General features: G+C 66.9%; 46 protein-coding genes and 1 tRNA gene (1 of these 47 running past the window's edge). 31 read left to right on the top strand and 16 right to left on the bottom strand.

Annotated features, from left to right (window positions below; genetic code table 11):
• Positions 1–82: 82 nt before the first annotated feature.
• Positions 83–649: an NnrU family protein gene (locus ACGTNG_RS11525; RefSeq protein WP_394577154.1), complete on the bottom strand. Its 567-nt coding sequence runs from the start codon at positions 647–649 to the stop codon at positions 83–85.
• A 121-nt stretch (positions 650–770) separates the two neighbouring features.
• On the opposite strand from ACGTNG_RS11525, the gene ACGTNG_RS11520 reads away from it, so the two are divergent.
• Both ACGTNG_RS11520 and ACGTNG_RS11515 read left to right on the top strand, forming a co-directional pair.
• Positions 771–2708 (top strand): metallophosphoesterase family protein, encoded by a 1938-nt coding sequence (locus ACGTNG_RS11520; protein WP_394577153.1) that lies wholly within the window; start codon positions 771–773, stop codon positions 2706–2708.
• Between the two features lie 102 nt (positions 2709–2810).
• Positions 2811–5384, top strand: a complete 2574-nt coding sequence (locus tag ACGTNG_RS11515; RefSeq protein ID WP_394577152.1) for a sensor domain-containing phosphodiesterase — start codon at positions 2811–2813, stop codon at positions 5382–5384.
• A 169-nt stretch (positions 5385–5553) separates the two neighbouring features.
• On the opposite strand, the gene ACGTNG_RS11510 is transcribed toward ACGTNG_RS11515, so the two are convergent.
• Together ACGTNG_RS11510 and ACGTNG_RS11505 are read right to left on the bottom strand one after the other, a co-directional pair.
• On the bottom strand, positions 5554–6117 hold the full coding sequence (locus tag ACGTNG_RS11510; RefSeq protein WP_394577151.1) for a type 1 glutamine amidotransferase domain-containing protein: 564 nt from the start codon (positions 6115–6117) through the stop codon (positions 5554–5556).
• A 125-nt stretch (positions 6118–6242) separates the two neighbouring features.
• Positions 6243–6713: a phosphatidylglycerophosphatase A family protein gene (locus ACGTNG_RS11505; protein ID WP_394577150.1), complete on the bottom strand. Its 471-nt coding sequence runs from the start codon at positions 6711–6713 to the stop codon at positions 6243–6245.
• Between the two features lie 200 nt (positions 6714–6913).
• Here ACGTNG_RS11505 and ACGTNG_RS11500 point away from each other — a divergent pair, with 200 nt between their 5' ends.
• The 4 genes from ACGTNG_RS11500 to ACGTNG_RS11485 all read left to right on the top strand — a co-directional run bounded on the left by ACGTNG_RS11500 (position 6914) and on the right by ACGTNG_RS11485 (position 10977).
• Positions 6914–7513 (top strand): gamma-glutamylcyclotransferase, encoded by a 600-nt coding sequence (locus ACGTNG_RS11500; RefSeq protein WP_394577149.1) that lies wholly within the window; start codon positions 6914–6916, stop codon positions 7511–7513.
• Positions 7514–7531: 18 nt separating this feature from the next.
• Complete coding sequence (locus ACGTNG_RS11495; RefSeq protein WP_394577148.1) at positions 7532–8788, top strand: threonine ammonia-lyase; 1257 nt, start codon at positions 7532–7534, stop codon at positions 8786–8788.
• A 1-nt stretch (position 8789) separates the two neighbouring features.
• A complete protein-coding gene (locus ACGTNG_RS11490; RefSeq protein WP_394577147.1) occupies positions 8790–9119 on the top strand; it encodes a YnfA family protein in 330 nt (109 codons plus the stop codon).
• A gap of 118 nt (positions 9120–9237) precedes the next feature.
• Positions 9238–10977, top strand: coding sequence for an isocitrate/isopropylmalate family dehydrogenase (locus ACGTNG_RS11485; RefSeq protein WP_394577146.1), 1740 nt, complete (start codon positions 9238–9240; stop codon positions 10975–10977).
• A 76-nt stretch (positions 10978–11053) separates the two neighbouring features.
• Here the strand turns inward: ACGTNG_RS11485 and ACGTNG_RS11480 are convergent, their stop codons facing one another.
• Genes ACGTNG_RS11480 through ACGTNG_RS11470 form a run of 3 tightly spaced genes read right to left on the bottom strand, consistent with a single transcriptional unit; the run spans position 11054 to position 16525 of the window.
• Positions 11054–12367, bottom strand: coding sequence for an acyltransferase family protein (locus ACGTNG_RS11480; RefSeq protein WP_394577145.1), 1314 nt, complete (start codon positions 12365–12367; stop codon positions 11054–11056).
• Positions 12364–14943, bottom strand: a complete 2580-nt coding sequence (gene mdoH, locus ACGTNG_RS11475; RefSeq protein ID WP_394577144.1) for a glucans biosynthesis glucosyltransferase MdoH — start codon at positions 14941–14943, stop codon at positions 12364–12366. The genes ACGTNG_RS11480 and mdoH overlap by 4 nt, the downstream gene beginning before the upstream one ends.
• Positions 14936–16525: a glucan biosynthesis protein G gene (locus ACGTNG_RS11470; protein ID WP_394577143.1), complete on the bottom strand. Its 1590-nt coding sequence runs from the start codon at positions 16523–16525 to the stop codon at positions 14936–14938. The genes mdoH and ACGTNG_RS11470 overlap by 8 nt, the downstream gene beginning before the upstream one ends.
• A gap of 523 nt (positions 16526–17048) precedes the next feature.
• Here ACGTNG_RS11470 and sstT point away from each other — a divergent pair.
• The 7 genes from sstT to ACGTNG_RS11435 all read left to right on the top strand — a co-directional run bounded on the left by sstT (position 17049) and on the right by ACGTNG_RS11435 (position 25690).
• On the top strand, positions 17049–18272 hold the full coding sequence (gene sstT / locus ACGTNG_RS11465) for a serine/threonine transporter SstT (protein WP_394577142.1): 1224 nt from the start codon (positions 17049–17051) through the stop codon (positions 18270–18272).
• A gap of 294 nt (positions 18273–18566) precedes the next feature.
• Positions 18567–19064, top strand: a complete 498-nt coding sequence (locus tag ACGTNG_RS11460; RefSeq protein ID WP_394577140.1) for a molybdopterin-dependent oxidoreductase — start codon at positions 18567–18569, stop codon at positions 19062–19064.
• On the top strand, positions 19061–20278 hold the full coding sequence (locus ACGTNG_RS11455; RefSeq protein ID WP_394577138.1) for a GGDEF domain-containing protein: 1218 nt from the start codon (positions 19061–19063) through the stop codon (positions 20276–20278). The genes ACGTNG_RS11460 and ACGTNG_RS11455 overlap by 4 nt, the downstream gene beginning before the upstream one ends.
• Before the next feature lie 264 nt (positions 20279–20542).
• On the top strand, positions 20543–21853 hold the full coding sequence (locus ACGTNG_RS11450) for a DUF3100 domain-containing protein (RefSeq protein WP_394577137.1): 1311 nt from the start codon (positions 20543–20545) through the stop codon (positions 21851–21853).
• An 8-nt stretch (positions 21854–21861) separates the two neighbouring features.
• Positions 21862–23040 (top strand): M20 aminoacylase family protein, encoded by a 1179-nt coding sequence (locus ACGTNG_RS11445; RefSeq protein ID WP_394577135.1) that lies wholly within the window; start codon positions 21862–21864, stop codon positions 23038–23040.
• A gap of 170 nt (positions 23041–23210) precedes the next feature.
• On the top strand, positions 23211–24140 hold the full coding sequence (locus tag ACGTNG_RS11440) for an NAD(P)-dependent oxidoreductase (RefSeq protein WP_394577134.1): 930 nt from the start codon (positions 23211–23213) through the stop codon (positions 24138–24140).
• Positions 24137–25690 carry an aldehyde dehydrogenase family protein gene (locus ACGTNG_RS11435; protein WP_394577132.1) on the top strand — a complete coding sequence of 518 codons (1554 nt, stop codon included), beginning with the start codon at positions 24137–24139 and terminating at the stop codon, positions 25688–25690. The genes ACGTNG_RS11440 and ACGTNG_RS11435 overlap by 4 nt, the downstream gene beginning before the upstream one ends.
• A gap of 126 nt (positions 25691–25816) precedes the next feature.
• On the opposite strand, the gene ACGTNG_RS11430 is transcribed toward ACGTNG_RS11435, so the two are convergent.
• Positions 25817–26758: a LysR family transcriptional regulator gene (locus ACGTNG_RS11430; protein ID WP_394577130.1), complete on the bottom strand. Its 942-nt coding sequence runs from the start codon at positions 26756–26758 to the stop codon at positions 25817–25819.
• Between the two features lie 178 nt (positions 26759–26936).
• On the opposite strand from ACGTNG_RS11430, the gene ACGTNG_RS11425 reads away from it, so the two are divergent.
• The 6 genes from ACGTNG_RS11425 (at position 26937) to ACGTNG_RS11400 (ending at position 30605) form a co-directional block, all read left to right on the top strand.
• A complete protein-coding gene (locus ACGTNG_RS11425; protein WP_394577129.1) occupies positions 26937–27542 on the top strand; it encodes a sigma-70 family RNA polymerase sigma factor in 606 nt (201 codons plus the stop codon).
• Positions 27539–28315, top strand: coding sequence for an anti-sigma factor (locus tag ACGTNG_RS11420; RefSeq protein WP_394577127.1), 777 nt, complete (start codon positions 27539–27541; stop codon positions 28313–28315). Before ACGTNG_RS11425 ends, ACGTNG_RS11420 begins: the two co-directional genes overlap by 4 nt.
• A 98-nt stretch (positions 28316–28413) precedes the next feature.
• Positions 28414–28845 carry a DUF7282 domain-containing protein gene (locus ACGTNG_RS11415; RefSeq protein WP_394577125.1) on the top strand — a complete coding sequence of 144 codons (432 nt, stop codon included), beginning with the start codon at positions 28414–28416 and terminating at the stop codon, positions 28843–28845.
• 149 nt (positions 28846–28994) lie between these two features.
• Positions 28995–29522 carry a helix-turn-helix domain-containing protein gene (locus tag ACGTNG_RS11410; protein ID WP_394577124.1) on the top strand — a complete coding sequence of 176 codons (528 nt, stop codon included), beginning with the start codon at positions 28995–28997 and terminating at the stop codon, positions 29520–29522.
• Positions 29519–30265 carry an AzlC family ABC transporter permease gene (locus ACGTNG_RS11405; RefSeq protein ID WP_394577123.1) on the top strand — a complete coding sequence of 249 codons (747 nt, stop codon included), beginning with the start codon at positions 29519–29521 and terminating at the stop codon, positions 30263–30265. Before ACGTNG_RS11410 ends, ACGTNG_RS11405 begins: the two co-directional genes overlap by 4 nt.
• The gene (locus ACGTNG_RS11400) at positions 30258–30605 is read left to right on the top strand and encodes an AzlD domain-containing protein (RefSeq protein WP_394577122.1); all 348 of its coding nucleotides are present in this window, start codon (positions 30258–30260) and stop codon (positions 30603–30605) included. The genes ACGTNG_RS11405 and ACGTNG_RS11400 overlap by 8 nt, the downstream gene beginning before the upstream one ends.
• Before the next feature lie 464 nt (positions 30606–31069).
• Here the strand turns inward: ACGTNG_RS11400 and ACGTNG_RS11395 are convergent, their stop codons facing one another.
• The 3 genes from ACGTNG_RS11395 to ACGTNG_RS11385 form a co-directional block, all read right to left on the bottom strand.
• The gene (locus ACGTNG_RS11395; RefSeq protein WP_394577121.1) at positions 31070–32887 is read right to left on the bottom strand and encodes an NACHT domain-containing protein; all 1818 of its coding nucleotides are present in this window, start codon (positions 32885–32887) and stop codon (positions 31070–31072) included.
• 273 nt (positions 32888–33160) lie between these two features.
• Positions 33161–33237, bottom strand: a tRNA-Ile gene (locus ACGTNG_RS11390).
• A 104-nt stretch (positions 33238–33341) separates the two neighbouring features.
• The gene (locus tag ACGTNG_RS11385) at positions 33342–34385 is read right to left on the bottom strand and encodes a hypothetical protein (protein ID WP_394577120.1); all 1044 of its coding nucleotides are present in this window, start codon (positions 34383–34385) and stop codon (positions 33342–33344) included.
• Positions 34386–34650: 265 nt separating this feature from the next.
• Between ACGTNG_RS11385 and ACGTNG_RS11380 the strand changes: the two genes are divergently transcribed.
• The 10 genes from ACGTNG_RS11380 to ACGTNG_RS11335 all read left to right on the top strand — a co-directional run bounded on the left by ACGTNG_RS11380 (position 34651) and on the right by ACGTNG_RS11335 (position 47079).
• The gene (locus ACGTNG_RS11380; protein ID WP_394577119.1) at positions 34651–35214 is read left to right on the top strand and encodes a PRC-barrel domain-containing protein; all 564 of its coding nucleotides are present in this window, start codon (positions 34651–34653) and stop codon (positions 35212–35214) included.
• 246 nt (positions 35215–35460) lie between these two features.
• Positions 35461–37599 carry a TonB-dependent receptor domain-containing protein gene (locus ACGTNG_RS11375; protein WP_394577118.1) on the top strand — a complete coding sequence of 713 codons (2139 nt, stop codon included), beginning with the start codon at positions 35461–35463 and terminating at the stop codon, positions 37597–37599.
• 162 nt (positions 37600–37761) lie between these two features.
• Positions 37762–38676: a LysR family transcriptional regulator gene (locus ACGTNG_RS11370; RefSeq protein WP_394577117.1), complete on the top strand. Its 915-nt coding sequence runs from the start codon at positions 37762–37764 to the stop codon at positions 38674–38676.
• Positions 38677–38997: 321 nt separating this feature from the next.
• The gene (locus ACGTNG_RS11365) at positions 38998–40161 is read left to right on the top strand and encodes a PQQ-dependent sugar dehydrogenase (protein WP_394577116.1); all 1164 of its coding nucleotides are present in this window, start codon (positions 38998–39000) and stop codon (positions 40159–40161) included.
• A 380-nt stretch (positions 40162–40541) separates the two neighbouring features.
• Positions 40542–41744, top strand: coding sequence for a quaternary amine ABC transporter ATP-binding protein (locus tag ACGTNG_RS11360; RefSeq protein WP_394577115.1), 1203 nt, complete (start codon positions 40542–40544; stop codon positions 41742–41744).
• Positions 41745–41749: 5 nt separating this feature from the next.
• Complete coding sequence (locus tag ACGTNG_RS11355) at positions 41750–42583, top strand: ABC transporter permease (RefSeq protein WP_394577264.1); 834 nt, start codon at positions 41750–41752, stop codon at positions 42581–42583.
• A 92-nt stretch (positions 42584–42675) separates the two neighbouring features.
• Positions 42676–43554 carry a glycine betaine ABC transporter substrate-binding protein gene (locus ACGTNG_RS11350; protein ID WP_394577114.1) on the top strand — a complete coding sequence of 293 codons (879 nt, stop codon included), beginning with the start codon at positions 42676–42678 and terminating at the stop codon, positions 43552–43554.
• A 179-nt stretch (positions 43555–43733) separates the two neighbouring features.
• Entirely contained in the window at positions 43734–44600 is an 867-nt protein-coding gene (locus ACGTNG_RS11345; RefSeq protein WP_394577113.1) for a glycine betaine ABC transporter substrate-binding protein, read from the top strand.
• 324 nt (positions 44601–44924) lie between these two features.
• A complete protein-coding gene (locus tag ACGTNG_RS11340) occupies positions 44925–45353 on the top strand; it encodes a universal stress protein (protein ID WP_394577112.1) in 429 nt (142 codons plus the stop codon).
• A gap of 52 nt (positions 45354–45405) precedes the next feature.
• Positions 45406–47079, top strand: coding sequence for a BCCT family transporter (locus tag ACGTNG_RS11335; RefSeq protein WP_394577111.1), 1674 nt, complete (start codon positions 45406–45408; stop codon positions 47077–47079).
• A 121-nt stretch (positions 47080–47200) separates the two neighbouring features.
• On the opposite strand, the gene ACGTNG_RS11330 is transcribed toward ACGTNG_RS11335, so the two are convergent.
• From ACGTNG_RS11330 to dctP, 5 genes are all read right to left on the bottom strand, one after another.
• Positions 47201–47923, bottom strand: a complete 723-nt coding sequence (locus tag ACGTNG_RS11330) for a 3'-5' exonuclease (protein ID WP_394577110.1) — start codon at positions 47921–47923, stop codon at positions 47201–47203.
• A 1-nt stretch (position 47924) separates the two neighbouring features.
• The gene (locus ACGTNG_RS11325) at positions 47925–49832 is read right to left on the bottom strand and encodes a DUF294 nucleotidyltransferase-like domain-containing protein (RefSeq protein ID WP_394577109.1); all 1908 of its coding nucleotides are present in this window, start codon (positions 49830–49832) and stop codon (positions 47925–47927) included.
• Between the two features lie 183 nt (positions 49833–50015).
• Positions 50016–50429: a DUF4168 domain-containing protein gene (locus ACGTNG_RS11320; protein WP_394577108.1), complete on the bottom strand. Its 414-nt coding sequence runs from the start codon at positions 50427–50429 to the stop codon at positions 50016–50018.
• Positions 50430–50577: 148 nt separating this feature from the next.
• On the bottom strand, positions 50578–52776 hold the full coding sequence (locus ACGTNG_RS11315; protein ID WP_394577107.1) for a TRAP transporter large permease subunit: 2199 nt from the start codon (positions 52774–52776) through the stop codon (positions 50578–50580).
• A gap of 146 nt (positions 52777–52922) precedes the next feature.
• Entirely contained in the window at positions 52923–54086 is a 1164-nt protein-coding gene (gene dctP / locus ACGTNG_RS11310) for a TRAP transporter substrate-binding protein DctP (protein WP_394577106.1), read from the bottom strand.
• A gap of 466 nt (positions 54087–54552) precedes the next feature.
• Between dctP and ACGTNG_RS11305 the strand changes: the two genes are divergently transcribed.
• On the top strand, positions 54553–55452 hold the full coding sequence (locus ACGTNG_RS11305) for a DMT family transporter (RefSeq protein WP_394577105.1): 900 nt from the start codon (positions 54553–54555) through the stop codon (positions 55450–55452).
• 30 nt (positions 55453–55482) lie between these two features.
• Here the strand turns inward: ACGTNG_RS11305 and gbcB are convergent, their stop codons facing one another.
• On the bottom strand, positions 55483–56589 hold the full coding sequence (gene gbcB, locus ACGTNG_RS11300; protein ID WP_394577104.1) for a glycine betaine monooxygenase reductase subunit: 1107 nt from the start codon (positions 56587–56589) through the stop codon (positions 55483–55485).
• 321 nt (positions 56590–56910) lie between these two features.
• Here gbcB and gbca point away from each other — a divergent pair, with 321 nt between their 5' ends.
• On the top strand, positions 56911–57671 hold the 5' portion of the coding sequence (gbca, locus tag ACGTNG_RS11295; protein ID WP_394577103.1) for a glycine betaine monooxygenase oxygenase subunit. 526 nt of this gene lie beyond the right edge of the window; only the first 761 of its 1287 coding nucleotides appear in the window; its start codon is at positions 56911–56913; its stop codon lies off the right edge, out of view.

Here is a 57671-nt window from a genome sequence, read left to right as displayed (position 1 = left end):
CTAAACCCTTGGGTGGCCCAAGGGTCAAGTCGGCGGCGCCCCGGAAGCGGCAATAGAGACGCTGGGTGCCCGCGCCGGTGGGTCACATCACCGGCACGCCGATCAGCCAGGCATGCAGGTAGAGGGCGAACACGAGGTAGGCCGCCAGGCCGATCACCACGGTGGCGACGGTGCCGACCGCGCTCGGGGCGGCGATCTCTGGCCGGGGACGACGGCGCGCCGCACGGAAGTCGGCCACCGCCCACAGCAGGAAGGCGCCGAAGAGCACGATATCGGAAAGCCGGCCGTTGGCCAGCAGGTGGGCGAAGGCCCACAGCTTGACCGCCAGGATCATCGGATGACCGAGCTTCGCCTTGAGGTGGTTGCGCGGCACATACGCCGCCACCAGCAGCACGAAGGCAGGTATCATGAACAGCGAGACGGCATGGCGAAGGCCCAGCGGCGGCTGCCAGACCCACACCGGGTCCAGGCGCGTCTGGCCGTAGCCCCAGATCGCGAGGGCCAGGCCGAGGATCGAGACCACCGAGTAGGCCGCCTTCCAGGGCAGCTCGCCCATTCGCTGGATCTGGGCGCTTCGCCAGTCGTCAGCCAGGATGCGCACCGAGTGCGCACCGAGAAAGATCAACAGGCCGAGCAGCATCACGGTCATGGTCAGGGTCTCCATCAGGGGGAAAGGGACAAGGGGAACCTTGCCGCCGCCAGCCTAGTCGGTTGACCCGGCCGCGACCAGTGAACTCGGCCGCCACGGCTCATTGATGCAAAGGACTGCCATGTCTTCCGACACCGCCCCCCTGCCCGAGGTCCTCGCCGGCCCCATCCTGCGTCGCCTGAGCGCGGAGCGCCTGGTGATCTGGCTGGTGGGCTCACGCCCCCTCGCGCCGAGCCTGATGCTGCACCCGGCCGGGCACACGCCGCGCCGGCTGGTACTCAACGATTCCCGCCTCACGCGGCTGCCGCTCGGTCGCCATGCCTGGCTGCACCTGATCGACGTGCCCCTCGAGACGCCCCTGCCCCGCGGCGTGCGCATCGACTACGACCTGAAGCTGCCCGGGGAGTCCGGCGCGACCGGCATCGCCGACTGGGCGCCCCACCTGCTGCACGAGGGCGCGACGCACCCCTGCTTCGTGCTCGCCGAGCGCCACGGCCGGCTGCTCCACGGATCCTGCCGTCGCCCCCACCACGACGGCCCGGACGGCCTGGTGCGCGCCGATGCCTGGCTCGCCGAGCGGCGCGCCTCGCCCGAGGCCTGGCCGGCTTGGCTGCTGATGACCGGGGATCAGGTCTACACCGACGACGTGGCCGGCCCGATGCTGGTGGCCATCCACGGCCTGATCCGTCGCCTGGGGCTCTTCGACGAGACCCTGGAGGGCGCTACCGTGGCCGACAGCCAGGCGCTCTACGCCGATCCCGCCGGCTACTATCGCCGCGAGGCGCTGCTGCCCGAGGCCGAGAGCAGCGAGAAGGTGCGCAAGGGCTTCTTCGGCGGGGCGCGCAAGCCGGTGTTCACCTCGGCCAACGCCCACAATCACCTGATGAGCTTCGCCGAGGTGATCGCCATGTACCTGCTCGCCTGGTCGCCGACCCCGTGGCGCCTGGTGGACATGGAGGCGCCGACGCTGAACGAGGAGCACGCCGCGCGCTTTCGCACCGAGAAGGCAGTGATCGAACGCTTCGCCGCGGGCCTGCCCGCCGCCGCCCGGGTGATGGCCCACCTGCCCTCGCTGATGATCTTCGACGACCACGACATCACCGACGACTGGAACCTCACCGCGGACTGGGAAAGTACCGCCTACGGCCACCCCTTCTCGAAGCGGATCATCGGCAACGCCCTGCTGGCCTACCTGCTCTGCCAGGGCTGGGGCAACGACCCGGACCGCCTGGCCGAGCCGCTGGATGACGCCGCCTCGCTGCTGTCGCGCGCCGCCGACCACGAGGGCTGGCTGCCCGCCGGGGAGCAGGACGCCGTCATCGAGCGGCTGCTGCGCCTCCAGGGCTGGGAGGTCGAGGTCGAGGGCGACCCCAAGCTCGTGATCCTCGACACCCGCACCCGGCGCTGGCGCAGCGAGCGCAGCCCCACGCGCCCCTCCGGCCTGATGGACTGGGAGGCGCTCTCGGAGCTGCAGCAGAACATGCTGGGGGCGGCGTCGGTGGTGATCGTCTCGCCGGCGCCGATGTTCGGCGTCAAGCTGATCGAGACCATCCAGCGGCTCTTCACCCTGGCCGGCCGGCCGCTGCTGGTGGATGCCGAGAACTGGATGGCCCACCGCGGCGCGGCGAGCGTGATGATGAACATCTTCCGCCACTCCCGCACCCCGGGCCACTACGTGATCCTCTCCGGCGACGTGCACTACTCCTTCGCCTACGACATCCGCATCCGCCACCGCCGCGAGGGGCCGAGGCTCTGGCAGATCACCTCCAGCGGCGTGAAGAACGCCTTCCCCGACACCCTGCTCGACTGGTTCGACCGCCTGAACCGCTGGCTCTATGCGCCGCGCTCGCCGCTCAACTGGCTCACCAAACGGCGGCGCATGGTGATCTCGCCGCGCGACCCCGACCGCGCCAAGGCCGGCGAGCGGCTCTGGAACGGCTGCGGCATCGGCCTGGTGGAGCTCGACGGCGAGGGCCGCCCCAGCGACATCCGCCAGCTCGACGCCCGCGGCTTCGACGTCCGCTTTCCCGAGCCGGACAAGCGATCGCCCGGCGGTTGACCCCGTCCGCCGGCGCGGCCGGCCAAGTGGAAATTCAGGGAGTGCATGAACCGGCGTGTCCTGCGATGCTGTTGCTCACACGCCGTCAACAAGGAGCGAACGGTGCAGGACGAGAGCGCACGACTGGACGATCAGCTGGCCGTGCAGGCGTTGATCGCGCGAGATACGTCCTTGCAAACCACCCTCGAGGACCTCGCACGTGTGATCGGGTACCCGCTCGGCGACACCCGAGTCTCGATCCGAGTGTGGGACCCCGACCGGCGCACCCTCGAGCTGATCGCGGGCGAGCACCTCTCGGCGGCCTTTCGAGAGGCCATGCGCTGCGTGTCGCTCGATGCACCGGCCGGCACCTGCGGGGCGGCCGCCGCGACCCGCCGGCTCGCGATCACCGAGCGAATCGATACCGACCCCCGCTGGCAGGGCCTGCACGGGCTGGCGTGCGACGAGGGGCTGGCCGCCTGCTGGGCGATACCGGTCACCTCGGCCGAAGACGAGCTGCTGGGCACCCTGGCGACCTACCACACCAAGCCCCGTGCCCCCAGCGAGCACGAGCAGGCGCAGCTCCAGCGCGCCGCCGGCCTGGTCGCCCTGACCATCGAGCGCCATCGCGATCGCCGGGCACGCCTCGAGATGGAGCAGCGCTTTCGCTCGCTGTTCACCCAGCACCCCGACGCGGTGTTCGAGTTCGACCTGGAGGGCCGGTTTCTCAGCTGCAACGCCTCGGCAACGCGCATCACCGGGTTCAGCGAGGCGTGGCTCAAGGGGCAGCGCTACCATGGCTTCGTCGCCGCGGAGGATCTGCCCACCATCGAGACCGCCTTCAATCGTGTCTGCCAAGGCGAGACGCAGCAGCATATCTACCAGAGTACTGACGCCGACGGGCGGGACTACACCCTGGAGGTCACCAACCTGCCCATCGTCGTCGATGACCGGGTCGTCGGCGTCTACGGCGTGGGGCGCGACATCACCCGGCGCCGAGCGCAGGAGCAGCAACTGCGCCTGCTGGCCCGCGGCATCGACGCCAGCCGCAATGGCGTCATCATGGCCGATGCCAGCCTGCCGGACATGCCGCTGATCTTCGTCAACGAGACCTTCCAGAACCTCACCGGCTACGCGCGAGACGAAGTCGTGGGCCGCAACTGCCGCTTCCTGCAGGGGCCGGATACCGACCCGGTGACGGTCGCCCGCCTACGCCGGGCCGTGGCCGAACGCAGCGAGATCCAGGTGACGCTGCGTAACTATCGCAAGGACGGCTCGGCGTTCTGGAACCACCTCTATCTGGGTCCCGTCCTCGACGACGAGGGCCACTGCACGCACATGATCGGCATCCAGCAGGATGTCTCGCGAGTTCGCGAGTACGAGGATCGTCTCGCCCACCAGGCCAGCCACGATTCACTCACCGGGCTGCCCAACCGTCAGCAGTTCGTCTCGCGCCTGGCCCAGCACTACCGCCGCGCCTGCCGCGAGAACGACTTTCTCGCCCTGCTCTACATCGACCTGGACGACTTCAAGCCGATCAACGACGGCCTCGGGCACCACGTCGGCGATCGTCTGCTGGAGCAGGTGGCCCAACGTCTCGTCGCCCTGCTCGACCAAGGCGACATCGCCTCGCGGCTGGGCAGCGACGAGTTCGCCCTGCTGTTGACGAGCGTCGAATGCGAGCGGGACGTGCTGGCGAGGGCCGAGGCGATCCTCGACACCATGTCGCGGCCCTTCGAGCTCGAGGAGTACCGCCTGCACATCAGCGCCAGCATCGGCATCGCCTCGAACCAGGACGCCTTGGGCCAGGCCGCGGAGCTGCTCCAGTCCGCCGACCTCGCCATGCAGGAGGCCAAGCAGCAGGGGCGCAACACCTGGCAGTGGTACGGCGACGAGGTCGCGAGCCTGATGGGCGAGCACGTCGAGATGCGCCTCGAACTGCAGGAGGCGATCCGCGAGGGGCAGTTCCTGCTGCACTACCAGCCCATCGTCGACACGCGCACCGGCGAGGTGCGCAGCGTCGAGGCACTGGTGCGCTGGCAGCATCCCGAGAAGGGCATGATCTCGCCGGGGCTCTTCATCCCGCTGGCCGAACAGACCGGGCAGATCGTCGCCATCGGGCGCTGGGTGCTGCAGCGGGCCTGCCAGGACATGGCCCGCCTGCACGCCGAGGGCGGGCCGGCGCTGCCGGTGGCCGTCAACATCTCGCCGCTGCAGTTCCGTCGGGCCGGCTTCCTCGCCCAGGTCGAGCAGGTCCTCGAGACCAGCGGCTGGCCGGCCCAGCGACTTGAGCTCGAGGTGACCGAGGGGGTGCTGATGTCCGGCACCGACCGGGCCATCGAGGTGCTGCATGCACTGCGCCGGCGCGGCGTGCAGGTGGCGATCGACGACTTCGGCAGCGGCTTCTCCAGCCTGCGCTACCTGCGCCAGCTGCCGATCAGCAAGGTCAAGCTCGACCGCAGCTTCATCCACGACATCACCCACAACGGCGACAACGCCGCCATCGTCCAGGGCGTGATCACCATGGCCCATCACCTGGGGCTCAAGGTGGTCGCCGAGGGCATCGAGACCCCGGAGCAGCGGCGCGACCTCATGGATCGCCAATGCGACCTGCTGCAGGGCTTCCTGTTCTCGCATGCCGTGCCCCTCGATCGCCTGGCGCGACTGCCGGCGCATCTGCCACCCCCGACGGCGTGATCGTCCGGTCACGCCTGGTCGACCTTGCCATCATGCTCACTCCACGCTTCAGCAAGCGGCCAGGCGATCGATGTGAAAGACACCGTGCAGGGCGGGTGCGCCAGAATGCAAAACGCCTGCCGAGACAGGCAGGCGTAACAGGGACTCCGACGAGGAGGCCTGACCCGGTTCAGGTCACCTGGTTTTTGTGGCGACCCTCATGGATCTCCTCTACCAGCTTGTGGCAGAAAATATCCAGATCCCGGGGCTTGCGGCTGGTGACCAGTCCGTTATCGACAACGACCTGGTCATCGACCCACTTCGCCCCGGCGTTCTCGAGATCCTTCATCACCGAGGGATAGGAGGTCAGGGTGCGTCCGGCGACGACCTCGGCATTGATCAGGATCCAGGGCGCATGGCAGATGGCGCCCACCGGCTTGCCGGCCTCGAAGAAGTGCCGCACGAAGCTCAACGCACGGGAGTCCTGCCGGAGGGCGTCGGGATTGAAGAGACCTCCGGGCAAGACCAGGGCATGGTAGTCGGTAGAGTTGGCCTCATCGAGGGACCTGTCGACCTCGTAGGTTTCGCCCCACTCGCTCTCGGCCCATGCGCGAATTTCCCCGGCCTCGGGAGATACGATCTCCACCGTGATGCCCTGAGCATCCAGCTTGGCCTGGGGTACCGCCAGCTCGGATTCCTCGAAACCGTGCGTGGCGAGGATGGCGACACGCTTGCCGTCGACCTGTTGGCTCATGGTGAACTCCTTGTTGGAGAAGAATCGCTGACCCGCAACCTCGGGCCAGCTGCCTCACCCCATGACCTCGGGGTGGCGATCCGCGAGCACAAGCCTCCGTGACGTAACGAAATGCATCCCCGGTCTCATGGCGTATGGCGACGCCGCCACAGGATCAGCCCACCGGCCATCACCAGCCAGGTCATGGCCGCGGCCACGCTGTCGTCGAGCACGATGCCGATGCCGCCGGGCAGCGCCTCGGCCATGCTCACCGGCAGCGGCTTGGTGATGTCGAAGAACCGATAGATCACGTAGGCCCCGGCCAGGGCCACGGGATGGCGCGCCGCGGCCAGACCGAGCACCGCCACCGGAAAGGCGACGATCTCGTCGAGCACGATGCGCCCGTCGTCCTTGAAGCCCAGCACGGTCGCGGCCTGATGGCAGACCGGCATGGCCGCCACCAGCAGCGCCGCGGTGAGGCCGAGCTGCACCCGCCGCGTGCGCCCCAGCAGCCACCAGGCGAGCGGCAGCCCCAGCAGCGACCCGATCGTGCCCGGGGCCCAGGGCGAGAGCCCCAGGCCAAGCCCCGTCGAGAGGGCCATCAATAGCGTCTCCATCCCTGCTCCCTGTCTCTGAACGCCGGCATCGAACGACATGCACCAAACGGCATGCGCCGAACGCTCGACACCTTACCCCCGGCTCGCCGCGCCGTCGACGCCGGCGTCATGCCGCGGCCGTGTCGGCCATCGGGCTTCGACAAGCGGCGCCCGGCGACGCATCATGGAGCGTTCATCCACCGGACCCTGCCGCACCGACCATGAGCCACGACACCACGGCACGCAATCGACGCATGACCCACTTCGACGACCAAGACGCGCTCTGGCTGTTCGGCTACGGCTCGCTGATCTGGAAGGCCGACTTCCCCTTCCTCGAGCGTCGCCGCGCCCATGTCCACGGCTGGGTGCGACGCTTCTGGCAGGGCTCCCACGATCATCGCGGCACCCCCGAGGCCCCCGGCCGCGTGGCCACCCTGGTGCGCGAGCCGGGGGCCATCTGCCACGGCATGGCCTATCGCATCGCCCCCGAGGTGCTCGGCCCGCTGGATGTCCGCGAGAAGAACGGCTACCTGCGCGAGCTGACCCGGCTGCACTTCGACGACGGTGGCCAGCCGGCGGGCGCCGATGGGCTCCTCTACCTGGCCACCGAAGAGAACGCCGCCTTCCTCGGCGATGCCCCGCTCGACGCCATCGCCGCACAGATCGCCGTCGCCCACGGCCCCAGCGGCCCCAATCGCGACTACCTGGTCCACCTGGCCCGGGCCCTGCGCGAACTCGGCGTGGACGACCCCCACGTGTTCGCGCTGGCAGCGCGCCTGCCCCACCCGGCAGCCGCCGACTGCCCCCACGACCCTGAATAACAAGGAGAAGATCCTCCCATGAGCGTGACCCTCGACGACATCCGCCAGGCCGCCGCCCGCCTCGAGGGCAGCGTGGAGCATACCCCCTGCCTGCGCTCCGCGACCCTCTCCCGGCTCACCGGCTGCGACGTCTACATCAAGTTCGAGAACCACCAGTTCACCGCCTCCTTCAAGGAGCGCGGCGCGCTGAACCACCTGCTCGCGCTGACGCCCGAGGAGCGGGCGCGGGGCGTGATCGCCATGTCCGCCGGCAACCACGCCCAGGCAGTGGCCTACCACGCCGCCCGGCTGGGCATCCACGCCACCATCGTCATGCCCCGCCACACCCCCAACCTCAAGGTGCGCAACACCCGCGACTTCGGCGCCGAGGTGCACCTGGAGGGCAATGGCGTCGACGAGGCCGGCGCCTACGCCCAGCGCCTCGCCGAGGAGCGCCAGCTGGTCTTCGTGCACCCCTACGACGACCCGCGGGTCATCGCCGGTCAGGGCACCATCGCCCTGGAGATGCTCGAGGCACAGCCCGACCTGGACTGCCTGGTGATCCCCATCGGCGGCGGCGGGCTGATCAGCGGCAACGCCGTGGCGGCCAAGGCGCTGAAGCCCGACATCGAGGTGATCGGCGTGCAGACCCAGCGCTTCCCGGCCATGCAGCAGGCGCTGGCCGGCGAGGAGGTGCACTGCGGCCTGGCCACCCTGGCCGAGGGCATCGCCGTGAAGCAGCCCGGCAAGCTGACGCTGGAGATCGTGCGCGAGCTGGTCAGCGATATCGTGCTGGTCGACGAGCCCGAGATCGAGCGCGCCATCCTGATGCTGCTGGAGATCGAGAAGAGCGTGGCCGAGGGCGCCGGCGCCGCGGGGCTCGCCGCCCTGCTCAGCGACCCCGAGCGCTATCGCGGTCGCAAGGTGGGGCTGGTGCTGTGCGGCGGCAACATCGACATGCTGGCGCTCTCCTCGGTGATCCAGCGCGGCCTGGTGCGCTCCAACCGGATCGTGCGGGTGCGGGTGGGCATCCCCGACGTGCCCGGCTCGCTGGCCGAGCTGACCCAGCTGCTCGCCGAGCAGCGCGCCAACGTCATCCAGATCGCTCACCAGCGTACCTTCACCGACCTCTCGCTGCGCGCCACCGAGGTGGAGGCCACCCTGGAGACACTGGGCAGCGACCACACCCGCGAGGTGATCGCCGCGCTGCGCACCGAGGGCTACGACCCGGTGCTGCCCGCCAACGAGGTGCACCCGGACGAGCGCTGGGCCACCGACCCCGAGGGCCATCACTGAGATGACCACGCTGGCGATCTATGTCGCCGCCGCCGTGGCCGAGATCGCCGGCTGCTTCAGCGTCTGGGCCTGGTGGCGGCTGGACAGGTCGGCCCTGTGGCTGATGCCGGGGCTCGCCAGCCTGGCGCTCTTCGCCTGGCTGCTGAGTCTCTCCGGGGCCGACTACGCCGGGCGCGCGTACGCTGCCTATGGCGGGGTCTACATCGCCACCTCGGTGGCCTGGCTATGGCTGGTCGAGCAGCGCCTGCCCGATCGCTGGGACCTCGCCGGGGCGGGCCTGTGCCTGCTGGGCGCCGGCGTCATCCTGCTCGGGCCCCGGCCCGCGGGCTGATCTCCGTCATGGAGCGACCTCCGCCACGGGGCGATCTCTGGCAGAGGATCGACGGCAGGCGTACCCTATATGCATTCGTGACCCCTATCCTCCCATCACCTCAACCAAAGGAAGCGTGATGAGCAGCAAGATCAACGTGTCAGCCCCCCTGGTCATCCTGCATGGCGACGAGATGGCGCAAGTGGCCTTCGAGCGCATCCTCGAAACCTTCGTGACCTCCCGGCTGGACGTCGACCTCGTGGAGATCGACCTGACCGCAGAGAACCGCCTGGTCACCAACGGCCAGGCGGTGATCGATGCCATCGAGGCCCTCAAGCAGTACGGCGTGGGCGTGAAGAACGCGGGCATGACCGTGAACCGCGCCCAGCTGGGCGAACTGCTGGCCAAGCACCCGGAGCTCGACGGCACCACGCTGCACCCGCTGGCCACCAAGTCGCCCAACGGCGCCATCCGCAAGGGCATCGGCGGCAACATCACCCGCGAGGACATCCAGTTCCGCAACCTGGAGTTCAACACCCCGGAGTGGATCGGCCGCGATATCGAGGTCGACACCATGACGACCGGCGGCAGCAAGGACAGCTTCAACGAGCTCTCCAGCGCCACCGGCATCGTCAAGCTGCTGTTCGTGGGCCAAAGCGGCGACCCGGTGGAGCTGCACCGCCGCGAGGTGAAGAAGGGCGACCCCTGGCTGCTCGCCACCAACGACATCGACCAGGTCAAGGCCTGGGCGCACCGCTTCTTCCAGCGCGCCATCGACGAGAAGCGCGATATCTACCTGGGCCTCAAGGACACCGTGATCGCCGGCTACGACGGCGTGATGCGGGCCGCCATCGAGGGCATCTACGAGAGCGACTACCGCGCCCAGGTCGAGGCGCTGGGGCTCTCCTACCACTACGAGCTGATCGACGCCCAGGCCGCGCGCATCGTCGCCAACCCGCCGGAGCGGGCGCTGTGGGGCGTGCCGGACAACACCACCGGCCGCAAGCTCTACAAGCTGGTCGAGCAGCTCAAGGTCCACGGCATTCCCAAGCGCAAGGCCCACGTCTCGCTGTCGCGGATGAGCGCCGGCGGCGGCGACCAGTACGGCAGCTACAACGCCCCCGCCCTGGAAGACGGCATCCTCAAGGTGGTGGTCGACGGCGAGGAGAAGCACGCGCGCCACGTCAAGCAGGGCGATCCGATCCTGCTGATGTCCAACGACCACGAGGCGATCAAGGACTGGGTCACCCAGGTGTTCCGCGACGCCTCGCGCAAGGACAAGGAGGTCTACTTCGGCCTCAAGCGCGAGTACATGGAGTACGACGACGTCTTCAGTACCGCCATCACCGACGTGCGCCGCGAGCTGGCGAAGGCCGACACGCCGCCCCCGTCGTTCATGATCATGCGGCCCTCACGGCAGCTCATCAAGATGATCACCGACCCGCCGCGTAACGCCCTCTACCCGGCGCAGAACCTCGACGGCGATATCTTCTCGGACATCTCCGCGGCGCTCGGCGGCAGCCTCGCCACCGCCAGCTCGATCATCGAGAGCAAGAACGGCACCATGCTCTTCGAGGCGCCCCACGGCACCGCCCACGACCTCTACCTGAAGTACCTGGAGAGCGACGGCCGCGAGGCGCACTTCAACTCCTCCGCGCTGATCTTCGCCGTGGCCAACGCCCTGGAGACCCTGGGCGAGCGCGAGGCCAACGCGGCCCTGGTCGACTACGCCACCGGCCTCAAGGCGGCGCTGATCGACACCGTCGCCGACGGCGTCATCACCGGCGACCTCAAGGGCAAGACCACCGATCCGGCCGCCGAGACGCTGGTCGATATGCAGGGCTTCCTGGACGCCGTGGCCGAGCGGCTTCCCGAATGAGGACGCGGCGTCACGCCGCTTCCCTCTCCCTCACGACGCCTCCTGCCGGAGGCGTCTTGCATGGCGTCGCCTTCCCCTAGCCGAGCCGAGTCGCGGGCATCAGGCGCGCCTCGAGCCGCCGTCCCAGCCGCGTGCGCAGCGGCAGCACGAAGCGCTCCTGGAACATCATGCAGAACACCACGGTGGCCAGCAGGAAGACCGGGTATAGCCACAGTGAGCTGTCCCCGGCGGCGTCCAGGCAGCCACGCAGGTCAGTGACGCAGCGGGAAGGCTCGCCGGCGTGGACCCGCTCGACCCGGGTGAAGATCACGTAGAGCGGCACGTGCAGCGCGAACATCGGTAACGAGGCGCCCCCCAGGCGCCTGGCCAGCCGTCGCAGCCGGGGATCCGCGGGCGACGGTACCCGAGTCATCAGCAGGATCAGCATCAGCTGCGCCGGCAGCAGCAGGCCGTTGTGCAGCAGGTAATACCAGGCGTGCCCCTGGCCCAGCAGCCATAACGCCCCGACCACCGAGACGACCACCCACAGCGCCATCGCCAGGCACAGGCCCCGCCCCGGCCGGTAGCCGGTCCGCCGCCAGCGCGAGTAGAGCACGCAGAGCAGGATCCCGGCGATGAACTCGGGCAGGCGGATCAGGGGATTGCGATGCAGGATCCCCGTCTCGGGCAGGCCGAAGTCGGTCAGGGCGATGACCAGCAGGGGCGGCAGCAGGTAGAGCAGGTTGGTCAGCGCCAGGGCACGGCCCACGTGCCGTACTCGGAACAGCCGCGGCGCCGCCCAGGGGAAGACCAGGTAGAAGAACATCAGCGCCGAGATCGACCAGGACGGCGGGTTGAAGGTCAGGTACAGGGGGTTCCAGGCATGCAGCAGGGTCGCATTGAGCGCCAGGTTGACCCCCAGCTCGGTGTCGCTCATGTAATGGCGCAGGGCCTCGGGATCGGTCTGCCCCAGGTCGTTGTTGACGTCGTAGATCACGAAGCGGATCGAGGCGGCGGCGTCCTCCGGGGTGATGGCCAGCTTGCCCACGACGGTCGACACCAGCATGGCCAGCAGCAGCGCGCCGATATGGATCGGGTAGAGGTTCGCGAAGCGCTTTATCCAGAAGCTGCGGGCCGGCTCGCGCAGCGACTGGTGGTGATCCAGGTAGACGTGCGCCAGCAGAAAGCCCGAGAGCACGAAGAAGGAGCTGGTCGAGAAGAACCCGATATCCGTGATGTAGTGCGACCAGCCCGAGATCGACGGGTAGTTGTGCAGCGTGTGGAAGATGACGATGTACAGCCCCAGCACGAAGCGCAGCCACTCCAGGCCGATGAAGCGCTCCTTGGTCGGCGCCTTGCCCCGGTCGCGTGACGCCTGATCACGCGACCGGTCGGCGGCCAGGCCACTCATCCGGTGGCCTCCGGGCTCGGCTCCGGCACCCTCGGCCTCGCCCCCTTGACGAGGCCCGACTCACCGCCGACCTCTCGGCTCCGGCCCGGCACCTTCAGGCTCGGTGCCCGCGGCAGGCCTAGCTCACGCCAGGCGGGATGGGCGTCCGGCTCGTCCCACACCCGAAAATGCAGCATCGACAGCAGCACCGGGTCGTCGAGCAGGCGCAGCCGCTCGGCCGAGGGCAGCTGGCGGGGGTCGCTGGCCGCCGCCGCGGCCACCCGCTCCTCGCGGCGCCGCTGCAGCAGCGCCGAGTGGCCATGGCGGCTGGTGGCCAACGCACAGCCCAGGGCATTGGCCACCGGATCGACCACCGTCTGGATGAAGGTCGGCGAGGCGGGCCAGCGCGTCATCCACTTCAGGTGGCGCACCATGCGCCGCAGCACCCGCGGCGGACGGGTCTCCTCGGGGATCCGGAACAGCCGCGCCCGCTGGCTGCGCAGGCCCAGCGACACCCGACTCGAGAAGACCGACACCGGGATGGAGACCATCAGCGCGCCGACGATCGGCGCCAGCCACCACAGGAAGGTCGGCTCGAGGTAATAGACCCCGGCCGCCCAGACGGCACCGATCAGGGTCTGGACGCCATGGTTGCGCACGGCGTCCCCCCAGGTCGTGTCGCTGTTGTCGCGGGACGGCGAGCGCCACTGGATGCCCCGTCCCAGCAGGGCCGCGAGCACGAAGCGGGTATGGAAGAGCATGCGCACCGGGGCCATCAGCATGGAGAAGAGCGACTCCACCACCATGCTCAGCCAGACCCTGCCGGCGCCGCCGAACTCCCGGGCACCCTGCCGGCTGATGAGGATCACGCTGAGCACCTTGGGCAGGAACAGCAGGGTCGCCGTGGCGGTGAAGAGTCCCACCGCCAGCCCCGGTTTCCACTGCGGCCAGACCGGAAACATCATTCCCGGCTCGGGGAAGTACTGGGGCGTGCCCAGGGTATGCACCGCCAGCAGGGACGTGGAGAGGATCAGGAACAGGCACCACAGCGGCGCGGAGAGGTAGGACATCAGCCCGGTGAGGAAGACCGCCCGGTGCACGGGGTGGATACCGCGGGCCAGGAACAGTCGGAAGTTCATCAGGTTGCCGTGGCACCAGCGGCGGTCCCGGTTGAGCTCGTCGAGCAGGTTGGGCGGCATCTCCTCGTAGCTGCCCGGGAGGTTGTAGGCGATCCACACCCCCCAGCCGGCACGGCGCATCAGGGCGGCCTCGACGAAGTCGTGGGAGAGGATCTCGCCGGACAGCGCCCCCTTGCCGGGCAGCGGCGAGAGCAGGCAGTGGCGCATGAAGGGCGCCATGCGGATGATGGCGTTGTGCCCCCAGTAGTGCGCCTCGCCCAGCTGCCAGAAATGCAGCCCGGCGGTGAACAGCGGCCCGTAGACCCGGGTCGCGAACTGCTGCATCCGCGCGTAGAGGTTGTGCCGCCCGGACGCCTTCGGCGCGGTCTGGATGATGCCGGCCTCGGGGTTGGCCTCCATCAGGCGCACCAGCCGGGTCAGGCAGCTGCCGCTCATCACGCTGTCGGCATCCAGCACCAGCATGTAGCGATAGTTGCGCCCCCAGCGACGGCAGAAGTCATCGAGGTTGCCGCTCTTGCGCTTGACCCGGCGCTGGCGGCGGCGATAGAAGACCCGGTCGAAGGCACCGAGCTCCCGGCATAGCGCCAGCCAGGCATGGGTCTCGGCGATGGCCACGTCGGGGTCGCTGGTGTCGCTGAGGATGTAGAGGTCGAAGGCCGCCTCCTGCCCGGTATCGCGCAACGACTCCAGGGTGGCGCGCACGCCGGCGAACACCCGGGGCACGTCCTCGTTGCAGATGGGCACGACCAGGGCGGTGCGGGCGCCGGGATCGGGCGGCGTGCTGTCATCCACCTCGCCGCTATCGATCACATGGCGGTCGCGCCCGCGCAGCAGCTGGAAGAAACCCATCAGGGCCGTCCAGAACCCCGCCGACACCCAGCTGAACAGCAGCACGAACAGCGCCAGGATGGCGATCTCCAGCGGCCGGGTGCCCTGGTAGGGCAGTACCGAGCGCATGTAATCCATGGCCACCAGGCTCTGGCCGACCGTCAGCACCAGCAGCACCCACCGCCGCAGCCGGCCAACCCGCTGCCAGTGGGGCATGCGGCCATGGCGGGCGGGGCCAGCGCTGGAGCCAGTGCCGGTCATGCCGCGCCACAAGCGACGCGACCAGCGGGTCAGCGGCCCCTTCGCCCAGGGCTCCGGCGCCAGGGGGGTCCGGGCCAGCGGCGGCATGGTGCACAGCCGGGTGATGCCCCGGGCGTCGGTCACCAGCGGTGGCGACGGGGCCAGCGGCGGCGAGGGGTAACCCAGCGCCAGCCGCGGCCCCACCGACACCGCGGCGGGGTCCTCCTCCAGCGCCGGCTGTCGGCTGAGGCCCTCGTGGAGGGCCGCCAGCCCCTCGGCATCGAGCTCACTGGCCATCAGCTCGCGGCGCGACTCAGGCGAGGCGGCCTCGAAGGCCAGGCTCTCCAGGTACTCGGCGGCACGATCGGCGGGACATTGACGATCAGCCATGGGCGGGCAGCCGGTAGGTCCAGGTCTCCGACAGGGGCGCCTCACCATCCTTCAGCGTCGCGCGGATCTCCATGGGCCGGTCGTCGTCCGCGCGCTTGACGCGAAGGAAGACCCGCCAACCGCCCTCGGCCGGGTTGGGCACGGCTCGGCTTTCGACCAGCTCGCCGTTGTCGCCGACGCTGGCCTCCACCGCGAGACCATCGTCGGCCTGATAGCCCTCGAGCACCGGCCCCTTGAAGTCGAGCACGAAGGCGAGACTGCCGTCCGGCTCGCGCACCAGGTCATTGCGGCGCACCTCCCCCTGGGAGCGGCGCGTCTCATCGACCCACGCCAGCTCGGGATCGAGGAACTTGGCCTCGGTGGTGGTCCAGTGCATCCGGTAGCTGAGGTCCAGGGGCTCGCCGGTCGACGGCAGTGACTCGGGCTTCCAGAAGGCCACGATGTTGTCGTTGGTCTCGTTGGGAGTAGGGATCTGGATCAGTTCGACCACACCGGCTCCCCAGTCGCCCTGGGGCTCGATCCAGGTGCTCGGACGGCGGTCGTAGCGATCCACCAGGTCCTCGTAGTCGTCGAAGTCGTGGCTGCGCTGCAAGAGGCCGAAGCCCGCCAGGGACTCGACGGGCGCCTCCTCGATCATCAGGCGCGCCGGGTTGGCCAGTGGCCGCCAGCTCCAGCCGTCGACGGCATCCTGGACCAGCAGGCCGTTGGAGTCGTGGATGGCCGGCCGATAGTTGAGGCTCTCCGAGGGCTGGCCAGGGCCGTACAGATACATGCTGGTCAGTGGGGCGATGCCCAGCTTCTCGACCTCGCGACGCAGGAACAGGCGCGACTTGACGTCCACCACGGTGTCGTCCCCCGGACGCAGCACGAAGCGGTAGGCGCCGGAGAGGCTGGGCGAGTCAAGCAGCGCGAATACCGTCAGGTACTGGCTCTCCGAGGTCGGTTTGACCACCCAGAACTCGCGGAAGGCGGGGAACTCCTCGCCGCTCTGCAGCGCGGTGTCGACGGCCAGGCCGCGCCCCGAGAGCCCGTACTGCTGGTCGCGTCCCAGAGCGCGGAAGTAGCTGGCCCCCTGGAACACCATGGCCTCATCCATGATGTCCTCTTGGTTGAGGGCGTTGAGGATCTTGAGACCAGAGAAGCCCAATCCCTCGAGCTGCTCCTCGGGAATCGAAAGCTCTCCATAGTCGAAGGCCGCGGGGTCGAATGCCACCTCGCGCACCTCGTCATCGGACACGGTATGTACCTTGACGGCACTGTCGAAGTGCATGCCCTCATGGAAGAAGGTCAGTTGGAACGGCAGTTCCTCGTCGGCCCAGAGGGCCTGCTCCCCTCGATACTGGATCTGCGCGTAGTCCTCGTACTCGAGTTCGCGCAGGGCATCGGGCAGATTCGTCTCGGGGGCCTCATAGGCCGACTCGGAGAGCGACCTGGCCCTCTTCGCCACGTCATCGAAGTCGAAGGCCATGAGCGCGGGCGAGGCGAGGCCGCCAAAGACGCCGATCAGGCTCATCATCAGCCATGGGCGGGCACGCCGGCCGGTCGGGCGCGAAGACAGTGACACTCGAATGGATGCTGGCAATTTCACACTCCTTTGCATTGGCCAAGGTCGCAAGGCCGAGACGACGATCCGACGGAGCGCGACGTTCAGGGAACGTCCGTGCTCCCGAGCAGATACCTTCGGACCCCCCGCCTCGCCCCGTCACGCCTTCAACGGCTGCATGCCGCGGACGGCCGCCTCGGCAAGGTGGTTCCCGTCGTTTGCGACTGGCGGAGGCCCCCCAAGGTTCAGCGCCTCACGCGTGCGCGGACGTAGCATCGAGTCTTCCTAATAAATAACTGTCTCTAAATAAAGACAGCAGGGAGATCTGGGCGCTATTGCAGAGTTCTTCGCCACTGAGCGCCCTTCCGACAGAAAAGCCACCCAATAAGAGCGCGAACATTGATAGAATCTCGCGCGCCACGCAGACGTCCCCTGTCCCGGCTACCCGCCTGGGGCGGTTCGCGCGGCGCGTCACTGTGCTTATCGGCACCGCCGACGCGACCGTTCGAGTCGTCCCGCAGGGAGGCGTCTGTCCGCCCATTACAATTCCGAGAGATCCTCCATGATCGCCACCCTGCAAACCCTCGGCCGCCCGCTGATCCGACTGGGGCTGATCCCCCAGATCGCCATCGGCATCGTCTGCGGCATCCTGCTCGCCACGCTCGCGCCGGACACGGCCCAATCGGTCTCGCTGCTGGGCCAGCTGTTCATCTCCGCCCTCAAGGCGGTCGCCCCGATCCTGGTGTTTATCCTGGTGACCGCGGCCATCGCCAGCCACCAGAAGGGGCAACCGACCCACATCCGCTCGGTGATGGTGCTCTACGTGATCGGCACCCTGGTCGCCGCCCTGGTGGCCGTGGCGGCGAGCTTCGCGTTTCCCACCACCCTGGCGCTGGATCGCCCCGAGGTCAGCGGCAACCCGCCCGGTGACATCATCGAGATCCTCCAGAACCTGCTGCTCAACGCCGTCGCCAACCCGGTCACGGCGATCATGGAAGGCAACTTCATCGCCATCCTGGTGTGGGCCATCGGCCTTGGCATCATGCTGCGCCAGGCCAGCGACGCCACCCGTACCCTGCTCGGCGACCTGTCCGATGCGGTCTCGAACATCGTGCGCCTGGTGATCCGCTTCGCCCCGCTGGGCATCTTCGGCCTGGTCGCCAACACCCTGGCTGAGTCCGGCATGAATGCCCTGCTCGACTATGGCCACCTGCTGATGGTGATCGTCGGCTGCATGCTGTTCGTCGCCCTGGTCACCAACCCGCTGATCGTCTACTGGCAGACCCGCGAGAACCCCTATCCGCTGGTCTTTACCTGCCTGCGCGGCAGCGCCATCACCGCCTTCTTCACGCGCAGCTCGGCGGCCAACATCCCGGTCAACCTGGAGCTGTGCAAGCGCCTGAAGCTGCATGCCGACACCTACGCCATCTCGATCCCGCTGGGCGCGACGGTCAACATGTGCGGCGCGGCCATCACCATCACCGTGATCACGCTCTCCGCCGCCCATACCCTGGGTATCGGCGTCGACTTCCCCACCGCCCTGCTGCTGTGCATCGTCTCGGCACTGGCCGCCTGCGGCGTCTCCGGCGTGGCCGGCGGCTCACTGCTGCTGATTCCCATGGCCAGTAACCTGTTCGGTATCTCCACCGACGTGGCCATGCAGGTGGTGGCGATCGGTTTCGTGATCAGCGTGGTGCAGGACTCCACCGAGACGGCGCTGAACTCGTCCACCGACGTGCTGTTCACCGCGGCCGCCTGCCGCCGCGAGGAGAACGCTCAGGCCTGATCCTCCCGCCGCGGCCCCGTGATCGTCACGGGGCCGCGCGCCATCGGCGCCCACTTTGTCCCCGCCTCGCCAGCGCCTTCCGCGTCCCCCCGCCTGTCGCAGGCATGAGTTTTCCCACTCTTAATATGAATCAATAAATCACTCTTCAGAGTGATAACGTTGAGGCAACATCACGACTGAAGATAGACAGCATCGGCGTCATTTAAGATAGTAGGGGCAGGTAGATACATTTCGTAACCGGTCTCGAGCGATCGGAGGCCGGCCCCCCACGATCACACAGGAAGCGCCAACGCCATGCTCTCCCTCCTGCGCTCTTCACTTCACCCTCTCCTGTGGCTGTCGCTGCTGCTTCCCCTGAGCGCTCACGCCGCCGAAGGTGTCGCCCCGTACGATCCGGTCCTGACCCTCGACCAGGAGGGCGAGCGCCAACGACTCACGCTGGAGGCGATCGAGGCCACCGACGAGTTGCACCACGTCCAGATGCAGCACCCCGAAGGCCCCGAGGGCCGCTTCTCGGGCGTCTGGCTGAATGCCTTCCTGGCGGCGAACGACATGGAGGACGCGCGTCGCGTGCGCTTCATCGCCGATGACGGCTACACCACCTTCCTCACCCTCGACCAGCGCCAGGAGAAGGACTACCTGCTGGCGACGCGGCTCGACGGCGAGCCGATCGGGGTAGACCGGCTCGGCCCGCTGATGCTGGTGGTACCCGAGGACGCCGAGGCCGTACTGGAAGGCACGGTGCCGATGAACCGCTGGATCTGGGCGCTCGAGGAAATCCGCGCGAGATGACGACCGCCCCGGGCAGGGCGCTGCGCCGTCGCCTGCTGCTGGCCTTCGGCCTGATCGCCTCGGTATGCGCCGCGGCGATCGTCTACTATGCCGCCCAGGCGCGACAGCACGTCGGCGCCGACTATACCGCCATGGTCGCCGACGTGGTCCGCTCCCAGGAAGATCCGAAGGAGCTGCTGACGGCCCTGATGCGTCTCGACGACGACCATCCGGATCATCAGACCCACCAGGAGGAGCTGGGCGAGCTGCTGCTGCGCATTCCCCGGCGCATCGAGAACCTCCGGGTCCAGATCCTGCGCAGCGACCTGCCCCGCCAGGCCTACGCGCCGCTGATCGACGAAATGACCCTGGTCCAGGAGCGTATCGCGACCCTGCTGGCCCGCTTCACCCGGGCTCAGCGCGATGGGCTCGACGGTGAGGAGATCGCTGCGCTGCGCGAGCTCGGGCTGGAGGTCGAGGCGGGGCTCGCCTGGAGCTACAGCGAGCTCAGCCTGCTGGTGCAGAACGCCTCCGCCGGCCAACGCCAACTGATGGAATGGCTCACCGTCGCGGTGGTCGCTCTGCTGTTGATGGTGGTGGCCGCCGTTGGCGCGGCGATGCTGATGATGCTGCGCCTGCAGCGCCAGCGAGACATGATGCGCTTCCAGAGCCAGACCGACATGCTGACCGGTCTCTATAACCGACGGCGACTGCAGGAGGTGGCCGAACAGGAGTTTGCCCGTCGCCGGCGCCACCCCGCGCCGCTCTGCCTGATGCTCCTCGACCTGGATCACTTCAAGCACGTCAACGACACCTATGGCCACCCGGTGGGCGACGAGGTGCTCTCCTCCTTCGCCGATACCCTGCAACACCAGGTGCGGCGCCTGGATACCCTGGCGCGCATGGGCGGCGAGGAGTTCGCGGTGCTGCTGCCAAACACGGATGGCCAGGCCGCGCGGCTGCTCGCCGAACGGATCCTCGCGGCCACCCGCGCCATGCCGCTGCCCGCCGTGGCCGGCGACCATCGACTCACCGTCAGCATCGGCCTGAGCGAGGCCCAGCAGGGCGACAGCTTCGAACACCTCTATACCCGTGCCGATCGTCGCCTCTATGGCGCCAAGGAGGCCGGCCGGGATCGCGTGGTCTCAAGCGACGCCCTGGCGGGCGTGCCACGTCAAGACGCGCCCCCGGACGACGACGAGCTGGACGAGCCTAAGCGACGCACCGCGCCATAGGCGACGCCGCCTGGCTTCCTTCCCCGCGGCGAGGCTTCCCCTCGATGCCTTCCTTCGCCGCACCGGCGCTTAAGCACGGCGCAGGGCGCGATCGTTCCCCGCCCCTTTGACCTCCCGCCTTGGCAGCTGCCGCCAGGCCTGTCACGAATGGTCTAAAAATCAGTACACGATCCGTCTTTCATTAGCGCATGGGTGTTTTCAATACTCGGGTGGCGACGGTGCTGATAAAGCAAAACTACAACTCCATCCGAATAAGGACGCTTCATGCCCCTCTCAAGCCTGCTCGACTGGCGCCTGCATGCGCTGGTCGTCGTGACCGCCCTGCTCTCCGAATTCATCGGCATCCAGCGCCTGCCGCTGGGGCCCGGCACCCTGCTGCTGCTGCCGCTCTTCTACGCCTTCATCCTCGGCGTGCTGCTCAACCCCAACGTGACACGCACCGCCGGGAAGTTCGTTCCCTCCCGGGTCAGCCATGCCGCCGGGCCGCTGATCCTGCTGTCGATCATGCCGTTCATCGCCCGCTTCGGCTCGACCATCGGCCCGGCCATCGAGGACCTGATCGACGCCGGTCCCGCGCTGATCCTGCAGGAGCTCGGTAACCTCGGCACCATGCTGATCGCCATGCCGCTGGCGGTGCTGGTGTTCAAGATGGGCCGCGAGGCGATCGGCGCCACTTACTCCATCGCCCGCGAGCCCAACATCGCCGTCATCTCCGACAAGTACGGCCTCAAGGGCCCGGAAGGCGTCGGCGTCATGGGCACCTACGTGGTGGGCACCATGTTCGGCACCCTGTGGTTCGCGCTGATGGCGGGCTACCTCACCTCGCTGGAACTCTTCGATCCGCGCGCCCTGGCCATGGCCTGCGGCGTGGGCAGCGGCAGCATGGTCGCCGCCTGCTCGGCGGCCATCGCCGGCACCCTGCCCGAGATGAAGGACGAGCTGCTGGCCTTCGCCGGCGCCAGCAACCTGATGACCTACGCCACGGGCCTCTACCTGTCGCTGTTCATCGCCCTGCCCGTCGCCGAGAAGCTCTACACCCTGCTGACCGCCGGCAAGCGCCAGGCCAAGGCCGTGGGCGCCCAGGTCACCGGCGGACTCAGCGCCGACGACGCGTCGAGCGATGCCCCGGAAGAGGAGCGCCCCGAGCGCAACCTGCCGAAGACCGCCCTGGCCATGGCCGCCGCCTGCGTGGTGGGCTGGGTGGCCAACACCGTCAACGGCGCCGACCTGATCACCGCCCTGCCGGGCATGCTGATCCTCTACGCCATGACCATGATCGGCCTCGTCATCACTCGCTTCGCGCCCTTCTACCTGCCGGGCGTGGCCTGGGTATCGCTGGTCAGCATCGTGATGACGCTGCCCTGGTTCCCGGGCAACGCCTGGCTGACCGAGCAGCTCGCCGCCGTGAACTTTCTGGCCATCGTGACGCCGGTGCTGGCCTACGCCGGCCTGGCGCTGAGCCCGCGCGAGCTCGGCATGTTCCGCAAGGCCGGCTGGAAGCTCGTGATCATCGCGATGCTCGTCTTCACCGGCACCTTCCTCGCCTCCGCCCTGATCGCCGACCTGCTGCTGTGAGCCCGACCATGACCGACACTGCGCTTTCCGCCCCCGACGCCGACACGCTGCGCACCTGGCGCCACGACTTCCACCGGCACCCGGAGACCGCCTTCGAGGAGCACCGCACCAGTCGGCGCATCGCCGAGATCCTCACCGAGGCCGGGCTCGACATCGTCACCGGCCTGGGCGGCGGCACCGGCATCGTCGCGAGCCTCGAGGGACGGCGCGGCCCGGGACCGAGCATCGGCCTGCGCGCCGACATCGACGCCCTGGACGTCACCGAGTCGAGCGACGCCGCCCACGCCTCGCGCACCCCCGGCAAGATGCATGCGTGTGGCCACGACGGCCACACCACCATGCTGCTCGGCGCCGCCTGCCGGCTGGCAAGCGATCCCGACTTCGCCGGCCGCGTCCACTTCATCTTCCAGCCCGCGGAGGAGAGCGAGGGCGGCGGCCGGGTGATGGTCGAGGAGGGGCTCTTCGAGCGCTTCCCGATGGAGGCCGTCTACGGCGTGCACAACTGGCCGGGGCTCGCCGTCGGCGAGGCGGCGGTCCACGACACCGCGGTGATGGCGGCCTTCGATGTCTTCACCCTGACCCTCTCGGGCAAGGGGTGCCACGCCGCCATGCCGCACCTGGGCACCGATGCGATCCTCGCCGCCTGCCAGCTGGTCACCCAGCTGCAGGGGCTGATCAGCCGCGAGACGCCGGCCCACCAGACGGCGGTGCTGAGCGTGACCCAGTTCCATGCCGGCGACGCCTTCAACGTGATTCCAGAGACGGTCGAGCTGCGCGGCACCCTGCGCTGCTTCGACGAGCCGCTGCGCGCGCACCTGCAGCAGCGCTTCCAGGAGGCCGTCGAGTCGCTGGCCCGCTTCCACGGCCTGAGCGCGAATCTCGACTATCAGCCCCGCTACCCGGCGACCATCAACGTGCCCGAGCATGCCGAGCGCTGCGCGGAGGTCCTCGACTCGCTGCCCGGCATCACCCGGGTGCACCGCGACCTGCCGCCGAGCATGGCCTCCGAGGACTTCGCCTTCATGCTCAACGCCCGCCCCGGCGCCTACATCTGGCTCGGCAACGGCGAGGAGAGCGCGGCGCTGCACAACCCGCACTACGACTTCGACGACCGGCTGACGCCGCTCGGCGTCGACTACTGGGTGCAGCTGGTGCAGCAATTGCTCGGCGAACGCCCGGCGCGCTGACTCCCGCCGCTCCCCTACCGAGCGACACCGCCACGTTCACGCCTGCCTTCCCGGCCGGACGCCTCGCGTCCGGCCCGGTCGGACGCCCCTGCACGCCTGAACGCCTGGCCATGACGCCGTCACCCCACCCATCCCCTCACCCGCTACCGAACAACGACAAGGAGCGCCTCGTGACCACTACCGTTACCGTCATCGGACTCGGCAACATGGGCCGCGGCATGGCCCTGACCCTGCATCGCGCCGGCTTCACCGTGCAGGGCAGCGACATCGACGCCGATGCCCGCCAGCGCCTCACCGACGAGGGCATCGCCTCCCTGGCACCGGAGGCCATCGGGGCCAGCGACGTCTACCTGCTCTCGCTGCCCACCTCGGCCCACGTCGAGCGCGTGCTGAAGGACGCCCCGGGGCTGCTCACCCTCGCCCCGGCCGGCAGCGTGATCATGGACACCTCGACGAGCGACCCGGGCGTGACCCGCCGGCTCGCCGCGGAAGTGGAAGCCAAGGGCCTCGAATGGCTCGACGCCCCGGTGAGCGGCGGCCCGGCCGGTGCGATCAGCGGCCAGCTCGGCATGCTGCTGGGCGGCAGCGCCGCCACCGTGGCGCGCCTGCAGTCCGTGCTCGACGCCCTCTCGGCCAGGGCCACCCACGTCGGCGGCCCCGGCAGCGGCCACGTGGTCAAGCTCGCCAACAACTACCTGTGCGCCGCCCACCTGCTGACCACCGCCGAGGCCGTGGCCATGGCGAGCCGTGCCGGGGTCGACCCGCAGGCCTGCCTGCAGGGGCTGAACAGCAGCTCGGGGCGCAGCGCCGTCAGCGAGGTCAACTTCCCGCGCTGGATCCTCTCCGAGAGCTTCGACTCGGGCTTCACCATGGGCCTGATGCGCAAGGACCTGCGCCTGGCCCGCCAGACCGCCGGCGAGCTCGAGCTGCCCGAGGGGCTGCTCTCCGCGGTGGTCGAGGCCTGGCACGCCGACGCCGAGACCCTGCCCGACGGCGAGGACTTCAACGCCATCACCCGCTCGCTGCTCGACGCCGCTAACCGCTATGCCGCCGACCATCCGTCCGCGACCACCGTCGCTTCCGAGGAGACCTCATCATGAGCAACGCCCTGACCCAGCGCGCCCGTGACGCCATCGCCCAGCATCTCGACGCCTTCGGCATCGATCCCGCCGCCCCGGCCACCAACTGGATCGCCGGCCGCCTGATCGCCGGCGACGGCGAGGCGATCCCCCTGATCGATCCCGTCACCGGCGCCCAGCTGTTGAGCTACCGGGATGCCGGGGCGGCCCTGGTCGAGCGGGCGATCGAGGCGGCCACGACGGCCCAGGCCGAGTGGATGGCACTCAGCGCCAGCGAGCGCGGCCGCCGCCTGCAGGGGGCCGCGCGCGGCCTCGAGGGCCACGAGGAGGCCCTCGCCCAACTCGAGAGCCTGATCGCCGGGAAGCCGGTGGGCGACTGCCGCGGCGAAGTGGCCAAGGTGCGCGAGATGTTCGAGTACTACGCCGGCTGGTGCGACAAGCAGCACGGCGAGGTGATCGACGTGCCCACCACCCACCTCAACTACGTGCAGCGCATCCCCTACGGCGTGGTCGGCCAGATCACCCCCTGGAACGCCCCGATGTTCACCTGCGGCTGGCAGCTCGCCCCGGCGCTCGCCGCGGGCAACGCGGCGGTGCTCAAGCCCTCGGAGCTGACTCCGCTGACCTCGGCGCTGATCGCCATGCTGGTCGAGCGCGGCGGTCGGCTGCCGGCCGGGCTGATCGGCATCGTCAACGGCCTGGGCCACACCACCGGCCAGGCGCTGACCGCCCATCCGCGCATCGCCAAGCTGGTGTTCGTCGGCTCGCCCGAGACCGGGCGACGCATCGCCGAGGCGGGCGCCCAACGCCTGGTGCCGAGCGTGCTGGAGCTGGGCGGCAAGTCGGCCAACATCGTCTTCGACGATGCGGTCCTCGACGACGCGGTCAGCGGCGCCCAGGCCGCCATCTTCGCCGGGGCGGGACAGAGCTGCGTGGCGGGCTCGCGACTGCTGCTCCACGAGAACCTGCTGCCCGCCTTCACCGAGCGACTGGCCCGCGCCGCCGAGGCGATCGCCGTCGGCCTGCCCGCGGAGGACGCCACCCGCATGGGGCCGCTGCAGAACGCCGCCCAGTACCGCCGGGTTCATGCGCTGATCGAGGAGGCGCTCGCCCAGGGGGCCACCCTGCTGACCGGCGGCCAGGCGCCCGCCGGCCTGCCGGCGGAGACCGCCGACGGCTACTTCCTGGCGCCCACCATCCTCACCGACGTCACCCCAGAGATGACCATCGCCAACGAGGAGGTGTTCGGCCCGGTGCTGGTGGTGATGACCTTCCGCGACGAGCAGGAGGCGGTGGCGCTCGCCAACGCGACCCGCTTCGGCCTGGCCGGCGCGGTGTGGAGCCGCGACACGGCGAAAGCCCTGCGCATCGCCCACCAGCTGCGCGCCGGCACCGTCTGGGTCAACAGCTACAAGACCATCAACGTGATGTCGCCCTTCGGCGGGCTCGGCGAGAGCGGCTATGGCCGCTCCAGCGGCCTCGACGGCCTGCGCGAGTACACCCTGCCGCGCAGCGTGTGGGTGGAGACCGCCGCCCAGGCCACCGCCGCCATGGGCTACGGCGACGGCTAGGCCGCCCCGGAGAGCGCCCGGTAAGCGTCGGCATCGATCGCCCTCCCGTGGCCCGTCCGCGGGAGGCGTGATAGCTTCAACAAGTCCTCATATAAACAACGACAAACAAGTACGTCGACTACGACATCAAGATCTAGAGGCGTCGAGGGAGACGCCGTCGCAGCGGAAGGCGCGCATCCAGTGCTGCAGATGGCGCAGTAGCTGCAGCCCGGCCCGGGGCATGCGCCGGCCGACGCGCGTCACCATGTGCGCGTTGGCCTGGGTGAAGTGCTTGCCGACCACGTCGCGCGCCACCAGCGACCCCTCCTCCAGCTCCCGGGCGGCGGCGAAGCGCGGCAGCAGCGTCGCGCAGAGCCCGGCCCGCGCCGAGTGCTTGAGCACCTCCAGCGAGCCGGTCTGGAGGCCGACCGTCAGCGGCTGGCTGGCCTCGCGAAACGCCACATCGACCAGCTCGCGCACGCCGTGCCCCGGGTGCCACAGCGCCAGGGGATGGCCGGCCAGCCGTGCCAGGGTGATCGGATCATCCTCCTCCTGGGCCAGCGGATGCTGCGGCGCCATCAGCAGCACCAGCGGCTGGCGCGTCGACTGCCAGAAGCGCAGGTGCGGATGCACCTGCTCGTGATACATCAGGCCGATATCCGCCTCGTCGTTGACCACCGCCTCGATGATCTCCCGGGTACTGCCGGTATCGATCTTCAGGCGAATGCCGCGATGGCTCTCGGTGAACTCGCGCAGCGGATGGCCGATCAGGTCACCGACGAAGCCCTCCCCCACGTGCAGGGTGATCTGGCCCGTCTCCAGGCGCTGGTAGGCGTCCAGGGCATCGCTGAAGTGACGATCCAGGCGGGTGCGTCGATGGCAGTAGTCGAGCAGTAGCTCCCCTTCCGGAGTGGGACAGACGCCGTCGCGGCGACGCTCCAGCAGGGTGGCGTCCACCGCGGCCTCGAGCAGCGCGATCTGGCGACTCACCGCCGAGGGCGCGATGGCAAGCCGGGCCGCCGCGGCACGGATCGAGCCCGTCTCGACGGTCAGCTGAAAGTAGATCAGGCGCTGATGGGGAATTTCCATGGCGGGCGGGCGCTTATGGTTGAAAGAGAGCCTCAAGCCTACCAGCCGCCCCAGGGGCGCGGTAGCACGACGCCTTCGGCCGATGCGCCGGCGAAAGGCGCGGCTTGACCCCCGCCATGCCAGGCCGCAGTCTGCCGACATCGGGATGCCCTCCAAAAACTCCAACGAGGACCACGGAATGTCCGATGCCTCACGGCCGGCGACGGCCGACCAGGCAGCGCCCCGCGACCCCGAAGCGGCGGCGCCCGCCGACCGGCTGGCCGAGCTGCTCGCGCGCGTGGCGAACCGCGACCGCCACGCCTTCGCCCGGCTCTATGACGCCACCTCGGCGAAACTCTATGGCACCGTGCTGCGTATCCTCAAGGAGAGGGGCCTGGCGGACGACGTCGTCCAGGAGGTCTACGTCACCATCTGGCAGAAGGCCGCCCAGTATGAGGCCGGACGCGCCTCGCCGATCGCCTGGATGGCGGCCATCGCCCGCCACGCCGCCATCGACGAACTGCGCCGCCGGCCGACGCCGCGCCACGAGCCGGAGGATGTGCTGGAGCAGGTGGTCTCCGATGCCCCCGGGGCGCGAGACCGCGCCGAGCGCGACCAGGAGGCCCGGCGGCTGCATGCCTGCCTGGCCGAGCTCGACGGCGGGCGGCGCGACATGGTGCGCCTGGCCTACCTCGACGGCTGGTCCCGCCACGAGCTGGCGACCCATTTCGAGCAGCCGGTGAATACCGTCAAGACCTGGCTCCATCGAGCCCTCAAACAACTCAAGGGGTGTCTGGCGTCATGAACGAGCGTGACGATATCGACATGCTGGCCGGCGAGTTCGTGCTGGGCACCCTCACGGCCGAGGAGCGGGCAGCCGTGGCCCGGCAGCGCCTGGACGACCCCGACCTGGACGCCCGCATCCTCGCCTGGGAGGCGCGCCTGGCCGCGCTGGACGACGAGGTGGCGGCGGTAGCCCCGCCGCCGGGCCTGCTGGCACGGATCGAACGCCGCCTCGATGCGCTCGAGCCGGAGACGCAGGCAGAGACAGAGCCGGCGGCCGAGGCGACACGCCCGCCTGCCGACACTCACCGCCTCGCCCAGCTGCGCCGGCGGCTCGGTTTCTGGCGCTGGAGCGCCGGGCTCGCCTCCGCCGCGGCCCTGGTGCTGGGCGCGGTGCTGATCGCCTCGCCCCCCCGCTCGCCCCAGGCGCCCCCGTTCGTGGCGGTCTTCCAGCAGGATGACCAGCAGCCGGCGTTCCTGCTCTCGGTCGACCTCCCCAGCCGCCAGCTGCACGTGCGCCCGGTCACGGCGGAGCCCCTGGCGGATCGCGCCTACCAGCTGTGGATCAAGGAGGCCTCGCTCGGCCCCGCCCCGCGCTCGGTCGGCGTGCTCAATGAGGACCTGACGCTGGAGGCCGGCGCCCTGCGCGACTACGACCCCGAACTGCTCAAGCGGGCCACCTTCGGCATCAGCATCGAGCCCCCCGGTGGCTCGCCGACCGGCCAGCCCACGGGGCCTGCCATCCATGGCTACCTCTATCCCACCGGTCAGGAGGGCGAATCGCAGCGGCTGTGAATTTTTTTCGCGCCGGGTGAAACCGCTCACCATCATCGTGCGTATCTAGGAGCACGCCCATCACCTGGATGGGCGTGTTCGAGATCAAGGAGAGCATGATGATGACCAAGTTCATGACAAGCGCACTCGTATCCGCATCGCTGCTCGCCGGCGCCTCCCTGGCCCAGGCGAACATGCACGGTGACATGCACCCGGGCGTCTGGGCCGACGACCAGTCCGTCGCCGGCGGCACGGTCTCCGCAGAGAAAGTCGTCGCCGACGCCAACGGCTGGCTGGTGGTGCACCGCACCGACGAGAGCATGAAGCCGGGCCCGGTGGTGGGCCACGCCCCGCTCAAGGCCGGCGAGAACCAGGACGTGGCCGCCATCCTCACCGAGGAGGTCGCGGCCGGTGACCATCTGATGCTGATGGTGCACAGCGAGGAAGGCGGCATGGAAACCGGCATCTTCGAGTACACCCTCGGCGCCAAGGAAGACGGCCCGATCAAGCGGGATGGCAACCTGGTGACGGCGACCATCACTGCCCAGTAAGGGCGCCGGCGGGGCCCACGGGGCTCCGCCTGCTCCCCACGCTGCACGCCGGCCGTGGCCGATTCCCCGGCAGCGGTCAGGAAGATAGTTGACAGGCAAACGTTCTCTAGATAGAACGTTCTATAAAAGGAACGACGAGAGCGCCTGTCATGGATACCCCCTCCCTCAGCACCCTGGGGCAGCACCTGCAGTCCCTGCGCAAGGCCCAGGGCTGGTCGCTGTCGCAGCTGGCCGCCGCCGCCGGCATCGCCAAGTCGAACCTCTCACGCCTCGAGCAGGGCAACGGCAACCCCACCCTGGACACCATCTGGCGCCTGGCGGTGCAGCTGAAGGTGCCCTTCGGCACCCTGGTCGCCCCCATCGCCGTGCCCCTCGGCGAGGACGGCGTGGAAGTGCGCCTGATCGATCAGGGCAAGGACAGCCCCCAGGTCGATGCCTACTGGATGCGCTGCGCGCCCTTCACCACCCGCGTCGCCGAGCCGCATACCCCCGGCGCCCGGGAGTCCCTGACCCTGATCAGCGGCCATCTCGAGGCCGGACCCGAGGGCGACACCCGCCGGCTCGCCGCCGGCGATACCCTGACCTTCGCCGCCGACCGCGCGCACTGCTATCGCACCGGCGACGACTGGGCCACCCTGCTGGTCAGCGTGGTCTACCACGGGGAGGTACCGCGATGAGCCACCAGGTCGTCTCCTCGTCTCAGCGCCCCTGGCTCACCGGCATGCGCGAGGCGATCCCCCTGCTCGGCGGCTACGTGCCGGTGGCCATCTCCTTCGGGCTGGTCGCGATCCAGGCCGGCTTCAGCGCCCAGGAGGCGGTGCTGATCTCGGCCCTGATCTACGCGGGCGCCTCGCAGTTCCTGTTCGTCGGCATGGCCGCCGCCGGCTCGCCGCTGTGGCTGGTGGTGGTCATGACGCTGCTGATCAACCTGCGCCACGTGGTCTATGCCCCCAACCTGGCCCCCTGGCTGACGGCGAGCCGCGGCTGGCCCTGGCTGATGCACGCCCTCACCGACCAGGTCTTCGCCCTGGCGCACACCCGCCTGCCGCAGCTGCCGGAAACGCAGCGGCTCGGCTGGTTCACCGGCGCCGGCCTGTTCGCCTGGGCCAGCTGGATCGCCGGCACCGCCCTGGGCGCGCTGGCCGGCGAGGAGCTGATCGCGCGCTGGCCGCTGGTCGGCGAGATCATGCCCTTCGCCCTGCCGGCCCTCTTCCTCGTGCTGGTGGTGCCCCGCTTCACCACCCGGCGCTGGAGCCTGGCGCTGAGCCTGACCATCCTGAGCGCCCTCGCCCTGACCGTGACGGGCTTCACCAACCTGGCGATTCCCCTCGCCGCCGCCTGCGGGGCACTGTGCTTCCAGGTCGTCAAGTTTGGTCCCGCCAAGCACGCAGCACACACGAAAGGAGCCCGCCATGAGTAGCGCCATGTGGATCGCCGTGATCGCCTCGGCCCTAGGCACCCTGCTGCTGCGCCTGCTGCCGATGCTGTGGATGCGGCGTCGCCTGAAGCGGCTCGACCATGACGAGGGCATCGACGCCATGCCCCAGTGGCTCGGCATCCTGGGGCCGCTGATGGTCGCCGCCGTGCTCGGCACCTCACTGATGCCAAAGGCGCCGGATGCCGTCTCCTGGCTCGCGACCGTGATCGGCGTGCTCGCGACGCTGGCCGTATGGTGGCGCACGCGCACCCTCGGCTGGCCGGTCGCGGCCGGCGTGGCGGCCTTCGGCGTAGTGGTGGTGCTGGCAAGTTGGGTGCTTTAGGAAGGGTGATAAAAGGCGACGTGATTGCCAAATCGCATGGTGGGTCCAGCAGCGCTAGAGCCTGCGACCAAGGGATCATGAGCTGTACCTAATGCATACCAATAAAAGCCTTCCCTTTTTATTTTCAGCATTTTACGTGTCAGTCAAATCGCCATTGATGGCCAACTCATGTCTTCCTGATGGACGCAAACTGGTCATTTCCCCACAAGATTCTGAAGACAAACCAAGGCATGTCAGCACATGCCCTACTTCACAAAATGACAAGATTGAAAGCAAAAGCCAGTCAATTTTTCCTAATTGATCAATTTGGTTGACGCTTTGTCGAAACTCCTAGTGTCGAACTGTGAATTCTGACTGGCGTTTGGCTTTGCTTAACACTCTCCATTAACGCAAGATTTTCTTACAGAAAAATCTAGCCCTTATTAAAGCAACATAGCCAAGCCATGCTAGCTATCTTATCAAAGCTACATCAAGAGCTCGTCAAGTGTTTTTTCACTCTTTTCATGCTTTCGTTTTATTTTCTTGTAGGCATCAAAACCCGACTGCAAATATTTGATAGAAAAATGACCTCCGCCATTCAGCAAGTCCACCATCACTGGGGTTTTATATGTCAACTTACTCACATCATAAATTACCGCGTCAACTGCGTCTTCTAACCCCTCCGTCTCTTGTTCATTAACGGAATTACTCAACACATAACTACCATACATATATTTCTGAAAATCTTTGAAATAACTTTCACTGGGAGACTCGTATTCTCCCATATACCTAACGGCAAGCTTCAACACTGAAACCAACTTACTCTCACCTCCTTTATAAGTGGCAACTATGTTGTCATCATCAATCCTTAAATCTTTATAGTATTTTTTCATGAACTTGGTAGCATGCGTGATACCCACATGCCTTTTAACCCCAATCTCTTCGAACAACTCCTCTAATTTCGGTATAATCAAGGAGCGCTCAATCAGCTCTGGAGACATTTCTAATAGCAATTGTATAACGTCATCTGAGTCTATATTCTTCCAATATCTTTCAATCAACTTACTCTGTCTTTCAGGGGTGGCTCTAGAAATATACCAAGCCACAAAATACTCTTGGAAGGATCTGTGGGAAAAGGCAATTTCAATGCCATCTTCTATCAACAGACATGCAGCGCCAAGCAAATCAGCTAGATAGTCTTCTGTTTTAAAATCAAAACCTACAGAATCTCTTGCTTTTTCGATAAAACTCAAACACTCCATCTTCTGCATTATAAAAAGCCTTCTATCATAAGTTTGCAAAGCAAACGCAGAAAAGACTTTTGCAAAATCCATCGTATCTAGCTGAGTCAACTTCTTTCTACGATACCCACCCTTTTTGGCATCATGCTGATGAAACAGAGCTTCATATGCCTGACTATAAAAAATACTAATTTTTGATGGTATCTGAGCATTCTCTCCATAAGTCAACAGCATAATGGAAAGCAGCAAAGGGTTTGAAAGAAATGAAACATGTCTTTCAAACAACCCATTCGCCAAATCTTTAGTGAACTTTTCTTTTATCTCTTCGTCATATGGCAACTTTTCGATTAGACTTACTGCCCTATCTAGACTTAAAGGCATAACTCTGAAAGCATCAAAGTCTTCGTAGCCTTCAAAACTATCATCTGGCCTAGATGACAAGACTATAGGACACTCAGAATGTCTTGTAGACAATCTTTTAATTTGCTTCAACAGCTTAGTTCTTAAAGTATAATCAACCTCATCAAAACCATCTAAAAAAAACGCAAAATGCCCCTGCTCTTTAGCTTTTTTTACAAAATCATTCCGCGTATCAAACCCAAAATCTTCTAACGTGGAAAGAATCAAGTCATCCAGTGAACCATCATGATCATTAAAGTCTCTCAACTCTACAAAAACAGGGGCATAACGTCTATCCATAATACAATCTAAGAACAAGTGTTTCATCAACACCGTTTTTCCACACCCACCAGTCCCCAACACAACAAGACGGCTCGACTCATTTAAACATCCTGAAAAAGTAGGCGACCCTATATGAGACGAGCCATTGGATAAGCCTAAAGGAACATAGTAATCATACAAGCCAACGGATTGGTTTTGGATAAAAAATGATTTTGACTTTGAGTACTTTTTATAGACATTCTCCAAGTACTCCTTGTACGCCGTCCTTAGCTCAATCTTCAAATTATCACTTACTTCTCCATAAGCTGTCTTTGCTATTTCTAAAATTTTGCTTGCATTTGCCGACAAAAAATCTGCAACAAACTTTCCCTCGCTGTCCATTTTTTCCCTCATTTTATTAATTCCTGCCTTCCACCCAAGTACCAACTATCTAAAACCCGCCTAGCTAGTCGGTATCCCTCCCTGTCTGCTTGAGCGTCTTCCGCGCCCTCCTCTCCAAGCTTATGTATTCGCAGCAAAAGCTCGAGGCGGATACTCGGAATCAGATCAAAGCATTAGGAAAATCTTGAGAATAGCAGGCACGGCTGGGGTTGCAATGCGGGCAGCGCGAATTCTCCCGGCGAGGCGGGATCAGGAGGGAGAGGTAAAGCGGAGTGGTGGGCCCAGCAGGGCTCGAACCTGCGACCAAGGGATTATGAGTCCCCTGCTCTAACCAACTGAGCTATAGGCCCTTTCCGGAAACGCCGAACGGCGCCGGCGTATGATAGCGAAAGCCGATGGGCGAGGCCAGCGCCGAAGGCGATACCGCCTCCGGCGCGGCGCATTCGGGATCGGCTCAGCCGCCGACCACGCTCAGGATGGTGTAGGGCGCCTCGCAGGAGTGGCGCTCGTCGCGCTCGTCCAAGCTGCCGAGCCCCATATGGCGGTCGTTGTCGTAGGCCACGAACAGGCGGTCGTGGTCGAGCACGGCCAGCCCCTCGGCCTTGTGCTCGAACTCCAGCGGCGCGCCTTCCGGAGTGGTCACCAGCCGCGGGGTCTCCCCGGCACGGAACTCCGCGAGGCTCAGCTCCCACAGGTAGCCGCCGATGTGCTCTTCCCCGTCCTGCTCGGTCTCGAAGCTCGTCAGCAGATAGAGCCGGGCGTGATAGGGGTCGTACTCGAGGCTCGAGAGGCCGCACTCGAAGCGCACCCCCTCGTGATGCCCCGGGTCGAAGGCGAAGAACTCGCGCATCTCGTCGAGAAACTCGAGGTTGCCGCTCTCGCTGATCTGGTAGTGCGCCCCCACCACGCGGCTGACGTAGGCGAAGTCGTCATGGGCGTAGCCCTGCTCGCGGATGCCGAACAACAGCAGGCCGTCGCCGCGCTCGCCGGGGATCGCCGCGAGCCCCTCTATCTTGTAGTAGGGAAAGCCGATGGCGCCGCTGAGCTTGCCGCGAAGCTCCAGCGAGCCCTCCACGCCGTCGCGGGGATCGGGGTCGACCACCTGTACCTTGTCGGGCTCACCCAGCGGCCAGATCAGCAGGTGGTTGTAGTCGTTGAGCGCGTGGCTTTCGTCGTCGATGCGGTCGAAGCCGGTGGTGGCCAGCACGTGGCGGCCATCGGCGGTGAGAGCGAAGTCCTCGTACTTCTCGGCCTGCTTGATCAGCGGCTGCGTGAAGTAGTCGAGGCGGGTGTCGTCGGGGCCCTGGTCGTCGATCGGCAGGGCGAAGCAGGCGGAGCGCGCCTCGCCGGGAATCGGCTTGTCGCTGGCCATCAGCAGCCGCTTGCCGTCGAAGGCCACCGCCGATACCTCGGCGTTCACGATCTTGCCCTTCTCGTCACGCAGGCCTGCGGGAAAACAGTGGATGGTGCCCTGCTGCCGTATGCTCGCCTTGACCATGAGGACTCCTCTCGGGGGATGTGGTGATCACCCTAATCGGCAAATGCCCACCACGATAGGGCGCGGGCGGTAACAGTCCGTTACCGCACAGCAGTGAACCCGCACGGCTTCGCACCGTACAAAGGAGATGCGGCGTGACGGCACGCCGCCGGACCTGGCTAAGCTACTCAGTGGACCCGTAGCCACGGGCCTGACGCCACGCTCCTGCCGACAGGAGCCTGATGCGAACCGCCTGCGAAAGAAGCCTGTGACAAGGAGAGAACACATGATTCACGGTAAGCCCCTGCATCACGCCATCCATACCGCCACCCTCGGCGCCATGCTCGCCGGCAGCTTGGCGCTGTCCGCCGGTGCCATGGCCGCGCCCCAGGGCCTCTACTCCGCCGATGAGCTGATGGATGCCGATGTCTACTCCTCCACCGGCACCGAGCAGATCGGTGAGGTCGAGGACATCCTGCTCGACAACGACATGCAGGTGCGCGCCCTGGTCATCGACACCGGCAACCTGCTCGACCTCAAGGGGGAGCAGCAGTTCGTGGTCGAGTCCGGCAAGTTCACCGTCGAGACCCAGAACGGCAACAGCCTCGAGGAGATCGAGTATCAGGTAAACGTCGACCTGAGCGAGGCGGAGCTGGCCGAGCAGCCGGCCTACACCAACGACTGGTGGCAGAACGCCCGCCAAGACGCCCACCAGGCCTGGGAGCAGACCAAGGAGGGCGCCGCCAGCGCCTGGGAGAGCACCCAGGAAGGCGCCTCCCGCGCACTGGATCGCATCGGCCAAGCACTGGAGAACGTCGGCGAGAAGACCCAGGACGCCGCCAACCAGTAACGCCCTCCCCCACTCGGGTGCCTTCGGCACGCAAGGCCCGGTCCTCGACCGGGCCTTTTCCGTTTTCGGTGCATGGCACACCGGACCCGTCGCTGCCGACGGGGGCGGCACGACCGACCGAGTGACCCGCCACGCCTAGCGTTGCGCCATCCGCAACCCGATGTTTCATGAGAACGGGCATCAAATGAGGATCATTCTTCATTAGAATTCCTTGCCATTGATAATCACTATCATTCAAGGAGCCTCATGCCCTCTCTCGCCCCCCACGCCCTGTCCCGTGCCGTGGCGCTGGCCGCCGCCTCCACCGCCCTGCCGGCCCTGGCTCAGGAGGCCGTCGACCTCGACAGCCTCGTGGTGACCGCCGCCGGCTTCGAGCAGGCCATGAGCGAGGCGCCGGCCAGCATCTCGGTGATCTCCCGCGAGGAGCTGGAGCAGAAGCGCGTGACGAGCCTCGCCGACGCGCTGCGCGGCGTGGAGGGCGTCGACGTGGGCGGCCAGGTCGGAAAGACCGGCGGGCGCAACATCCGCATTCGCGGCCTGCCCAGCGACTACACCCTGATCCTGATCGACGGCCGCCGCCAGAATACCGCCGGCAGCGTCACCCCCAACGGCTTCGGCGAGACCGCCACCAGCTTCTTTCCGCCAGTGTCGAGCATCGAGCGCATCGAGGTGATCCGCGGCCCGATGTCGACCCTCTACGGCTCCGACGCCATGGGCGGGGTGATCAACATCATCACCCGCCGGGTCGGCCGCGAATGGGGCGGCTCGGTAGAGGCCGAGGCCACGCTCAACGAGCACGACGAATACGGCGACAGCCGCGCCACCAGCCTCTATGCCAGCGGGCCGCTGGTCGAGGACACCCTGGGCCTGCAGGTGCGCGGGCGCTTCCATGACCGCGACGCCTCGCACCTGACCTACACCGAGGCGGATGGCACCGAGGTGCCGGTCAGCTCGCGCGGACCGAGCCCGGTGGAGGGCGACGTCTACAGCCTGGGCGGCCGGCTCAGCCTGACCCCGACCGCGGATCACGACCTGTGGCTCGATGCCGAGACCAGCCGCCAGCGCTACCACAACGACGACTGCCAGCTCGGCACCCTGGATGGCCGCACCCGCAGCTGCGAGCCGGATCCGGGCCAGGCCAAAGGCTACGCCGATGAGCTGCGCTTCGAGCGCGACCAGCTGGCGATCGGTCATACCGGCCGCTTCGCCGCCGGCACCCTGACCTCGAGCCTGATGCAGAACACCACCGAGACCGTGGGGCGCACCATCCCCGGGGCCATCGGCGTGCCCTACGCGGCCTTCCCGGAGATCGTCGGCGGCGACGCCCGCGAGCTCGAGACCACCAACACCGTGCTCGACAGCAAGTTCGTGATGCCCCTGGGCGATCACGTCACGACCGTCGGCGGCCAGTGGATGGACTCCACGCTGACCGACGGCCTGGCCACCGAGGAGTTCGCGCAGACCACCTGGGCGCTGTTCGCCGAGGACGAGTGGTGGCTCGCCGACGACTGGGCGCTGACTCTGGGCGGGCGCTACGACCATCACGACGCCTTCGGCAGCCAGTTCAGCCCGCGCGGCTACCTGGTGTGGAGCGCCACGCAGCAGTGGACCCTCAAGGGCGGCATCAGCCGCGGCTACAAGACGCCCACGCTCAACGCCCTGCACGCCGGCATCAACGGCGTGACCGGCCAGGGCACCGTGCTGACCATCGGCAACCCCGACCTCGAGCCGGAGACCAGCACCAGCAGTGAACTGAGCGCCCAGTTCGACAGCGGCGACGGCTTCATGGCCAGCGCCACCCTCTTCCACACCCGCTTCGACGACAAGATCGCCGCCGGGCCGGACCTGGTGGTGAGCGGCGACCCGCGGATCCCGGATGGCGTCTACGCCCAGGACATCAACGTCGACGAGGCCGAGACTCAGGGCATCGAGCTGGCGACCCGCCTCCGGCTCGCGCCCGCCTGGCACCTGAAGGCCAACTACACCTATACCGACAGCGAGCAGAAGAGCGGCGAGCAGGCCGGCGAGCCGCTGACCGACACCCCGGAGCACGCCGTCAACGCCACCCTGCGCTGGCAGGCAAGCGAGCGGCTCAGCACCTGGCTTTCCGGCGAGTATCGCAGCGAGCGCTATCGCGACCGCGAGCGGGTACGCGGCGCCCCCTCCTTCGCCGACCTGGGCGACTTCGAGGCCTACGCACTCTTCCACCTCGGCGGCAGCTATGCCCTGTCGAACGGCGTGACGCTCAGCGCCACCGTCTACAACCTGCTCGACAAGGACTTCGTCGACTACCGCGCCTACGACAATGGCAACGAGTACGGCAACGCCTACGCCAACAGCGAGGAGGGTCGTCGGCTGTGGCTCTCCGCGCGCTACGAGTTCTGAGCCGGGTTGAGTCTCGTCTCGTCGCCCCGGCCTCCGTCGGGGCGACGCGCTAACGAGACGAAATATCATCGGTTAATGATTTTCATCTCAAGGCCCAGCTGGCACACTGCTCGCTCGCCTCCCCTCTATATTCCCGCCCCTCCTTCCGCCATGGCCGCCGACATGCCCGATTTCGATGAACTGACCGCCTTCGACGACGTCATGGCCACGGGCAGCCTGACCCGCAGTGCCCAGGCACTGGGCGTGGCCAAGTCGACCCTGAGCCGGCGCATCAGCCAGCTGGAGGCGCACCTCGGCCAGCCGCTGCTGCGCCGCCAGGCCAACCGGCTGATTCCCACCGAGGCGGGGCTCTTGTTTCACGACTACTGTCGCGAGATGCTGGCCCTGGCCACCCGCAGCCGGGAGGCCCTGACCGAGCTCTCCGAGTCGATCAGCGGCCGCATCAGCCTGGAGGTCCACGGCGCCCTGGCGCGCTGCTGGCTGGCCCCGGTCGTCGACGCCTTCCTGGTGCGCCACCCGGACGTGGAGCTCTCCCTGCATGCGCGGGAGGTCGCGCCCCAGGTGCCCGACAGCCACCGCCTGCATATCTGGCTGGGCCCGGTACCGCCCTCGGAACTCAAGGCGGAACCGCTGGGGCGCCTGACGCGCGGGCTCTATGCCCACCCGGCCTACCTGGCCCGCCACGGCATGCCGCACCACCCCCAGGCGCTGGCCGAGCACGCCTGGATCGACCTCTTGGGCCACAGTCGTCGGGGGCTCGCGCTCTGCCACGCCGAGGAAGGCAGCGTGCACTTTCGCCCGCCACGCTCGCGACTGAGCGTCGATCTGACGCTGCTGCATGTCGACGCCATCGCCCGCGGGCGGGGCATCGGCCTGCTGCCCCACTGGCTCGTCGAGCAGCGCGAGGCACACCACCCCGGCGAGCTGGTGCCCTGCCTGCCCGACTGGCAGGCGGCGCCGCTGCCGGTCACCCTGCTCTCGGCCTATGGCCACCAGCCGCGCCGAATCGCCACCCTGCTCGAGGTGCTGCGCCAGGCGGTCCCCGAGGCCTGGCACCCTTCCACCCCGGCGATCTGAGCCACCCGGACGGGGCGAAACGCGATCCGTTCTGGCTCTTCTTCGAAAGTGCGGTCTAATCTGACGAGGCTGGCGTTTCGATCCTTGGCCCTGTCCCGTCGCGCGCGTCGTTGGCCACGCCACAGGGCCTCTATTTCCTCGTGTCTCCCCCGCGTCGCCCCTCGATCCGAAGCCCTGCGGCGGCGTCGCCGTGCGCCGCTCCGGGAGACACCCGCACGCCTACCGTGCCACCCGGTTAGTGCCGCCTCGAAGCGCGCAACGCAACGAACACGGCTCGACCCGACCGAGCCCGGTCCGATGGCCGCCACCTGGGAGACCCGCATGTCGCTAACACGCCACTCGCTTGCCACCGCCCTGCTGTTCGCGGGCGCCCTGCTCACCGGTCCGGCGCTCGGCGCAGAGGTGATCGCGTCGCGCCTTTCCACCGACCACCATGACCTGCGCCTGGAACGTGTCGCCACGGGACTCGAGCACCCCTGGGCGTCGGCCGAGCTGCCGGGCGGTGGATGGCTGGTCACCGAGCGCCCGGGACGACTCTCGCGGATCGACACGGACGGCCGCGTGACGCGCCTCGCCGGCGTCCCCGAGGTCGATGCCGCCAGCCAGGGCGGTCTCCTGGATGTCGTCCTGCACCCGGACTTTGGCCAGAGCACGGGCCAGGTCGAGGGCCGCGACTGGGTCTATCTCACCTGGAGCCAGGCGGGACCCGGCGGCCACGCCACCACCCTCTCCCGCGGGCGCCTCGAGGGCGATGCCCTGGTGGCGCTGGAGACGCTCTTCACCCAGAACCGCTTCGCCCCCACGCGTCACCACTATGGCTCGCGCCTGGCCTGGCGCGCGGACGGCACCCTGCTGATGAGCGTCGGCGAGCGCGGCCGTCCGCAACGCGCCCAGGACGGCGGCGACCATACCGGCAGCTTCGTGCGCCTCACCGCCGAGGGCGGCGTGCCGGCGGACAACCCCTTCGTCGACGACGACGCCGTCCTCGATGAGATCTTCACCCTGGGCCACCGCAATCCCCAGGGCCTGACCGTGGCGACTGATGGCACCGCCTGGAGCACCGAGCACGGCCCGCGCACCGGCGACGAGCTCAACCGCCTGGTGGCCGGCGAGAACTACGGCTGGCCGCTGGTCAGCCGCGGCAACGACTACGCCACCAACCAGCCCATCGGCCGCGACAGCGCACCGGGCATGCGCGATCCCGTACACGTCTTCGCCGGCCGTTTCGCCCCCTCGGGCCTCGCCGAGGTGACTGGCGACGCCTTCCCCGCCTGGCGCGGCGACCTGCTGGCCGGCGGGCTGCGCAGCGAACGGCTGGTGCGCCTGTCCCTGAACGGCGACAGGGTGGTCGAGCGCGAGGTGATCCTCGAGGGAGAGATCGGCCGCATCCGCGATGTCCGCCTGGCCCGCGACGGCACCCTCACCCTGCTCAGCGACAGCGCCGACGGCGGCCTGTATCGGCTGCTGCCCGCCGCGGCCGACTGACGGCGCCGCTTACCGGGCCCCTTCACCTCCTCAGGCACACCCGCCACAGCCCCGTCGGGGGCCTCTCGCGCCCCGGACCGGGCGCCGGCCTGCGACCAAAGTGGCGACCGGAGGCGAACACAACCGGGGCATTTTTTTGCTACGCTGAAAGGCTTCCTTCCGCCCGTTTTGGCGCCGCCGCGGTTAATTTGATTTAGCCTGACGCGGGTTTTTATTTGAATGGTCATTCAAATACCGCTAGGGTAAGCACACCTCTTCGTCGCCTGATGCCGCGGTCAACGGTACCGCCTGGCACAGTTACGTCTTAATTTTGCGTCACTTCACTCGACCCTTCGGCCCCTCCCGCCGAACCGACGGGAAGCCGACATAAGGCAGAGCCAATGAACGAGAATCGAAACGTCAAGATTCGGGTACGCAACCTGAGCAAGGTCTTCGGCAGTCAGCCCAAGAAGGCCCTCGAGATGCGCGACCAGGGACACAAGCGTCCCGAGATCCTCGACAAGACCGGCCAGACCCTGGGCCTGTCGAACATCGACTTCGATGTCTACGAGGGTGAACTCCTGGTGATCATGGGGCTGTCCGGGTCCGGCAAGTCGACCCTGATTCGCTGCCTCAACCGCCTGATCGAGCCCACCGAGGGCGAGATCGTCATCGACGGCGAGGACATTCCTCAGCTGGATGACAAGGCGCTGCTCGAGTGCCGCCGTCGGCACTTCTCCATGGTGTTCCAGAACTTCGCCCTCTTCCCGCATCGCACGGTGCAGCAGAACGCCGAGTTCGGCCTCGAGATCCGCGGCGTGGAGCCGGCCGAGCGCGCCGACATCGCCCAGAAGGCGCTCAAGCAGGTGGGCCTCGAGGGCTGGGCCGATGCCTATCCCAACCAGCTCTCCGGCGGCATGCAGCAGCGCGTGGGCCTGGCCCGGGCACTGGCCAACGACTCCACCGTGCTGCTGATGGACGAGGCCTTCTCGGCCCTGGACCCGCTGATCCGCGGCGACATGCAGCAGGAGCTGCTCGAGCTGCAGCACCGCATGCAGAAGACCACGGTGTTCATCACCCACGACCTGGACGAGGCGCTGAACATCGGCGATCGCATCATCCTGCTCAAGGATGGCGAGATCGTGCAGATCGGCACGCCGGAGGAGATCCTCACCAACCCGGCCGACGAGTACGTCGAGCGCTTCATCGAGGGCGTCGACATGTCGAAGATCCTCACCGCCGAGCACGCCATGCGCCCGGTGCGGGCCACCGCCCGCGAGGATGACGGCCCGCGCACCACGCTGCGCAAGATGAGCGAGCACGGCCTGGACTCGATCTACGTGACCAGCCGCGACCGCACCCTGCTGGGCCTGGTGGAGGTCGATGCCCTGGAGCAGGCCGACCAGCAGGGCAAGGAGCGGATCAGCGAGCTGATGACCCAGGACTTCCGCACCGTCGGTCCCGAGGAGCCCCTGCACAACCTCTTCGCCATGTTCAGCGAGAAGAGCTTCCCCATCGCCGTGGTGGATGCCGAGAAGCGGCTGCAGGGCGTGGTGGTCAAGGGCGCCGTCCTCGATGAACTGGCACAGGCAGGAGACAAGTAATGGCTATCGAAATCCCGAGCATCCCGCTGGGCCAGTGGATCGAAGGCGGTCTCGACTGGCTGACCACTGAATATTCCGGTGTCACCCGCGGCATCTCGCGGGTCACCCAGACCGGCATCGACGGGCTCAACGACGCCCTGTTCTGGCTGCCGCCCTGGGCGCTGCTGCTGATCATCGTCGGCCTGTGCTGGTGGGTGTCGAGCCATCGCCTGGCCATCGGCGCGGCACTCGGCATGGCGCTGATCTGGAACCTCGATCTGTGGGACCCGATGATCGAGACCCTAACGCTGGTGGTGATCGCCACCCTGGTCGCGGTGGTCATCGCCCTGCCGGTGGGCATCGCCGCGGCGCTCTCCGAGCGGCTCTACCGGACGATCATGCCGGTACTGGACTTCATGCAGACCATGCCCGCGTTCGTCTACCTGATCCCGGCGATCCCGTTCTTCGGCATCGGCTCGGTGTCGGCGATCTTCGCCACGGTGATCTTCTCGATGCCGCCGGCGATCCGCTTCACCACCCTGGGCATCCGTCAGGTGCCCAAGGACCTGATCGAGGCCGCCGACGCCTACGGCGCCACTCGCCGCCAGAAGCTGCTCAAGGTCCAGCTGCCGCTGTCGCTGCCCACGGTGATGGCCGGCATCAACCAGACCATCATGCTGGCCCTCTCCATGGTGGTGATCGCCGCCATGATCGGTGCCGACGGCCTGGGCAGCGAGGTATGGCGCGCCATCCAGCGCCTGCGTCCGGGCGACGGCTTCGAGGCCGGCATCGCCGTGGTGATCCTGGCCATGCTGCTCGACCGCGTGACCCAGTCGCTGCGCAAGGGCCGCAAGGCCTGAAGAACCAAGACTTATGTCGCAGAGGCGCGCCCTTGAAACCTCTCGGGCGTCGCCTCAGTTCACGTGATTCACCCTCGAAAGAAGGACCCTAGATGACTCAGCAACCGCTTAGCCGTCGCATCCGTTTCGCCAGCCTCGCCATGATCGCCGGGGCCGGTCTCGCCGCGGGCACCGCCCAGGCACAGGACAAGGGCACCGTCGACCTGGCCTACGTCGAGTGGGCCTCCGAAGTCGCTTCCACCAATGTGGTTCGCGCCGTGCTGGAGCAGGCCGGCTACGAGGTCGACATGACCTCGCTCTCCGCCGCCGCCATGTGGCAGGCCGTCGCCACAGGCGATGCCGACGCCATCGTCGCCGCCTGGTTGCCGACCACCCACGCCGACTATCTGGAGCGGGTGAACGATGACGTCGTCGATCTGGGAGCCAACCTCGACGGCACCAAGCTGGGCCTGGTCGTGCCGGCCTACACCGACGTCGACTCCATTGCCGAGCTCGACGCCAACGCCGACGCCTTCGACGGCACCATCACAGGCATCGATCCGGGTGCCGGCCTGATGAGCCTCACCGAGCAGGTCGTCGAGAGCTACGACATCGAGGAGCTGGACCTTCAGAGCGGCAGCGGCGCCACCATGACCGCCGCCCTGGACAGCGCCCTCAAGAACGAGCAGGACATCGTGGTCACCAGCTGGACGCCGCACTGGATGTTCGCGCGCTGGGATCTCAAGTACCTCGAGGACCCGCAGGACGTCTACGGCGGTGCCGAGCAGATCCACACCATCGCTCGCGATGGCCTGAAGGAGGACATGCCGGGGGCCTACGCCATCCTGGACGCCTTCGAGTGGACGCCCGAGCAGATGGGTGAGGTCATGCTGATGAACCAGTCTGGCGATGCCGAGCCCTACGAGAACGCCAAGCAGTGGGTCGAGGAGAACCAGGACGTGGTGCAGGAGTGGCTGCCGGCGCAGAGCTGATACGCCGCCGAGCCATCCCATCACCGTGCTGATGGTCGAGGGGAGAGTCCGACAGGGCTCTCCCCTTTCTTTTGGGCTGACGTCGGCGGCACCCCAGGCAACGTCGTTGACGGCCACATTTGCAACCGGCGAGCCGCCTCAGCATGCTGATAGCGACATTCCTGAGGGAGGAAGAGACAATGCCGAAGCACCCGATGCGCCTCGCCGGCCTGGCCCTGATCGCCGGCGCCGGCCTGGCCGCAACCACCGCCCAGGCCCAGGAGAAGGGCACCGTCGAACTGGCCTATGTCGAATGGGCCTCCGAAGTCGCCTCCACCAACGTCGTCGCCGCCGTGCTGGAACAGGCCGGCTATGAGGTCGAGCTGATCTCGCTCTCCGCCGCCGCCATGTTCCAGGCCCTGTCCACCGGCGATGCAGACGCCATCGTCGCCGCCTGGCTGCCGACCACCCACGCCGACTACATGGAGCGCGTGGGTGACAAGGTCGACGACCTGGGGGCTAACCTGAACGGTACCCGGCTGGGCCTGGTGGTCCCTGCCTACACCGACGTCGACTCCATCGCCGAGCTCGACGCCAACGCCGATGCCTTCGACGGCACCATCACCGGCATCGATCCGGGTGCTGGCCTGATGAGTCTCACCGAGCAGGTTGTCGAAGACTACGAGCTCGAGGAGATGGATCTGCAGAGCGGGAGCGGCGCCACCATGACCGCCGCCCTGGACAGCGCCATCAAGAACGAGCAGGACATCGTGGTAACCGGCTGGACCCCACACTGGATGTTCTCTCGCTGGGACCTCAAGTACCTCGAAGATCCCAAGAACGTCTACGGCGATGCCGAGCAGATCAACACCGTCGCTCGCAAGGGCCTCGAGGAGGACATGCCGGAGGCCTATGCCATCCTGGACGCCTTCGAGTGGAGCCCCGAGCAGATGGGCGAAGTCATGCTCATGAATCAGCAGGAGGACTCCGACCCCTACGAGAACGCCAAGCGGTGGGTCGAGGAGAACCAGGACGTGGTGCAGGAGTGGCTGCCGGCGCAGGGCTGATACGCCGCCGAATCCTCCCATCATCGCGATGCGGGTCGAGGGGAGAGTCCGACAGGACTCTCCCCTTTCTTTGGGCCTGACCTTGGGTCCGACGCCGAGGGATCTTGCCGCCAGCGGTGCCCCACGGTTATCAGCCGTCTTACACTTGATTACAATGCGCTATTAGACGCGCGCTTGTCGCGTTTCGCATACGCTTAATGTGCCGATGGTGTAGGGTAGGCGCCGATTGACGGCAAGATACGTTGAAAGCAGCCCATGCCCAAACACCCTTGACCGTCCACACTTGACGTGAAAACCGCCGACCCTATCAGAAGGAGCGCAAGCATGTTCAAGAAGATCATGGTGCCAGTGGACCTGGCCCACCTCGATGTGATCGAACCATCGCTGAAGATCGTCGCCGATCAGGCGAAGCACTACGACGCGGAAGTCTGTTACGTCGGCGTCACCGCCACCACGCCGGGCTCCGTGGCCCGCACGCCGGAAGAGTTCACCCAGAAGCTCGAGGCCTTCGCCCAGGAGCGCGCCAAGGTCCACGGCCAGCCGGTCAGCACCCATACCATCGTCAGCCCCGATCCCATCGCCGATCTCGACGACGACCTCATCGAGGCCATCGACAAGGTCGGTGCCGACCTGGTGGTCATGCCGACCCATCCCCCCAAGCATGTGGATGTGATCATGCCCTCTCATGGCGGCAAGGTGGCGACGCACACCAAGGCATCGGTGTTCCTGGTGCGCCCGGGAGCCGGCGAGTAACCCCGTCGAGACATGGACCTACACCCATCGATAACCGCAAGGGAGACGTCTAGTGGCTAAACAACCCAACGACGGCAAACCCAAGGTGCCGGAGGATACCGGCACCGAGGGGATTCCGGCGCCCGAGGGCGCGGCCAACCTGATCGATACCGACTACGTGATCGGCCAGGACAACATCACCGCTTCCCCCCTGGGGATCGACGTGGACCTGCACGGCAAGGTCTTCCTCTTCTCCTCCCTGGTGATTCTGTTCTTCGTGATCGCGACGCTGGCCCTCCAGGACCAGATGGAACCGATCTTCAATGCCATGTTCAGCTTCCTGACCACGAAACTGAGCTGGGTCTTCCTGCTGGGCGCCAACGTCTTCGTGGTGCTGGCGATCGTGCTGATCTTCACCCCGCTGGCCAAGGTGCGCATCGGCGGCGCCAACGCCAGGCCCGACTTCAGCTACTTAGGCTGGTTCGCGATGCTGTTCGCCGCGGGCATGGGCATCGGGCTGATGTTCTACGGGGTGTCGGAGCCGCTGACGCACTTCGGCACCGCCATGGGTGGCACCTCCGTCGAGAACGGCGTGCGCACCGACTGGGCGCCGCTGGGCGCCGCCGCGGGCGACCAGGCCGCCGCCATCGACCTCTCCATGGCCGCCACCATCTTCCACTGGGGCCTGCACCCCTGGGGCGCCTATGCCATCGTCGGCCTGTCGCTGGCGATCTTCGCCTACAACAAGGGCCTGCCGCTGACCATGCGCTCGATCTTCTACCCGATCCTCGGGGAGCGCGTGTGGGGCTGGCCGGGCCATGTGATCGACATCCTGGCGGTCTTCGCCACCCTGTTCGGCCTGACCACCTCGCTGGGGCTCGGCGCCACCCAGGCGTCCGCGGGTCTGAACTACCTGTTCGGCGTCCCCGACACCAACACTACCCTGATCCTGCTGATCATGGGCATCACCCTGGTCGCACTGGGCTCGATCATGCTGGGTGTGGACAAGGGCGTGCAGCGCCTGTCGCAGATCAACATGGCGCTGGCCTTCCTGCTGCTGGCCTTCGTCATCGCCGTCGGCCCGACGCTGATGATCGCCATCGGCGTGTTCGACAACCTGATGGGCTACGTGCAGAACCTGCCGGCGCTCTCGATGCCCTTCGGGCGTGAGGATGCCAACTTCAGCCAAGGCTGGACGGCCTTCTACTGGGCCTGGTGGATTGCCTGGTCGCCCTTCGTCGGCATGTTCATCGCCCGCGTCAGCCGCGGCCGCACCGTGCGCGAGTTCCTGATCGCCGTGCTGCTGGTGCCGTCCATGGCCTCGGTGGTGTGGATGACCGCCTTCGGCACCACGGCCATCGACCAGGTGATCAACCAGGGCATCACTGCGGCGCAGGATGCCGCCCTGGAGCTGCAGCTGTTCACGATGCTCGAGTACCTGCCGCTGACCACTATCACCTCCTTCGTCGGGATCGTGCTGGTGATCGTGTTCTTCGTGACCTCCTCCGACTCCGGCTCGCTGGTGATCGACTCGATCACGGCCGGCGGCAAGGTCGATGCGCCGAAGCCGCAGCGCATCTTCTGGGCGCTGATCGAGGGTGCCCTGGCCATCGCACTGCTGCTCGGCGGCGGCCTCGGCGCCCTGCAGACGGCCGCCCTGACCACCGGCCTGCCCTTCACCATCGTGTTGCTGGTGGGCTGCTATGCGATCGTCAAGGGGCTGATGAGCGAGCCGCGCAGCAAGTAGCGGCACAGCGCCTCCCCCGACGCTCGTCCCGCATCGAGCGACGCGTCGGGTAACACGAAGAAGGCGGCCCTCGGGCCGCCTTCTTCGTGTCTGCGCCGGTCATGCGCGCCGCCGGCCGCGACTAGCTCCACAGCTCCCCCACCGGCGTCTCGGGGCCGAAATGCGTGGCCACCTGCGCCTGCAGCAGCTCGGCGGTGGCCAGGGCATCGACCAGGGCATGGTGACCGGAGTAGACCGGCAGGCCGTAGCGCTCGCGGCTGTCGTAGAGGCGGATGGAGGCCGGCGGCCGCCCGATCCAGCGCTTGAAGCGCGCCAGCAGCGACTGACGGTGGCGGCGCGCCTCCAGCGACATGGTGTCGATGACCGGGAACATCAGCCCCTCCCCGCGACGCGTCTTCACGGCGGCATCCAGGAACGGGCGCTCGATGTGCCGATAGTGCACCACCACCAGGCGCCCCGCGATGGCCTCGAGGAGCTCCTCGAGAATATCGTCGAGGTCCGGGGCACCCACGATGTCCGAGTGGGTGATGTGGTGAAAGGTCACCGACTTGGCGCTCAGCGGCCGCGGCGGGCGGAGCACCCAGTAGCGCCGTTCGGACAGCCGGATGCGCCCCAGGGTGAAGGGCACCAGGCCGATGCTGACGATGGCGTGGCGCCGCTCGTCGAGCCCGGTGGTCTCCATGTCCAGGGCAACCATGGGGACCTCGGCGATGGGCGTGTCCGGCGCCGACGTCCCGGCCGCGAAGCAGCGGGCGAGCAGCGGGTCGCGGGCCAGCTCGGCGCGCTTCGCCAGATACTCGGGCCAGCCCGGGGCCGGTAGTTTCCTGCGTCGGGGAAGGCGCATCTCAGCGTGACCGCGACGACGGCATGGGATAGCGGAACTTGAGGAACTTCTGGGCGTTGCTCAGCACCTGGAAGGCATCCTTGAGGTTGTGGCGCTCGGTATCGGACACGTTCTCCGGCTCGATGTCGTTGTCCGGCTCCTGCTCGTGCTGCAGGTCGATCATCTGGTGGCGAATCCGCGACATGCTCAGAAACTCGAGGGCATAGCGCAGCCGGTCGCTGACCCCGGGGGCCAGCAGCTGGGTGCGGTCGATGTCCTCCAGGCGATCGAAGCTGTTCTGGGCCCGCGAGCCACAGGCCAGGGCGTGGACGCGGATCAGGTCGACCATCGGCGCGGTCCCTCGGCGCTTCAGGTTGATGGTGTTGTTGTGCTTGCCGTCCTTCTCCATCACGAAGGTGCGGAAGAAGCCCAGTGGCGGCGTGCGGTTCAGGGCATTGCGCGCCATGGAGGCGAGAAAGCGCGGATGCTTGGGCGCCAGCTTGGCGACCAGGTCCTGGAGCTCCTCGACGAGCCGGTTCTCACCGAAGACGCTGTCCAGGTCGAAGAAGATCGAACTGTGCAGCAGCCGCTCCGGGGTGGGTTCTTCGATCCACTCGTGAAAGTAGCCCTTCCACACCGCGAGCGGCTGGCGCCACCGCGAGTTGGTGGCCATGATGTCGCCCTTGCAGTAGGCGTAGCCGCAGGCGGCCAGGCCGTCGCTCAGGCGCTTGGCCAGGGCCAGGAAGTAGGCGTCATGAAGCTCGGGGTCGAAGTCGTCGGAGAGCACCAGGGCGTTGTCCTGGTCGGTGACGACGGACTGCTCGTTGCGCGCCATGGAGCCCAGCGCCATCAGGCAGTAGGGCACCGGCGGCGGCCCCAGCTCCTCCTCGGCGAGCTCCAGAAGGCGCCGCGACATGCTGCGCCCGATGGTGGAGAGTGCGATACCGACCATCCGCGAGTCGGCGCCCTCCTCGACCAGGCGCACGAAGGCAGCGTCGACGTCGGGCTTCAGCCTGGCGAGCCCTTCGCTGTTGGACTGGTGAAAGATGTTGCTGACCAGGTAGAGGCTCGACTGGGTCTCGTAGCGGATGATGTCGGAGAGGTGGACGATGCCGACCGGCGAGCGACGGTGCATCACCGGCAGGTGATGAATGTTGTTGCGCAGCATGCAGAGCATGGCCTCGTGCACCGACTCGTCGGACTGCACGGCGATCAGCTTGTGGGCGATCACCTCCCCCACCGGGGTATCGGCAGGCCGCCCCTCGGCCACCACTCGGGTGCGGAAGTCGCTATCGGTGAGGATGCCCTTGACCTGCCAGGCGCGCCCCTCGCTGTCACGGAAGGTGTAGCGGGGGTTGTCGCTGGGTTCATCGAGCACCAGTACCGCCGAGGCCTGGTAGTCGCTGATCAGCCGAGCGGCCTCCTGGACGGTCGTGGAGGCCTCGACCATCACCGGGTAGCGGGAGACCAGCTTGCGCACCCGGGTGATCATCATGTCGTTCTGCTTCTTTTGCTCCTCCACCGTCGACTCGAGCCGCGGGCGATCCACCTCGACGAACTCGGCGAAGTGTTCGTCCGCCTCGCAGAGCTGGTAGAAGACCGACTCGGGAATGAAGTAGATCAGGCTGTCTTCCATCGCCTTGGCGGGGAAGCGAGTGCGGCGATTTCGCAGCAGGCTGAAGTGGCCGAAGATATCGCCCTCGCCCAGGCGATTGTAGAGCTCGCCGCCGCGGCGATAGACCTCGACCGCGCCGCTGCGGATGTAGCAGAAGTCGTGGACCTCCTGGTCGAGGGTCAGGATGTCGCTGCCGGCCTTGAAGTAGGCCACCTCGACCTGGCCGGCCACCTCGTCGAGCAGGTCGTCGGAGATGCCATCGAAGGGCGGGAACCGCCCCATGTGCTGGCGGATTTCCAGCAGTTCCACGTCCATGTCCATGACTCCGAGCGGTGGGGAGGTACCAGTCTGGAATGGCCCGGCGACGCTGTAAAGCCGCTGTCGCCGCCAGCCAGGGCCTCGCCTCCCCCAAACGACGAGGGCCGCCCCGTGCATCACGGGGCGGCCCTCGCGTTAGGCGATCGCGGCCGAGGCGACGGCCACGATCAGAGGCGCGTGTTACGAGGCCTGGTCGGCGTCGGCCGCGCCGGCCTTGGCCATTTCCTGCACGCGCTGCATCAGCTCGGGATTCTGCTGAATCGCCTGACCGATCGCGTTGAAGGTATTCACCTCGAGGCCGCTGTTCTCGACGGCCTGAACCATCTCGTCATTGGCTTCCTTGCGGACCGCCTGCTGGGCCTCGTCACCTTCTGCCGACTGCAGCTGCTTGGTGTACTCCTGAGAGATCACGGCGATCTCCTTGGAAGCATCGGCGAACTGCTGGAGCTGGGCGTCGGAGAAGTCCTGGGCCGGGGCCGCGGCCTGCGGCTGGTCGGCGCTGTTCGCGGCGGTGTCCTGCTGGGCCTGGGCCTGGGTGGCGGCGAGGCCGAGCGAGAGCAGTGCGGCCGAGAACAGTGCGGTCATCCGTTGCATGAATACCTCCTGGGGATATTGTGTGTGCCCCCGCTGAGACGAGCGATTGGCGCGAGGGTTCAGGTTTGTCGTGTAACGGTTTGAAAAACGGCGCTCCCAGAGGGAGCGCCGCGCATTGTGACAGCCCGTCGGGTCGAGGGTCGACCCGCTAGCCGTAGGCCAGGTTCGGCAGCCAGGTGACCAGCGCCGGGAATAGGATGACCAGCAGCAGCCCGAGTGCCTGGATGCCCAGGAATGGGAAGGAGGACTTGAAGATCTGCGCCATGGTGATGTGCGGCGGGCACACCCCCTTGATGTAGAACAGCGCATAGCCGAACGGCGGGCTCAGGAAGGACATCTGCATATTGACCAGGTAGATGACGCCGAACCACAGCGAGACGTCGGCCGGGTCGACCCCGGGCAGGCCGAACACCCCGGTGAAGGAGAGCCCCTGGATCAGCGGCACGAAGATCGGCACGGCCAGCAGCAGGATGCCCACCCAGTCGAGGAACATGCCCAGGGCCACCAGCAGCACCATCATCAGCGCCAGCACCGCATAGGGGCCGAGACCGGCGCCGGAGATCAGCTCCTGCACGAAGGTCTGACCGCCCTGCAGGATGTAGAAGCCGACGAAGATGCTGGCCCCGAAGATGATCCACATCACCATCGCCGAGGCGACCAGGGTGGTCATGCAGGCGGCATGCAGGTTCGGCCAGGTCAGGCGACGGTGCATGGCGGCCACGATCAGCGAGCCGAAGGTGCCGATGCCGGCCGCCTCCACCGGGGTGGCGATGCCGGTGAAGATGATGCCGAGCACCAGGATCACCAGGATGATCGGCGCCAGCATGTTGCGCAGCAGCCGCAGCTTCTCCTTCATGTCGACCCGGTCCTCGACCGGCATCGGCGGCGCCATGTTGACGTTCAGGGTGCCGCGCAACCAGCAGTAGAAGCCGTACATGAACGCCAGCAGCAGGCCGGGGATCAAGGAGCCGAGGTAGAGTTCACCGACCGACTGCTGGGCGATGACGCCGTAGATGATCGCCAGGATCGACGGCGGGATCAGGATGCCCAGGGTGCCACCGGCCATGATCGAGCCGATGGCGATCTCCGGGTTGTAGTTGCGCTTGAGCATCGCCGGCAGGGCGATCAGGCCCATGGTCACCACGGCGGCGCCGATCACGCCGACCATGGCGGCGAGCAGCGTGGAGGCGATGACGGTCGCGATGGCCAGGCCGGCCTTGAGGCCGCCCATCCACTTGTAGACGACGTCGAACAGCTCCTCGATGATGCCGGCCTTCTCCAGTACCGAGGCCATGAAGATGAACAGCGGGATGGCCGAGAGCTGGTAGTTGGTCATCATCGGGAAGATGCGCGACGGCATCAGGTTCAGCATCGCCTGGTCGCCGACCAGGTAGAGGAAGACCACCCCCAGGCCGCCGGTCACGAAGGCCAGCGGCAGGCCGGCCACCAGCACCACCATCAGGGAGCCGAACATCACCAGGGTCAGGCCACCGATACCCACGGAACCGAGGCTGTTCTCGATGCTGCCCGCCAGGCTGTCATAGTCGGTCACCGCGACGTTGACCATCTCGAAGAGCGTCCAGGCCGCCAGCACGACGGCGATGGCCAGCAGCACACGGGCAAAGGTCCGGCCGCCATCGTGCAGCCGCCAGTGGTGGCGGAAGGACTGGGCGTCACGCACCAGCTGGCCGAAGCCCTGGAGCAGCAGCAGCAGCGCGCCGAAGAACAGCATGAACTTGACCGGGTAGAACTGGATGGCCCATTCGGTGAAGGAGGTCTCGTTGGCGTAGCTGGCGCCGAAGAAGTATTCGTCGCTGACCGACTGGGAGAAGAACTTCCAGCCGGTCACCATCAGTGCCACGGTGAAGATGAAGAAGAACACCGAGGTCGTGAGATCCAGCGCCGCCTTGTTCAGGGGCCGAGCGCGCTGATAGAGGATGTCCACGCGGACATGACCGCCCTCACGCAGGGCAAAGGCCCCCGCGATCAGATACTGCATGCCGAACATCAGGGTCATCGACTCGTGCACCCAGTTGGTCGGCGAGTTGAAGGCGTAGCGAACCAGCACTTCGTAGGCGAAGGCGAAGGGAGCGATCAGCGCCCAGTAGGCCACATAGCGGCCGGAAAACCCGGAAATGCGGTCGACGATGGTGGTGAAGAGGTTGCCGGGAGGCTGATAGCCGACCTCGACCTCCTCGCCGGCGGGCACCTCGGCGGTGTCACCACCGTCGATGCTGCCGCCACGACGGAAGCTGCGATCGACGAAGAACATCACCGCCAGCGGCAATAACAGCAGCACCGACCAGTAGATCCAGTGCGGCAGGACAAAATCAATCTCAAAATTCATGGATACTCCTCCGCGACACCATCACCTCCCGGCGATGGCAACGGAACATCGAGTCGACGGGATGCGGGATTCGTAGTGGTCACTCTACCCAAGCCGGGTGCTGCGGCCCGCAGGCAGCAACACCCGGCATGGTGGAGCAGGTCAGGTTACAGGTTGAGCTCGTAGTCCTTGATGTCTTCCGGAGTGATCAGCGCCACGGCCGGGTCCATCATGGTGTCGAGGTGCGCCTTGAAGAGTCGGGCGGCGTCCTGGTCCTTGTTGGCCCACTTGAACCACAGCGGCACGGCGATTTCACGGAAGCGGTCGGCGTCATCCTCGCTGAGGTGGATGACCTCGACGCCCTTCTCCTTGAACTTCGGCCAGGCCTCGGCGTTGGCCTTCTGGATCGCCGCGTAGTGCTCGCGGGAGTAGGCGGCCACCAGGTCGTGCATGAGGTCCTGGGTCTGGGTCGACATGCGCTCGAAGACGCGGCGGTTGACCGAGATGTCCATGAGGTCGACGGCCTGGTGCAGGCAGGGCGTGGAGGGCGGACCCATGATGATGTAGTCGGCGACCTGCCAGAAGCCCAGCTCGTAGTTGTTGGCCGCGCCGGTGTAGTCGGCGGCGTCGATGGTGCCCTTCTCCAGCGCCGGGTAGACCTCGGAGCCCGGCAGCAGGGTGGTCCGCGCCCCGGCGGCGGCGAAGGTCTCGGCGACGATCCCGCCCGGCATGCGCAGCTTGACGCCCTGGAAGTCGTCGAAACTGCGCAGCGGCTTCTTGGAGTGGATCAGGTTCATGTCGTGGTGGACGTAGCCCAGCAGCTCCTGGCCCTGCTTGCGGTACAGGTCCTTGGCCAGGTCGAAGCCGCCATAGGCACCGAACATGATGTCCCACTGGTGGGGCATCGACAGGCCCATCGGGTAGGCGGTCAGGAACACGCCGGCCGGCATCTTGCCGGGCCAGTAGACGGTGAACCAGTTCTGGCCGTCGAGCACCCCGTTGCGCACGGCATCGGCGACCTCGAAGGCCCCGGCCACGGCGCCCGCGGGAAAGGGCTCGATGGTCACTTCACCGCTGGTGGCCTCGCCCACGCCCTTGGCCCACTCCTCGAAGATGCGATAGCCCGGGGTGCCCGGCGGCCAGGACGACTGCATGCGGATACGGATGCCTTCCTGGGCCTGGACGTTGCCGATCCAGGGGGCGGCGACGGCGGCGGCCGAGCCGACCGCGGCGGCCTTCAGGAAGTTACGGCGATTGGGGGTCTTGAGCGCGTCCTTGACGCCTTCGCTGTCGACGGAAGAGGTATGTGATGGCTGCTTGTCGTCCTGCATGGCATGGACTCCTGTTGGGTGGCCCGCCCGCGACCGCGAGCGTTGGCCGGATCTTGTTGTTGTCGTCCCTGGGCCTTCGGGGGCTGCCGGTGATCCGACGATCGATCGGCAGGCCGGCCTTACCATCCTGGTAGACCTTGAGCGTAGACCTTGAGCGTGGAGCTTGATCATCCATCTTGAGAAGAAGACGCTTATATGGAAACGTCTTCCCTGGCGAAACCTAGCGAAAAGAGCGCGTGCGGCCAATACCGGGTTTCAACGCAAACCGAGCGGTTTTACTGGTCAGACCAGCGGTCAAAACGCGGCAATCACCTGTCCGCACTGGCAAAACTCTGGTCTGACCAATTTTCCGGCGACGCAGCGCCTACGACCAAAGCACGAGCCTCGAGATTGGCATCCCACCCCCTCTCCCGGGATGATGCTCGCTCTCGCCCACCCTCTCACCACCACCTCCGGACGATCTTTCATGACATCGGAACGTCACCGTCAGGCAGCGCTGGCTGCCATGCCCATCCTCTTCGTGGCGCTGTGGAGCACGGGCTTCATCGGCGCCAAGTTCGGCCTGCCCCATGCCGAGCCTTTCACCTTCCTGTTCGTGCGCTGCGTGCTGACCCTGATGCTGCTGGTGCCGCTGATCCTGCTGATGAAGGCCGACTGGCCGCGGGGGCCGCGGCTGTGGGGACACATCGCCGTCTCGGGGCTGCTCGTCCACGGCGCCTACCTGGGAGGGGTCTTCTATGGCATCTATCAGGGCATGCCGGCGGGCCTGGCCGCCCTGCTGGTGGGACTCCAGCCGCTGCTCACCGCGGCACTCGCCGGGCCGCTGCTGAACGAGCGCCTGGGCAAGGTGCAGTGGCTGGGGCTGGTGCTGGGCCTGGCCGGCATCGCGCTGGTGCTGGGCGGCAAGCTCGATCCGGGCGAGAGGCTGTTCCAGGGCTTCGGCATCGGCGCCCTGACCAGCGTGCTGGTGGCGCTGGCGGGCATTTCGGTGGGCACGCTCTATCAGAAGCGTTTCTGCACCGGCATGCCGCTGCTCTCCGGCACCGTGGTGCAGTACCTCTCCACCAGCGCGCTGGTGGGATTCGGCGCGCTGCTGTTCGAGACGCGGGAGATCGAGTGGACCCCGACCTTCATGCTGACCCTGGGCTGGCTGGTGCTGGTGCTGTCGATCAGCGCCATCCTGCTGCTGATGGCGCTGATCCGGCGCGGGGAGGCCTCGCGGGTGGCGAGCCTGTTCTACCTGGTGCCACCGGTGACCGCCCTGGAGGCGTGGTGGCTGTTCGACGAGCGCCTGCCACCGCTGTCGCTTGCCGGCATGGCCATCGCCATCGCCGGGGTGGTGCTGGTGGTGCGGGGACGCCGCTAGGCAAACGCCCCCGCGCGGCCGGGCGGGGGATCAGTACTCCACCACCACGTCGCCCACCGGCTTGCTGCAGCAGGAGAGGATGTAGCCCTCGGCGACGTCGTCGTCGGTGATGCCGCCGTTGTGGTCCATCTCGACCTGGCCGGAACGCAGCGGGACCCGGCAGGTGCCGCAGATGCCCATGCCGCAGGCCTTGGGGATGTGCAGCCCGAGCTTGGCAGCGGCGGTGTGGACCGTCTCGCCGGGCTGGATACGCACGCTCTTGCCGGTGGCGCTGAACTCGACGCTGAGCATGTCGGCGGCGCTGACCTCGTCGGCCTCGGCCTCGGCCTGCTCGACGTGCTCGATCACCTCCTCCTGGACATCCAGCGGCGTGGCACCGAAGGACTCCTCATGGTAGCGGCTCATGTCGAAGCCGTTTTCCTTGAGCAGGTGCTTCACCGCATTCATGTAGGGCGTCGGGCCGCAGCAGAAGATCTCGCGGTCCATGAAGTCCGGCGCCATCAGCTCCAGCATCGCCTGGCTGAGGTAGCCCCGGAAGCCCGACCAGGCCTCTCCCAGCTCGTCGCTGCGCTCGCAGACGATATGCAGCTTGAACTCGGGAATCCGCGAGAAGATGTGGTCCAGCTCGCGATGGAAGATCACGTCCCGCGGCGTGCGGGCGCTGTGCACGAACTCGATGTCCACGGCGGCATTGGTATCGAACAGCCAGCGCACCATCGACATCAGCGGCGTGATGCCGACCCCACCGGAGAGCATCAGCACCCTCTCGGCGGGATAGTCGATGATATTGAAGTTGCCCACCGGGCCGTGCACCGCCAGTTCGTCGTTGACCTTGAGGTTGTCATGCAGCCAGTTGGAGACCAGGCCGCCCGGCATGCGCTTGACAGTGATCGAGAAGCTGTAGGGCACCGACGGTGAACTGGAGATGGTGTAGGAGCGCATGATCGGCTGGCCGTCGATCTCCAGCTCCAGGGTCACGAACTGTCCCGGCTTGAAGAAGAACATGACCGGCTGCTCGGCCATGAAGCAGAAGGTACGGGTATCCGGGGTCTCCAGGATCACCTTGACGCAACGCACCAGGTGACGACCGTTGGTCCAGGTCTGGGTAGTGACGGGGTTCAGGAAGCTCATTGTCATTGTCTTGTCGCCTGGGCTGCAGCATGAAGGTCTCCGACCGCGGTGCCACCGCCTGCCGTTGAACGAATTCTGCGCACCCCCGCCGCCTGCCACTTGCCTGTCTGCGACATGGTCATACTCACCAGGTCCAGACCCGGCACTTTTCGTTGCCCCCCTCGTCGCTTCTGCATCATACCGCGTCGCCGGCAGACAACCGTCCCGGGGGGCGCTGTTACACACTCGCCTCAACCCGCCACGGCTCTTCCGCTGGGCGACCCCGTACTCGGCAGTATCGAACAATTCCAACGCCGCCGCTGCGGCCCTGCAAGAGGATGTGCCTTCATGGATCCGCTGTCTTCCGCTCGTCTGGATGATCCCCTGACCCCGGCCCGCGAGGCCACCGTGGAGATGCTGCAGCAGCGTCGTCACCACTACTCGCTGCCCCAACCTTTCTACAACGATGAGCGGCTGTTCCGTCTGGACATGCAGGAGATCTTCGAGAAGGAGTGGCTGTTCGCCGGCATGACCTGCGAGATCCCCGCCAAGGGCAACTTCATCACCCTCGAGGTGGGCAACAACCCGGTGGTGATCGTGCGCGGCAACGATGGTGAGGTGCACGCCTTCCACAACGTCTGCCGGCACCGCGGTTCACGGCTGTGCGTCACCGACAAGGGCAAGGTGGCCAAGCTGGTCTGCCCCTACCACCAGTGGACCTACGAGCTGGACGGCCGCCTGCTGTTCGCCGGCGCCGACATGGGCCAGGAGTTCGATCTCGCCGCCCACGGCCTCAAGCCGGTTCACGTGCGCACCGGCGGCGGCTTCATCTTCGTCAGCCTCGCCGACGAGGCGCCGGAAATCGGCGGCTTCCTGGAGTCGCTGGATCACTATCTGGCCCCCTATGACATGGCGAACCTCAAGGTCGCCGTGGAATCCAGCATCGTCGAGGAGTGCAACTGGAAGCTGGTGCTGGAGAACAACCGCGAGTGCTACCACTGCAACGGCGCCCACCCGGAACTGCTCAACTCCCTGCAGGAGTTCGATGACACCGACGACCCCCGCGCCACCCCGGCCTACAAGGCGCTGGTCGCCCGCAAGCAGGCCGA

Source organism: Halomonas sp. B23F22_3, from assembly GCF_043496965.1.
Lineage (GTDB): Bacteria > Pseudomonadota > Gammaproteobacteria > Pseudomonadales > Halomonadaceae > Halomonas.
The sequence above is the reverse complement of the archived record's forward strand: the minus strand, read 5'-3'. Positions and strand labels throughout refer to the sequence as shown.

Coding starts and splice junctions, on each gene's coding strand:
- ACGTNG_RS11435 (WP_394577132.1), top strand. CDS start 24,137: ATGAGCAACGCCCTGACCCAGCGCGCCCGTGACGCCATCGCCCAGCAT.
- ACGTNG_RS11345 (WP_394577113.1), top strand. CDS start 43,734: ATGCCGAAGCACCCGATGCGCCTCGCCGGCCTGGCCCTGATCGCCGGC.
- ACGTNG_RS11370 (WP_394577117.1), top strand. CDS start 37,762: ATGCCCGATTTCGATGAACTGACCGCCTTCGACGACGTCATGGCCACG.
- ACGTNG_RS11410 (WP_394577124.1), top strand. CDS start 28,995: ATGGATACCCCCTCCCTCAGCACCCTGGGGCAGCACCTGCAGTCCCTG.
- ACGTNG_RS11330 (WP_394577110.1), bottom strand. CDS start 47,923: ATGCGCCTTCCCCGACGCAGGAAACTACCGGCCCCGGGCTGGCCCGAG.
- ACGTNG_RS11375 (WP_394577118.1), top strand. CDS start 35,461: ATGCCCTCTCTCGCCCCCCACGCCCTGTCCCGTGCCGTGGCGCTGGCC.
- ACGTNG_RS11405 (WP_394577123.1), top strand. CDS start 29,519: ATGAGCCACCAGGTCGTCTCCTCGTCTCAGCGCCCCTGGCTCACCGGC.
- mdoH (WP_394577144.1), bottom strand. CDS start 14,943: ATGGCTGATCGTCAATGTCCCGCCGATCGTGCCGCCGAGTACCTGGAG.
- ACGTNG_RS11395 (WP_394577121.1), bottom strand. CDS start 32,887: ATGGACAGCGAGGGAAAGTTTGTTGCAGATTTTTTGTCGGCAAATGCA.
- ACGTNG_RS11485 (WP_394577146.1), top strand. CDS start 9,238: ATGAGCAGCAAGATCAACGTGTCAGCCCCCCTGGTCATCCTGCATGGC.
- ACGTNG_RS11365 (WP_394577116.1), top strand. CDS start 38,998: ATGTCGCTAACACGCCACTCGCTTGCCACCGCCCTGCTGTTCGCGGGC.
- ACGTNG_RS11400 (WP_394577122.1), top strand. CDS start 30,258: ATGAGTAGCGCCATGTGGATCGCCGTGATCGCCTCGGCCCTAGGCACC.
- ACGTNG_RS11385 (WP_394577120.1), bottom strand. CDS start 34,385: ATGGTCAAGGCGAGCATACGGCAGCAGGGCACCATCCACTGTTTTCCC.
- ACGTNG_RS11420 (WP_394577127.1), top strand. CDS start 27,539: ATGAACGAGCGTGACGATATCGACATGCTGGCCGGCGAGTTCGTGCTG.
- ACGTNG_RS11455 (WP_394577138.1), top strand. CDS start 19,061: ATGACGACCGCCCCGGGCAGGGCGCTGCGCCGTCGCCTGCTGCTGGCC.
- ACGTNG_RS11510 (WP_394577151.1), bottom strand. CDS start 6,117: ATGAGCCAACAGGTCGACGGCAAGCGTGTCGCCATCCTCGCCACGCAC.
- gbcB (WP_394577104.1), bottom strand. CDS start 56,589: ATGACAATGAGCTTCCTGAACCCCGTCACTACCCAGACCTGGACCAAC.
- ACGTNG_RS11350 (WP_394577114.1), top strand. CDS start 42,676: ATGACTCAGCAACCGCTTAGCCGTCGCATCCGTTTCGCCAGCCTCGCC.
- ACGTNG_RS11460 (WP_394577140.1), top strand. CDS start 18,567: ATGCTCTCCCTCCTGCGCTCTTCACTTCACCCTCTCCTGTGGCTGTCG.
- ACGTNG_RS11415 (WP_394577125.1), top strand. CDS start 28,414: ATGATGACCAAGTTCATGACAAGCGCACTCGTATCCGCATCGCTGCTC.
- ACGTNG_RS11520 (WP_394577153.1), top strand. CDS start 771: ATGTCTTCCGACACCGCCCCCCTGCCCGAGGTCCTCGCCGGCCCCATC.
- ACGTNG_RS11500 (WP_394577149.1), top strand. CDS start 6,914: ATGAGCCACGACACCACGGCACGCAATCGACGCATGACCCACTTCGAC.
- sstT (WP_394577142.1), top strand. CDS start 17,049: ATGATCGCCACCCTGCAAACCCTCGGCCGCCCGCTGATCCGACTGGGG.
- ACGTNG_RS11480 (WP_394577145.1), bottom strand. CDS start 12,367: ATGAGTGGCCTGGCCGCCGACCGGTCGCGTGATCAGGCGTCACGCGAC.
- ACGTNG_RS11445 (WP_394577135.1), top strand. CDS start 21,862: ATGACCGACACTGCGCTTTCCGCCCCCGACGCCGACACGCTGCGCACC.
- ACGTNG_RS11340 (WP_394577112.1), top strand. CDS start 44,925: ATGTTCAAGAAGATCATGGTGCCAGTGGACCTGGCCCACCTCGATGTG.
- ACGTNG_RS11495 (WP_394577148.1), top strand. CDS start 7,532: ATGAGCGTGACCCTCGACGACATCCGCCAGGCCGCCGCCCGCCTCGAG.
- ACGTNG_RS11305 (WP_394577105.1), top strand. CDS start 54,553: ATGACATCGGAACGTCACCGTCAGGCAGCGCTGGCTGCCATGCCCATC.
- ACGTNG_RS11505 (WP_394577150.1), bottom strand. CDS start 6,713: ATGGAGACGCTATTGATGGCCCTCTCGACGGGGCTTGGCCTGGGGCTC.
- ACGTNG_RS11360 (WP_394577115.1), top strand. CDS start 40,542: ATGAACGAGAATCGAAACGTCAAGATTCGGGTACGCAACCTGAGCAAG.
- ACGTNG_RS11450 (WP_394577137.1), top strand. CDS start 20,543: ATGCCCCTCTCAAGCCTGCTCGACTGGCGCCTGCATGCGCTGGTCGTC.
- ACGTNG_RS11380 (WP_394577119.1), top strand. CDS start 34,651: ATGATTCACGGTAAGCCCCTGCATCACGCCATCCATACCGCCACCCTC.
- ACGTNG_RS11490 (WP_394577147.1), top strand. CDS start 8,790: ATGACCACGCTGGCGATCTATGTCGCCGCCGCCGTGGCCGAGATCGCC.
- ACGTNG_RS11425 (WP_394577129.1), top strand. CDS start 26,937: ATGTCCGATGCCTCACGGCCGGCGACGGCCGACCAGGCAGCGCCCCGC.
- ACGTNG_RS11525 (WP_394577154.1), bottom strand. CDS start 649: ATGACCGTGATGCTGCTCGGCCTGTTGATCTTTCTCGGTGCGCACTCG.
- ACGTNG_RS11430 (WP_394577130.1), bottom strand. CDS start 26,758: ATGGAAATTCCCCATCAGCGCCTGATCTACTTTCAGCTGACCGTCGAG.
- ACGTNG_RS11320 (WP_394577108.1), bottom strand. CDS start 50,429: ATGCAACGGATGACCGCACTGTTCTCGGCCGCACTGCTCTCGCTCGGC.
- dctP (WP_394577106.1), bottom strand. CDS start 54,086: ATGCAGGACGACAAGCAGCCATCACATACCTCTTCCGTCGACAGCGAA.
- ACGTNG_RS11325 (WP_394577109.1), bottom strand. CDS start 49,832: ATGGACGTGGAACTGCTGGAAATCCGCCAGCACATGGGGCGGTTCCCG.
- ACGTNG_RS11315 (WP_394577107.1), bottom strand. CDS start 52,776: ATGAATTTTGAGATTGATTTTGTCCTGCCGCACTGGATCTACTGGTCG.